A 56767-nucleotide genomic window follows, 5' to 3' on the forward strand; every position below is an offset into this window, starting at 1 on the left:
AGCGGGACGCCGAGGTGGCCCTCGGCAGCCCCTGACAAGACAGTTGCTACTGGGTAGAGTCGAGCCATGCTCGACTGCTCTTCGCGGATTGCCTCGCACAGGAGCAGTCGAGCATGGCTCGACTCTACACACCGGTGCGCTTACGCGCTGATGCCGTATTCCTTCAGCTTCTTGCGCAGGGTGGCGCGGTGGATGCCCAGCATGGCCGCGGCGCGGCTCTGATTGCCTTCGCAGTGGTTGAGCACTTCCACGAACAGCGGAATCTCCATCTCGCGCAGCACGATCTCGTACACATCGTCCGCATCGCAGCCATCAAGGTCGCGCAGGTAGCGGCGCACGGACTGGGCTACGTGTTCGCGCAGCGGTGGCCGGGCAGCGCCACGACTGGTGTCAGGACGAGTGAGGACAGCGTTCAAGGGGGTTCCCGATCTGAAGGCCGGTGCGCGCGGTGCGCGCAGGCGGACGTGTGATTGGCCGTCAGTCTAGCGCGAGCGTGCCCGAGCTGCCACGGCCTGACGCCTCGACCTTGGTCAGAGGAACTCGAAGGTGAATGCGACGGTGGAGGCCGCCGGCTCCTGCACGCGGAACGCGACCCGCGCGCTCTGCCCGGGCTCCAGCGTGGCCGCCGGGGCCTCGCCCAGGTACTGCGCCGGGGTGAACACACCGCTGCCGATCAGGCGGCCATCGGCATCGGACAACGACAGGCGCAGGTCCGGCCAGGCCTGTGCCCAGCGTGCATCGTTGCGGATGCTGGCCTGCACCTGCAGCACGCCCGCCTGCCCCGGCAGGGGGCGGATCTCGCGGCTGGTCATGGTGAACGCCGTGGGTTCGCGCCAGGCCGGCAGGCTGCAACGAAGCACGCCGCACAGTGCGCTGATCCAGGGCCGATGGCCGGCATCGGCGGCCAGGCGCGCGCGGTCGGCCAGCACACTCTGCAGCACCAGCAGCAGGGCCAGGCCTGCAACCAGCGCCCAGTGCCAGCGCGGTGACGGTCGCGCGCGCGGACGCATGCCCAGGAAGCTGGGCGCCTCGCTGGCAACGGCCGCATCCAACCTGTCGCTTTCGGCCTGGTGGGCGTCGACATCGGCGCGTGCGACGGGTTCCTCGTGCTGCGCGAGCGGGGCCGAGGTGTCCTGATCGTCGTCTGCTGCCTCGCCTTCCTGCAGCAGCTGCGGGGCGGCGTGACCGGTGGCGTCGGCAGGTGCGGCGTCGGCTCCCGGCGCAGTGCGCAGGAAGGTGGCCAGCGGGCGACGCGGCGGGTTCGGCTCGGACATCGTCAGGGCACCGGCTCGGATCCAGCGCTCATTCAACCACGATCAGGCGCGGCGTACGCCGGTGATGCGCATCCAATCGCCATCCTGGGTGGCCTGCAGTTCGTCGAACCAGGCGGCATAGCGCTGCAGCAGTTCGCCTTCCTGGCCATGCAGGATGCCCGACAGGGCGATGCGGCCACCGGCAGCCACGCGAGCGGCCAGCAGTTCGGCCAGGGCGTCCAGCGCCGAGGCGAGGATGTTGGCGACCACGATGGGATAGGTCGCCACCGGTTCGTCCTGCGGCAGATAGACGTGCATGCGCGCCTGCTCGCCATTGCGCTCGGCGTTGTCGGCGGTGGCCACCAGCGCCTGCGGGTCGTTGTCCACGCCGATCGCTGCGGCCGCGCCCAGCTTCAGCGCCGCCAGGGCCAGGATGCCCGAGCCACAGCCGAAGTCGAGCACGCGCTGGCCCTGCAGCTGGCCATCCACGGCCAGCTGGTCCAGCCAGCGCAGGCACAACGCAGTGGTCGGGTGGGTGCCCGAGCCGAAGGCCAGGCCCGGGTCCAGGCGCACGACGGCAGCATCGGCGGCCTGCGCGGCCTCCGGCAGTTCATGGTTCCACGGCACGATCCAGGTGCGGCTGCCGAAATCCATCGGCTGGAACTGGTCCAGCCAGGCGCGTTCCCAGTCTTCGTCTTCCACGGCGCGGAAGCTGCCGCCGCTCCAGTCCAGGTCCGGGTCGAACGCTTCCAGCGCCGCCAGCAGCAACAGCGCATTGCTGTCGGCCGGGAACAGGGCGCTCAGCACCAGGGTGTCCCACAGCGGGGTTTCGCCCACGCCCGGTTCGAGGATGGCCTGTTCGTTGCTGGTGTCGGCTTCGGCATCAAGCAGGGTGACGGCCAGCGCGCCCACGTCCTCCAGCGCGTTTTCATAGCGGGGCTGGGTGGCTTCGGTGCAGCGTAGGGTCAGTTCCAGGAACGGCATGGCGGTGGGGACAATCGCGGGAAAGGGGGCCATGCTAGACCATCCGGCCGTCTCCGTATGCCCTGAGATGAACCGCAGCGGTTCAGACAGCGCTTCGGGGGCTTGCTAAAATGCCGGCTTTGCTGTGTCCCGCGTCCACTTCTGTCGCTCATGGCCTTCGCTCCCACCCTGAAAACCTGGTTGCTCGTGCTGCCCGCCGTGGCGGTGCTTGGCGTGGCCGGTTACCGGGCCAGCGGCCATGGCCACGCGCTGCAGGATGGCGTGGCGGTACCGGTGGACGTGTCCGCATCGTCTGTGGGCGATGCGTTGGTGCCGGTGGTGCCCGAAGCGTTGGCCCGGCGTCTGTCGGGCGTCGAGCGCAGCACCGCGCTGCCGTCCGGTCTGCCGCTGGATATCCGCGCGGATATCGAAGGCGAGACCGATCTGTTCGCCTATGCGCAGCGCCTGCGCGTGCAGGCCGACAACGGCAACCACGAAGCGCGCTGGATGCTGAGCCGGGTCTACGACTACTGCGCGCAGTACGCGGTGGACCCGGGCGGCTACCGCCTGGACAACAACGTGCTGGCCGGGTTGGGGCTGAGCGCGGCGCCGGCCATGGTGCAGGCGCGCGAACGCGTGGCCCAGCGCTGCGGTGGCTTCGTGCCGGGCGACAAGCTCGGGCCGGCGCTGGTGATCGGCGAGCGCCGGCGCGCGGCGCAGGAAGGCAACCTGGCGGCGGAAGCATCGCTGCTGGCCGAAGGCGAGCCGCTGCAGGACAGCGAGCAGTACCGCCGCGAGCTGGTGCAGCGCGTGCAGGCATCGCGCGACCCCGAGGCCTACATGGCGCTGGCGCCGGCCATGGGCCTGCGCGCGGCCGGCGACAAGGCGATGACCGGCATGGTTGCCGGCGAACAGCTGAGCGAGCTGGCCTGGCGTGTTGCCGCCTGCGAGCTGGGGCTGCCGTGCGGCGCCGACAGCGTGCTGGTGAACAGTTATTGCGCGAACGGAGGGATCTGTTCGCAGGGTGGAACGCAGGATTTCCGGGATTTCGTGTATGACGCCGCGGTTTCGCGGCAAGGTGCGGGGAAGATGAAAGAGTGGATCAAGCGATTGATTGGTACGGGAGCAGGGCGATGAACTACCGTCGTTTACTACATGGCGCCAAGTTCTGGTTCTGGGTGGTGTTGTTCGTGGCTTACTCGGCCGGTGCGGTCGGCCTGTTGATGATCGACACCTACGAAGATCGCTACCGGCACCTGTCAAAGGTGGAATTGACCACGGTGAAGGCGCAGGAAGCCGTGCGCCGCGCCGGTGCCAGCCAGGTCGCTGCGGTGTACCGCGCGCAGAGTGGGGTGCCGTTCGCTTCGTTGCCGGCCGGCAGCACCTTCCAGGTGGTCTGGCCCGATGGTTCCACCGAAACCATGGTGATCGTCGATCCGACCTCGCCCAACGGTGTCCGCCCGCTGGCCAATTCGCAGATTCCCGCCGAAGTGGCCGACAAGCGCTGACCTGCGCCCGGTAGCGCCGGGCTCTGCCCGGCAGCGTTGCGCATCGTCGCCGCGCGCAACGGAAAAGGGCGGGGAAATCCCCGCCCTTTTCGTGCCCAGCGTTGGCTGCGCGATCAGGTCAATGCGATCGGCTTGTTCTTGCGTTCGGCCAGGCGCTTTTCCAGGTAGTGGATGTTCTGCCCACCGGCCTGGAAGCCCTTGTCACGCATGATGCGCTGCTGCAGCGCCACGTTGGTCTTGATGCCGTCCACCACCATTTCGCTCAGCGCCACCCGCATGCGGGCGATGGCGGTTTCGCGGTCCGGGCCGTGCACGATCAGCTTGCCGATCATCGAGTCGTAGTTCGACGGCACGCGGTAGCCACTGTAGATGTGAGTGTCCACGCGTACGCCGGGGCCACCCGGCGGATGGAAGCCGGTGATGGTGCCCGGGCTCGGCACGAAGGTTTCAGCATCTTCGGCGTTGATGCGGCATTCGATGGCGTGGCCGGTCAGCACCACGTCGCTCTGCTTGATCGACAGCTTCTGGCCAGCGGCGATCTTCAGCTGCTCGGCCACCAGGTCGATGCCGGTCACCATTTCGGTCACCGGATGTTCCACCTGGATGCGGGTGTTCATTTCGATGAAGTAGAAGCGGCCGTCCTCGTACAGGAACTCGAACGTGCCGGCGCCGCGGTAGCCGATGCGGATGCAGGCTTCCACGCACACCTTGCCGATCTGCTCGCGCTGTTCGGCGGTGATGCCCGGTGCCGGGGCTTCTTCCACCACCTTCTGGTGGCGGCGCTGCATCGAGCAGTCGCGCTCACCCAGGTGGATGGCGTTGCCCTGGCCGTCGGCCAGTACCTGGATTTCCACGTGGCGCGGATTCTCCAGGAACTTCTCCATGTAGACCTCGCCATTGCCGAACGCGGCCTTGGCCTCGCTCTTGGTGGTTTCGATCGAAGTCTTCAGCGAGGCTTCGGCGTGCACCACGCGCATGCCGCGGCCACCGCCGCCACCGGCCGCCTTGATGATGACCGGGTAGCCGATCTCGCGGGCGATCTTGGTGTTGGCCACGATGTCTTCGCCCAGCGGGCCGCCCGAGCCGGGCACGCACGGCACGCCGGCGGACTTCATCGCGCGGATCGCTTCAACCTTGTCACCCATCATGCGGATGGTGTCGGCCTTGGGGCCGATGAAGATGAAGCCGGATTCTTCCACGCGCTCGGCGAAATCGGCGTTTTCCGACAGGAAGCCGTAGCCCGGGTGGATGGCTTGGGCGTCGGTGACTTCAGCGGCGGCGATCAGCGCCGGAATGTTGAGGTAGCTCTGCGGCGACGGCGCCGGGCCGATGCAGACCGACTCGTCGGCCATGGCCACGTGCTTGAGGTTGCGGTCGACCGTGGAATGCACGGCCACCGTGCGGATGCCCAGGGTGTGGCACGCGCGCAGGATGCGCAGCGCGATCTCCCCTCGGTTGGCAATGACGACTTTGTCGAGCATGGCGTGCCCCTCAGCCGATCACGAACAGCGGCTGGTCGAATTCCACCGGCTGGCCGTTCTCGCCCAGGATGGCGACGATGGTGCCGGACTTGTCGGCTTCGATCGGGTTGAACATCTTCATCGCTTCGATGATGGCCAGGGTTTCGCCTTCCTTGACCTGCTGGCCAACGGTGACGAAGGCCGGCTTGTCCGGGGCGGCCGAAGCGTAGAAGGTGCCGACCATCGGCGAACGCAGCACGTGGCCTTCCGGCAGGGCCGGGCCCGGCTTGGCGGTGCCGCCGGTGGAGGCTTCGGTGGGCGACTGCATCGGCATGGCCGGGGCCGCCGGGGCGGCCGGTGCGGCGTACACCGGGGCCGCGACCGGCGCGGCGTAGCCGGCCACCGGGGCGCGCGACAGGCGCACGGATTCTTCGCCTTCCTTGATTTCGATTTCAGCCAGGTTCGACTCTTCCAGCAGGTCGATCAGCTTCTTGATTTTGCGCAGATCCATGAGGGCCTCTTTGGTTTCTATCTAGGTGAGGAGGGCGCCATGGGCGCCCGGTTCGACAATCAGGTGGCCGACAGCCGCAGCAGGGCCGCGTCCATCGCGTAGCGGTAGCTGTCGGCGCCGAAGCCGCACACCACGCCCACCGCCTTGTCGCTGAAATAGCTGTGCTGGCGGAACGGTTCGCGGGTATGCGGGTTGGAGAGGTGGATTTCGATGAACGGCACCGCCACCGCCGCCAGCGCATCGCGCAGGGCGACCGAGGTGTGGGTGAAGGCGGCCGGGTTGATCAGGATGAAAGCGGTTCCGTCGGCGCGTGCGGCCTGTACGCGGTCCACCAGCACGTGCTCGGCGTTGGATTGCAGGCTGTCCACGGCGTGGCCGGCGGCGCCCGCCTGGGCAGCCAGGGCCTGGTCGATGTCGGCCAGCGTGGTGTGCCCGTAGACCTCCGGCTCGCGCGTGCCGAGCAGGTTGAGGTTGGGGCCGTGCAGGACCAGCAGCTTCGCCATGGAATCCGATCAACGGGAAAGGGCGGCAGTCTGGCGGAACCTGAGGATGGTGTCCAGTTCGGCGAAGTTTGCGGCGTTTCAATCGTTTGTTTGAAATTCGCCGTGGCCCTTGTGGCTGTATGCGGCAGGGCGGATCAAGGCTGGCTGAACGTTGTCATCGGCGGCGATGGCAGCACGTACGCCGACAATGGCCCCGGAGGGGTGGATCCGCGCCATGCGGGGATGAATGTACCGCGCTCAGGTCTCCAGCGGCACCGTGGGCACCACGTTGGGAAAGACTTCTTCCAGCGCTTCGGTTCCACCCGGTGGTGGCGCGGGCCAGTTGTAGGCGTTCACCGGCTGCGCCCGGTTCACCCACAGCGCGTAGTGCAGATGGTCGGCACGGCCATCGCCGGTGTTGGGGTGGATGAGGATGGTCAGGCCCAGGCTGTTCAGCTGCAGCCACGGCACCAGCACCGGCAGCAGGTCGTTGCGGAAACCGAAGTAGAACGAGGGCGTTACGTGCGGGCCCCGCGGCTGCAGGTTCCAGTTGCCCAGTTCCACCGGAAAGCGCTCGACCACCCAGCGCCGCAGCAGTGCCGCCTTCTGGTAGCTGTCTTCGTCGAAATAGATATGCGCGTGGTAGCTCTTGATATCGGTGTAGGCGCGCGGCCGGTCGGGCAGTGGCGTTTCGCCTGGGCGGACGCTGACCGGGCGCGGTGTGGCTTCGCTCACCGTGTCCTGGCCCCAGGGGCTGTGCCCCTGCGCGGGCGGCGGAACGATCGGGCGGAAGCCCGGGCGCCCCGGCTCGGTGGTGTTGGGCGCGGCGCCGGCACTGGCGCTGGCCAGCCCGCCCACCGCCACTCCGGCGGACGCCAGCAGGCGCCGGCGCACCGGTGAGCCCAGGTCAGCCCGCTGCGCATCGCGATCATCGCCAGTGGGCAGCAGCGTGCCAGTATCGATGGGCATGTCCGGACTCCTGAAGGGGGGCCTGCCACGGTTGCGCAGCGCCTGGCGCCTGTCCAATAAGCGGGCAGCATCACTTCATGAAAGCCACGCCATGTGGCGTTGAGTTGCGTGGGCCAGCGGGCTAGGGTGGCGCTGTCGCCACTCCGCCTGTCTGCCATGACCTCTACAGACGCCCAGATCCAGCGCAAGCGTGCCGCCTTCCGCCAGCTGCATGCGCAGGGTTGCTTCGTGCTGCCCAACCCGTGGGACGTGGGCAGCGCACGCTATCTGCAGCGGCAGGGCTTCCAGGCCCTGGCCAGCACCAGTGCCGGCTGTGCGTGGAGCGAAGGCCGGCCCGACGGTGCGGTTTCGCTGCAGGCCACGCTGGACCATCTGCGCTTGATGGCCGCGGCCACCGATCTGCCGTTGAACGCCGACTTTGGCGATGGTTTTGGCGCCACCCCCGATGATGTGGGCCAGGCGGTGACCGCAGCGCTGGACACCGGCATTGCCGCACTGTCGATCGAAGACGCCAGCGGTCTTGCTGACACACCGCTGCGCCCGCTGGATGAGGCCGTGCAACGCCTGCGTGCCGCACGTGCGGCCATTGATCGCGCCGCCGCCGATGTGCTGCTGGTGGGGCGCGCAGAGAACTTCTTCGTGGGCGTACCGGATCTGGACGATACGCTGCAGCGCCTGCGTGCCTACGCGGCGGCCGGTGCCGATGTGCTGTACGCCCCGGGCATCACCACGGTCGAGCAGATCCAGGCAGTGGTGGCCGCCGCGGACGGCACGCCGGTGAATCTGCTGGTGGGTGGCCCGACGGCGCTGACCCTGCGGGACATCGCGGCGCTGGGCGTGCGCCGGGTCAGCCTGGGCGGCGCGCTGGCCCGCGCGGCGTGGGGAGGATTGATGCAGGCCACCGATCCGCTTGTGTGCGAGGGCCGCTTCGACGGGCTGCAGCAGGCCGCTGCCGGCGCCGCCCTGAACGACCTGTTCCGCTGACGCCGTGGACAACGTAGCGGCTTATGTCGCGTTGGTGCGCGAACTGGAGGCGGTGCTGAAATGGCCCGCGCAGGCGCTGCGGCTGGAAGGCCATGCACGGGGTGCCAGTACCTGGCACCACCAGCACCTGCAGGAAACCATGATCGTGCCACTGCGGGACCTGGCCCGGTAGATCCACGCCATGCGTGGATGGGGCGCAGGCTGGGGTCGGAGCCCTTCGCTGCGCGAAGGGATCCGACCCCACGGTTTGATCAGAACCGCGCGGTGGCGCCGACGAATAAGGTGCGTGCGCCGCCGTCGTAGTTGTTGCCTTCGTCGATGGTGGACACATCACCCACATTCAGCACGCCGGCACGCAGGGTCAGGTTCTCGTTCACGTCGAAGCCGGTGACCAGGTCCCACGTGGTGTAGGCCTTGGCGAAGGTGGCGCTGGTGGCCGACACCAGCTGCTTGCCGATGTGCTGCGCACTGGCATTGAGCGACCAGGCATCGGTCACCTGCCATTCCAGCGAGGTGTTGGCAGTCAGTTCCGGTACCACCAGCAGGGTGGCGCCGGTGGTGCGGTTCTTCGATTCGAGCATGCGCGTGGCATTGGTGGTCCAGCTCAGGCGCTCATGCAGCGGCACGGTCACGCTGGCTTCCACGCCGCGGGTGCGCGCCTTCTGGATGTTCTGCGCCACTGTCCACCAGTAGCCGTTGACGAAGCTGGTGGTCTGGCCGGGAATCTGGCTCAGCGGCACCTGCTCGATCTTGTCGTCGAAGTTGGTCAGGAAGTAGGTGGCCGACGCCGACCAGCCGCCCCGGTCATAGCCCAGGCCCAGCTCGTAGTTGGTGCTGGTTTCCGGTTCCAGGTTCGGGTTGCCGGCCATGTAGCAGCCGCGCGTGCCATCGGCATTCACCGAGGTGCTGCTCCAGCCTTCCACGGTCAACGCGCGGCAGCCGTTGCCACCGGACTGGGTGGCCGCACCGGCGGTGCCCTGCTTCAGGTTGGGCGCGCGGAAGCCCTTGGAAATGCCACCACGCACGGTCCACGCATCGGCCGGGTGCCACACGCCGTAGATGCGCGGGCTCAGGTTGTCGTCGTAGTTTTCAGTGTTGTCCCAGCGCAGGCCCAGGGTCAGCACGAAGCGCTCGTGCAGGGTGATGTGGTCTTCGGCGAACAGCGCCCACGAATCGGCCTCGCTGGTGGGGCTGATGCGGCCGCTGCCGGTCCAGGTCACCGGCACGGTGCCAATCGTGTCGCTGTTTTCCAGCTCCTCGCGCTTCCATTGCCCGCCCACGTTCAGGCTGTGCTCGAAGCCCCAGTGGAAGCCGGTGGCAAAGGCAGTATCGAAGACGGTTTCCTTCGAGTGGTTGCCGACCGTGCTGCCCTTGTCTTCGTAATCGTTCTGCACCAGCGTGGTCTTGGACGTGCTGGCATCGCCGTACTTGCCGTCATGGCTGAGCACGTAGCCGGTCTGCACCAGCTTGGACAGGCCCCAGCTGCTGACCGCACCGGCGCCGCTGTTGCGCTGGGTGCCGCGCGAGGCTTCCACGCCCACGCTGTGGTTGTCGTTCACCCGCCAATGGAACTGCACGTTGGCATTTTCCGCCTTGTTTCCGGGCGTCTGCCGCGCGCCGCGGTCCGATTCGCGGTCGGTCACGTTGGCACCCACGCGCACGCCCAGGTTCTGGGTGAGCGGGCCACTGAACAGCGCGCCCATCTGCGTGGTGTTGCCGCGCGTATCCGAATCGGGCTTGCTGTAGTTGAAGGTGGCCGAGCCGCCCCAGTGGTCGGCGATCTTGCGGGTGATGATGTTGATCACACCGCCCATCGCGTCCGAACCGTACAGCGAGGACATCGGGCCACGCACCACTTCAATGCGCTCGATCATGTCCGGCGACAGCCAGTTCAGATCCTGCGGACCCAGGTCATCGCGGTAGTTCACGCCGGCCGAGCTGCCCTGGCGGCGGCCGTCGATCAGGATCAGCGTGTACTGCTCGGGCAGGCCGCGCAGGCGGATCTTCGACTGCGCACCGGACAGCGCGTAGCCGCCGGTCACGCCGGGCACGGTGCTCAGCAGCTGGCCGATGCTGCTGACCGGCTTGCGCTCGATCTCCTCGCGGGTGATCACGCTGATGCTGGCCGGGGCATCCTTGATCCACTGCTGGGCACCGGTGGCGGTAACTACCACGGTGTCCAGCTGGCGCGCCGAGGAGGCATCGGCGCTGGCATCAGCATGGGCATGGGCAGCCAGCGCCAGACCGATCGCGGCGGTCAGGGTGGCAATGGAACGGCGGCGGTTCGGTGAGGCGTGCGACATCGCGCAGGTGCTCCTGTAAGAGGGTCCACTGGCGATGGCTGGGACGTCCGTGTGTGGGGGGTTCAGTATTCCTTAACAATCGTATCACGAATCATTCGCATTTGATGCGGGGCGATACACAAGGCCACGATCGGCCCTGTGGGGTGTCAATCCAGCTGAAATCAGCGTCCTGCCATAAGCACTGGTGGAAACATGGGCATTAATTACTATTGGTAACTTATTCCATGTTCGAGTGTCTTTCATGCACAGCCTTATCGTCGTTGCTCACCCCGAGCCCCACTCGCTTACCCACGCGGTGGCCGCACGCATCAGCGATGCGATTGCGAGCGCTGACGCCCGCAACAGCGTGACCGTGGCTGATCTTGCCAGCGAGGGATTTGATCCCCGTTTCAACGCCGATGACATGGCCCTGTTCCGCCAGAGTGGGGCAGTGCCCGCTGACGTCGCTGCCGAGCACGCACGACTGGATGCCGCCGATACGCTGGTGTTGGTCTACCCGCTGTACTGGTGGTCGTTCCCGGCCCTGCTGAAGGGTTGGATCGACCGTGTGTTCACCCAAGGCTGGGCGTATGCCGACGGTGCCGATGGCAAGGTGGAAAAGAAACTGCAGCGCCTGCAGGTGCATCTGGTCGGCCTGGGGGGCGCCGGCGCGGAGATGATCGAACGCCGCGGCTATGGGGCGGCCATGAAGACACAGATTGATATGGGCATCTTCGACTACTGCGGTGCCACGGTGCGTTCTTCCAACCTGCTGCTCGATGCTGACAGCGGCCAGGGCCAGGCACATCTGCAGACCGCTGCGGCCATCGGCCGTACCATAGGCACACCCACGCCGTGATGTAGAGCCGCTGCATGTCCACCGCCGCCACACCCACCCGCCGCCGGATGTCGCGTGAACAGCGCGGCCGCCAGTTGCTGGATGTGGCCTGGGCGTTGGTGGGCAGCGAGGGCACCGATGCACTCAGCCTGGGGCGGCTGGCCGAAGCGGCGGGCGTGACCAAGCCGGTGGCGTACGATCATTTCATCACCCGCAATGGCCTGCTGGCTGCACTGTATGCCGACTACGATCAGCGACAGACGGCGGTGTTCGAGGCGCGCATCGGCGCGGCGCCCGCGCGGCTGGCCGAGCGGGCGCGGGCCATTGCATCGGGCTACATCGACTGTGTGCTCTCGCAGGGCAGCGATATCCAGGCGATTCTTGCCGCTTTGGCTGGCTCGCCCGAACTGCGCGACGTTCGCCATCGTTACCAGCAGGACTTCGTCGACCAGTGCGCGCAGTGGTTGGGTCCGTTTGTAGTCGATGGCAAGGTGCCCGTGGCTGGGCGCTGGGCGATCCTGGGTGCTGCCGAGGCGCTGTCCGAGGCCGTGGCTGGCGCCGCCCTGCCGCAAGCGGACGCAGAATCCGAACTGCAACGGCTGATCGTGGACATCGTCACGCGGGCATCGTAGCGCCGCGCCTGCGCCTCGCTCTTCGTAGAGTCGAGCTTGCTCGACTCTACCTGGCTTGCCGTCGAGCACGCTCGACGCTACCCAATCTGCAACATTGCGCCGGTATAACCACCTGCTGTTGGCGGCATCGCCGCCGCTCGCACTGCAGGAACCCTCATGACCCAATTTTCCTCGCGACGTTGGCTGTGCCCGTCGCTGCTGGCCATGGTGGCCGCTCTGGCCGCATGCCAGCCCGTCGCGCGCGGCGACGCGCCGCTGGCCGGAACCACCGGGCCGCACAACGTGATCGTGATGATCAACGATGGCGCCGGCTGGGGCACCTGGGATGCTGCCGCTTACTGGCAGTACGGCAGTCGCGAGGGCGCGCCCTACGCGCAGTTCCCGCAGCGCCTGGGCGTGACCACGTTCCCGTTGAACGCCAGCAGCCAGCCCACCCGAGATGCCGCGCAGACCATCGGCTACGACGCATCGCGTGCGTGGAGTGCCATCGCCGTACCTGCCGCCGACCTGCCGTTCGCGGGATACCAGTACCTGGCCGCCGTGGCCACCGACAGTGCAGCGGCTGGCACCGCGTTGTCTTCCGGGGTAAAGACGTACAACAACGCGATCAACTTCAGCAACGACGGCGTGCCGGTGGACTTCAACACGCTGCGCGCCAAGCGCCTGGGCATGGCCACCGGCGTGGTCACTTCGGTGCCGTTCGCGCATGCCACGCCCGCGGCGTTCGCGGCGCAGAACGAATCGCGCAACAGCTACCACGCCATTGCCCACCAGATGCTGGCGCAGGGCCACATGGATCTGGTGATGGGCACCGGCGGCCCCGGCTACAGCGTGGACGGCAGGCCCTGCGTGGACGGCCTGGATGCGGTCGCCGCCGAGGGCTGCCAGAACCCCTGGGAATGGGTGTCACAGCAGGATTGGAAGCAGCTGGAAGCTGGCACGCCGATTGCCGGCAATCCGGCGGGTGCGTGGCGACTGATCCGCAGCAAGGATGAATTCACCGCCTTGGCCGCCGGTCGCCTGCCCAGTGATCGCCCGCTGATCGGCGTGCCGCAGGTCGCCAACACGCTGCAGCAGGCGCGGCAGCTGGCCGTGGTCGGGCGCGATGCGGCGACACCTTCCGGGGTGAAGAAGATCGACAGCGTGCCCGACCTGGCCACCATGACCCGGGGTGCCTTGCAGTTCCTGCAGCAGCGCTCGCAGAAGGGCCTGTTCCTGATGGTGGAAGGTGGGGCCACCGACTGGGCTGCGCACACCAGCGCGTTTGGTACCGAGTGGCACTACGGCGCCTGCACCGACCAGCCGCAGTTCGGCCGTCTGATCGAGGAAACGGTGGAGTTCAACGATGCGGTCGCCGCGGTGGTCGGCTGGATCGAACGTAATGGCGGTTGGGAACGCAACCTGCTGATCATCACCACCGACCACGACAACAGCATGCCGATGGGCCCGGATGCGCAGCAGGTGGCGTTCCAGCCAGTACGCAACAACGGCCGCGGGCAGCTGCCGGGCATGAGTTTCCGCCCCACCGGCAACCATTCCAATGGGCTGGTGCCGCTGTGGGCCAAGGGCAACGGCGCCGAAGGCCTGGCCCGGCGCGTGCGCGGCGTCGATGCCGGCTACCGCCAGCACGTGGGCTGGAATGACGGCAGCTACATCGACAACACCGACGTAGCGCTGGCCGTGCAGGAAGCCCTGAGCCGCTGACTCCGCTCTTCGTAGAGTCGAGCTTGCTCGACTGCTCGTCGCGCTTTGTAGAGTCGAGCTTGCTCGACTGGACTGCCAAAAGCAGTCGAGCAAGCTCGACTCTACGGAAGGCGGTAGTCGAGCAAGCTCGACTCTACATATTCCGGCAGCCGAGCAAGGCTGGACTCTACAGAAGTCCTGCGCCCAGAAGGTGCGACGCTACCGGATCAGCGCCATATACGCGGTCACGCTCAGCAGTGACAGCACGGTCGTCCCCAGCACCGTCGCCGCGGTCGTCGCGGCCTCGCGCCGATGGAACTCGGCCAGCATGAACGGCCCGGTGCCGGTGGGAAGAGCTGCCAGCAACACCGCTGCATGTACCAGCGGTGTGGGCAGCGCAAACACCCGTGTGGCCAGCACCCACACCAGCAGCGGTTGCAGCAGCAGCTTTGCCGCGCCCAGGCCCACTGCGCTGCGTGCGGCGCCGGGTGCAACATTGCGGCGCTCACCCAGGAACAGGCCCAGTGCGATCAATGCGCAGGGCGCGGCGGCGCTGCCCAGCAGCTTCAGGAAGGCATCCATCGGCCCGGGCACGGCCAGACCGGTTGCCATCGGCACGATGCCCAGCGCTGGTGCCAGCAGCAGCGGGTTGCGCGCCAGTGATCGACTGACCTTCCACAGCAGATGGTGCAGGCGCTGTTCGCGCTGCAGGCCCGCTTCGATCAAGATGATGGCCACGGCGAACAGCACGCAGACGGTCAGCAGGGTGGCGACCAGGGTCGGTGCCAGTGCGGTCGGGCCCAGGACCGCTGCCGCCAGTGGAAAGCCCATGAAACCGGTGTTGCCGTAAGCGGCATTCAGGCCGTCGATGCTGGCATCGGCCAGGGCATGGCCACCGCGTCGGCGCAGCAGCACTGTGGCCGCGAACACCAGCGCCGTGCCGATGCCGAAGCTGAGTACGAAGCCGGGGTGCCAGAGGTCCTTCCACTGCGCGTGGGCCACCACGTCGAACAGCAGCGCGGGCAGCGCAAGGTAGACCACGAACCGGTTCAGTTCACTGGTGGAGTGCGGGCCCAGGGCGCCGCTGCGGCGTGCCACCCAACCCGCGAACACCAGGGCGAAGATGGGAAGCACGATCGCCAGTACAGACCACATGGCGGCTTGGAGAAGGGGAGGGGCTACAAGGCTACGCAGCGCCATCCATACCTTCCAATGCTTTCTTCGGCATTCAGCGATACCCTTTGTGCATGATCGACATCCGCCCGTTGCGCTACTTCCTGGCCGTGGCAGAGACCCTGCACTTCGGCCGTGCGGCCGAGCGCCTGCACGTCACACAGCCCCCGCTCAGCCGGCAGATCGCGGCGCTGGAACGCTCGCTGGGGGTGGCACTGTTCGAGCGCGATTCGCGCCATGTGCGGCTGACCCCGGCCGGCCAGCGCTTCCGCGAAGATGCGCGTGCCGTGCTGGCCTCACTGCAGCAGGCCTGCCACACGGCCCGGCAGATCGACGCCGGTGAACAGGGCGAACTGCAGGTCGGCTTCATGATGCACGCCGCACACAGTTCGGTGCCGCCGTTGGCGTGCCGGTTCATGGCAGCGTGCCCGCAGGTTCAGCTACGCCTGCGCGAGGCACTGCCGTTCCCCCTGCTGGACGGGGTGCTCAGTGGCGAGCTGGATGCCGGCATTGGTTTCGCGCCCGCAGCAATGCGCGGTCTGCAGATGCAGCCATTGCTGCAGGAGCCGTTGTGCGTGGTGGTGCCGCTGGGCCACCGCCTGGCGCGGCGGCTTCAGGTGGCCGTGGCGGCGCTGGCCGATGAAGGCCTGATCACCGCGCCTGCCGAAGTGGTGCCGACGCTGCGCGAAGCGATCGACGCGTGCTTCCGCGCCGCCGGGCTGGAGCCGCGGATACGTCTGGAAGTTCAGCTGCAGCAGAGCATCGTCAGCCTGGTCGCGGAAGGGTTGGGCATCGCGCTGGTGCCGGCGTCGCTGCGCCGGCTGGGGGTGCCTGGCGTTGCATTCGTGGCGCTGAAGGATGGCCCGCAGGTGCAGCAGGTCCTGTTCTGGCGTGATGGCAACCGCAACCCGGCGTTGCCGCGCCTGCTCGCCTGCATCGCCAACCCGTAGCGTTGGGCTTTGCTGTCTGTAGAGTCGAGCTTGCTCGACTGTTCTTCGCTCTTTGTAGAGTCGAGTCGCGCTTGACTGGACCGCCAGAAGCATTCGAGCAAGCTCGACTCTACGGAACGCGGCAGTCGAGCAAGCTCGACTCTACCGGTCCTTACCGCAGCAGGGTGACCTGCTGCCCGGCGCGGTCGAATGCTTCGGCCACCAGCGATGTCTGCCGGATCGCATCCACTTCGGCAAACAACGCCTGCAGCGCCGCCACCGGACGCGCGGCCGGCGCCGCCACGGCTTGCGCTATCGCGGTGAACCGGTCAGCCAGCACGCGGTGGCCGGGGTGCTGCGCCGCCCACGCCTGCAGCGGTTGGCGTACGCCTGCGGCCGCGTCCAGGCGCTGCTGGTCGAACAGGGCGATGGCGGCGGCGGAGGTGTCGGCGCGCTCGATGCGCGCGTGCTGCAACGCACGGCTGAGAAACAGATCGTAGGCCGCGCCGCGCCCCACCGCGATGCGCATGCCATCGCGATCAAGATCGGCCACGTGCCGTGCCGGGTTGTCATCACGGACCAGGTAGGTGCCTTCAATTTCCACATACGGTGCGCTGAAGGCAATGCGATCGGCGCGCGCTGGATCAATGGCCAGGAAAGCGAGATCCCAATCATCATCGGCGGCGGCCGCCACGACTGATGCGGCGGCATCATGGCAGGTGAAGCGCGGCGCGACCCCCAGCTTTTGCGCCAGCGCCTTGGCCAGTTCCACCGAAGGGCCGCGCGGCGCCGATGCGTCGCCCTGCGCCAGCACCGGGTTGCCCAGGTTGATGGCGACCCGAAGGTAGCCAAGCGGCGCGAGCGCAGTGCGGAAGTCGGACAGCGGCATGGGGTACTCCGGAAGGCACGGGGAACCCAAGCATGCCAGCCACAGCGTTCCTGCGGCGTGCGCCCTCCATGCTCCGCGACAGGCTCGGTGCCGGCGATGCCCCCCGCGCGGTGCTGAAGGCGATTACCCTGCGCATCATCTGAAGCGAAGTGGCGCAGCGATGAACCCTGTCATGCATGTTGAGATTCCAGTGGCCGACCTGGCCCGTGCCATCGCGTTCTACCAGCGCTGGCTGCAGGTGGTGATCGATGCCCCGGTGCCGGTGCATGACTGCATGATGGCCTACCTGCCGTTCGACGATGACGCCGGCGGCGCCAGCGTGGCCCTGGTACAGGGAGCGGACTATCGGCCCTCGGAGCAGGGGGCGCGCATCTACATCGGTGTCGATGACCTGGACGCCAGCCTGGCCCGTGCGCTGCAGGCGGGTGCCACGCTGCGGTTCGGCCCTGCCCTGGCCGGTGGGTGGCACGTGGCGGAGATCGCCGACAGCGAAGGCAACCGCATTGCCGTGCAGGCCCCGGCAGCCTGACGCCCGGTTACGAGGCAGCGGACTGCCATCGTTGCAACCACCCTGCAATGGCGGGGTCCAGCCGCGCATCGTCGGGAAGCCGCACCCCGAAGCGATCCTGCAGGACCTGCCGCGCATCGGCCACATCGCGCAGCGCCCGCTTCTGCGGCGTCTGGCCGTGGCGGTACTCGGTGTAGTTGCCGCTGCCGATGGTGCGGCGCCAGTCCGGGCCGGTCAGCGAAGCACGCAGCTCGCCCGGGAAACTGGAGTGCGGGTGCGTGCACACGTACCAGTTGCCCACTTCGTTGTCGGCCGCCGCCGGTGAGGCCAAGTCGAAGCGATACTGCGAACGCCAGTCATCGCCGCTGCTGGCGGCCAGCAGGAAATCGCCATTGTCCAGCCGCTGCAGCCGATAGTGCTCGTGCGGCGTGTCCTGCACGGCGGTCTCGCGCAGGCGCAGCGGTACGGTCGGGGTCAGGCTGCCAAAGCCGGTGTCCACCAGCCAGTCCTCGTCATCCAGGCGTACCCGGATCAACAAATGGGTACGCGGGGTCAGTTCGCCGTCGCCGGCCGACAGCAGCACGCGCGCGCTCAGCGGGTGGGCATCGAAACCCAGCGCCTGCAGCAGCGCCAGGAAGGCGCCGTTGAGCTCGAAGCAGTAACCGCCGCGCTGGGCGTGCAGCAGCTTGCGCTGCACGCTGTCCAGATCGATCGGCACCGCATCGCGCAGCAGGCAGGTCAGCGTCTCGAAGGGTACGTGGGCGTTGTGGCGCTGCTGCAGCTCGGCCAGCCCAGCAAGGGTGGCCGACGGCGCGGCCGACAACTGCAGGCGTTGCAGGTAGCGGGGGACATCGAGCGTGGTCATCACGGCACCGGGTGGGGCATAGAACCCTACTGTGCAACCGCAACCGGGGTTGAGGTCAAGCGGCAGGGCCGTGTCATTCCCCCGTCGTCTGTGGCCGGTACAAAGACCGCGACCGCCGGTGCCGCGATGGCCGCCGAAACAAGGGCTAAAGTCCCGACGATCCAGGCCGATACAGGTGCGTCCTTCTGCCTGGAGTATGTCATGTTGATCGCGGTGCCCCGCCTCCGATCCCTGCGCACCCGCCTGGATGGTCTGCGCTCGGCGTTTCCTGGCGTGCTGCGCTGGCTGCAGCCGCATCGGCTCAGCGTCGCCAACAAGCTGAAAGCCACCCTGTGGGTCTGCGGCCTGGGCCTGGTGGCCATCGCTGGGGTGTATGCCTGGACCGGCCACGCCAGCGCACAGGCCGCACGCACGCAGGCCAGCTACCAGCGTGGCAGCGACCTGGCCGCAGCGCTGGCCACCCGTGTGGCCGAGGCGCGTCGCCTGCAGACACAGTATGCACGCAGTTTCGACGATGCCGACCGCAGCCAATTGCTGGTCACGCAGCAGTCGCTGCAACGCGACCTGCAGGCGCTGCGTGCGCAACCCATGGACGCTGGCCGGCGCAAGGCACTGCAGTCTCTGGCGGAGGCCGTGGACGGCTTCTCCGACGGCATCACGGCGCTGTTCGCGCGTGTTGACGAGATGGGACGGGGCGAGGCGGGCTTGGCCGCGCAGCTGCAGCAGGCTGCCGATACGCTGCAGGCGGCGGTGGCGGCGCAGCAGCGTCCCGCGCTGGAGCTGCATGTCCAGAAGATGCGCCGGCAGGAAGCGCTGCTGCTGCTCGATGGCGACTCCACCCATGCAGACCGCGCAAGCGAAGAGAAACTACCTTTCGACCTCGCCTTGGTCGGGTTGCCGGCCGATGCCCAGGAACGTCTGCGCAGCGCCATGGATGCCTATCAGGCCACGTTGCTGGGCTATACCGCCGCGCGGGTCGGCCTGGACGTGGAAGCGCAGTCCCTGCTGGATACCGCCGCCGCCGTGGCGCCGGCAGTGGCCACGTTCCAGGAAGCACAGCGGGCCGCACTGGCGCAGGTACAGTCCCGCCAGCAACGGGGCGCTCGCGCCATGGGCGCGTTGTTCGCGTTCACCCTCGTGCTGGTTGCGGGCGTGCTGATCACCAGCCTGGTGCTGGTCCTGCGCGCCGTACGCCGCCCGATCCAGGACACGCTGCGCTTCGCCAGCGACATCGCCGACGACCGCCTGGATACCACGCTGCGCGTGCACAACGACAGCGATGAGATCGGCCAGCTGGCACAGCGGCTGATCCACATGCAGCAGCGGCTGCGCGCACGGATCGAAGACGAGCGTTCGGTCGCGCGTGGCAATACCCGGGTGCGCCAGGCGCTGGACAGTGCACAGACCGGTTTGATGGTGATCGACGCCGAGGGCTGCGTGGCCTACGCCAACCCGGCGCTGCTGAAGCTGCTGGCGCTGCAGATCGACACCCTGGTGGGCAGTGATGCCGCGTGCCTGCATCCGGCGATGGTCGGCCTGGCCGGCGCACGCCGCCGCGAGGAGCACGAGATCGCGCATGCGGGCGTGCGCTATCAGCTGATCGCCAACGCTATTGTCGACGACGGGCACTTCCTTGGGGTGGCGGTGGAATGGCGCAGCCGTGCGCTGGAAACTCTGCTGGAAACCGAGGTGGCGGCACTGGTCGATGCCGCTGCGCACGGTGACCTGCACGGCCGCATTGCACTGGAAGGCAAGCAGGGCTTCGTACGGACCCTGTCCACCAGCATCAACCATCTTCTGGCCACCTTTGAGACCAACCTTGCCGACCTGCAGGCGCTGCTGGCGGCATTGGCGCGCGGCGACCTGAGCGTGCGCATGGACGGCGAACTGCAAGGCGTTTTCGCACGCATGCGCGACGATGCCAATGCCACCGTTGGCCAGCTTGGGCGCATCGTCACCCGCATCCAGCAGGCCACCGCACAGCTGGATCTGGGCGTTGGCGAAATCGTCTCCGGCCACCACGATCTATCGCAACGGACTGAACAGCAGGCGGCCAACCTGGAAGAGACCGCCGCCTCCCTGCATGAGCTGACAGATACCGTTGGCCGCAACGCCGATGCCGCCGGCCGCGCCGACGCGCTGGTGCAGAGCGCGGCAGCCGTGGCGGCGCGCGGCGGCCAGGCAGTCGGTCAGGTGGTGGCAACCATGCACGGCATCAGCGCAGCCTCGCGCCGTATCGGCGACATCACCCAGTTGATCGACGGCATCGCCTTCCAGACCAACATCCTGGCACTGAACGCCGCAGTTGAAGCCGCGCGTGCTGGCGAGCAGGGCCGCAGCTTCGCAGTGGTGGCCTCGGAGGTGCGCCTGCTGGCCCAGCGCAGTGCCGAGGCGGCCAAGCAGATCAAAGCGCTGATCGAAGATTCGGTCACCCGCGTTGGCCGGGGCAATGCGTTGGCTGAGCAGGCCGGCACCACGATGGGCGATATCGTCGGCAGCGTGCAGCAGCTGGCTGAACTGCTCGCCGCCATCCGCAGCGCATCGCAGGAACAGCACGCCGGCATCGCGCAGGTGAACCAGACCATCGTGCAGATGGAATCGAGTACGCAGCGTAATGCCACTCTGGTGGAAGAGGCGGGCGCCTCCACGGCGCAGATGCAGGCACAGGTACAGGCTCTGGCCGAAGCGGTATCGGCGTTCCGCCTGCAGCCGCAGCGGCGCCCACGCGCGGCCGCTTGATCGCCTTCGCCGGGCAAGACCCGGCGTTACCGGGAAGCGCCGGGCCATGCCCGGCCGATCGACTCAGTACACGTCGCGGCGGTAGCGCCCGTTCTCCAGCAGCGTTTCCACGGCATCGTCGCCCAGCGCGGCACGCAGCACCTGGTCCACGCCTTCGGCCATGCCCTGCAGCGAACCGCAGACGTGGATCACCGCACCGCGTGCCAGCCACGCTTTCAGTTCGCCGGTTGCCGCCTGCAGCCGGTGCTGCACGTAGCCGCCACCGTCGGCATCGCGCGAGAACGCCAGGTCTACCCGTGCAAGATGGCTGTCGGCCTGCCAGTGCGCAAGCTCGTCGGCGAACAGCAGGTCGTGCGCGCGCTGGCGCTCGCCGAACAGCAGCCAGTGCCCGTGCTCGCCGTCGGCAGCGGCTTCGCGCAGCAGGCTGCGCAGGCCGGCGATGCCGGTACCGTTGCCGATCAGCACCATCGGGGTTCCGGCCACGCGCTGGAAACCGGGATTGTGGTGTACGCGCGCGGCAATGCTTTCGCCAGGCGCCGCATGCACGGCCAGCCAGCCGGAGCCCAGACCGGGACGGCCGGCGCTGTCGTGGGTCAGGCGTACCACCAGTTCCACCGCGCCATCGGCGGAACAGGAGGCGATCGAGTACTCACGACCAGGCAGCAGCGGCAGCCCGGACAGCCACAGGCAGCCGTCCTGCACCGGCACGGCCGGCAGGCCATCGGGCAGCACGCGCTCGCTGGCCAGTTGCAGCAGGGTGCGGGTCTGTCCATCCACGCGGGTCGGCTGCAGCGGGTCCAGCCCGTGCGCCTGCAGTACGGCGCGCGCGTGCGCGGCGGCGTTGCGCGGTGCGATGTGCAGGATGTCGCCGGCCTTCCAGTGCTGGTTCGCCGGCGGGGCCAGGCGGATGGCCCAGATCTGCCCGCCCATGCTGCCGGGATTCAACAGCGTGCGCTGCAGCAGCTGCCAGTCATGCAGCGCGGTGGCCGGCGGCAGCACGCTGTCATCAGTGTGGATGCCGGTCAACGCACCCAGCTGCAGCTGCCATTGGCGCAGCGACGCCACCGCGGCCGCATCCACGTCGATGCGGTCGAACAACGGCTGCGCGCCGTTGCGTGCCAACCAGTCATCCACCTGCACGCCGAAGGCGCAGTAGTGCGGGTACTGGCGATCGCCCAGCGCCAGCAGCCCGTAGCGCAGACCGGAAAGATCGGCCGACTGCGCGAGCAGCTGGCGGGCCGCGCGGCGCGCGTTGTCCGGGGGCTCGCCATCGCCGAAGGTGCTGAGCACGAACAGCACCTGCGGCGTGTCCTGCAGCTGTTGCAGGCTGAGCCGCGCAAGCGGCAGTACCTGCACCGGGTGCCCGGCCGCCTGCAGTTGGGCCGCTGCGCGCCAAGCCAGCTGTTCGGCCAGGCCGCTCTGGCTGGCGTGTACCACCCGCCACGGCGTACCTTCCTGGGCGAGGCTGGTGCCGGTGTCCGGCAGCGACTGGCGCAACGCGCGCGCGGCGCGTTGGCTGCGGCGACGGTCCAGGTACAGCATCCAACCGGTGATGAAGAACAGGGTCATGCACAGGCTGGACAGCATGACGATCACGCGACCGGGCAGGCCGAAGAAGCTGCCCGAGTGCAGCGCGAACATGCTGGTCATGACCTTGCCGCCCGCATCCAGCTGGCCGTAAGGGCGGTGCTCCAGCACGGCGCCGGTGCCCGGGTCGATCTGCAGGCTGTCCTGGGCACGGTCATGGCCGCCACCGCGCAGGGCGGGATCGCCGGCCATCACCCGGGCGGTGATCGGCTGGCCCGGTTTGCCGGGCAGACGCAGGTCGATGTAGCCGCTGCGCACGCCGGGCAGGCCGTACAGGCCTTCCTGCACCCGCGTCATGTCCAGCGGGCCGGGCTGCACGTGGGCACGGGGGGCACTGCGGCCATCGCCCAGCAGGCGGGTCACGCCATCGCGGTACCAGTCGAACGACCACCACAGGCCAGTCAGCACGATGACCAGGTAGACCAGCAGCACCCAGGTGCCGACCACCGAGTGCAGGCTCCACAGGAAGCTGCGGCCACTGCGTTTCCATTCCACGGCCAGCCAGGTGCGGGGGCGCCACCAATGTCGTGGCCAGCGCAGGTAGAGGCCGGAAAGAACGAAGAACAGCAGGATGATCGCGCAGCTGCCGGTCAGCAGCTTGCCGCGCTCGCCGGCGGCCAGGTGCCGGTGCAGGTCTTCGACGAAGTCGAAGAAGGCCTGGCCGCGCAGCGTGCTGAAGCGCTCACCGCTGTACGGGTCGAAGTAGACCCAGTGTTCCTTGCCGCCTTCGAAGCGCGCCACCGAAGGACGCTGGCCGGTGGCATCCACGCGCAGGCGTTGCAGGGGCCGGTCGCTGCCGGCCTGCAGCATCGGCACCAGTTCGTCCAGGCTCAGCGGCGGCTGGCCGTCGGCGTGATGTTCGGCAATGCCGGCCAGGCCGGGGTTGGCGGCGCGCAGCAGCTCGTCCTCGAACGACAGCGCCGCGCCACTCAGGCCCATGATGGCCAGGATGGTGCCGGCGGTGATGCCGAGGAACCAGTGCAGCTGGAACAGGACGTTCTTGAACATCGGGAAGGGGGCCGTGGGTCTGCCGCAGCATCCCTGCGCAACAGTAAATGAGAATTAATCTCGGAATTCTCCCGGTCACGACCGGCCCTGGTCAAGGAGGGTGTTCCGGCAGGGCTGCGCCCTGCACCCGCCGAAGCAACGTCAACGTCCACCTCAAAGGCCAAAGCGGGCATTCCGTGGGATGGCGGGGTGGGTCCGGTCGAGGGGGACGCTGCAAGTACGTCCATGTAAGCTCGGTCGCCGCATCCATGCGGCTCACGCCCCCTCGACCGGACCCACCCCGCCTTCGGCAGTTTTCCGCGAGCTGTTGGAATGGCACGGGATCTGACCCCAGATAGTTCTAGATATCTGAAAGATGTGTCGACCAAGGTCGACACCTACCAACAGCCGCGGCCAACTGTCAGAGGCGGGGCGGTGTCGGATTGCGGGGTGTCCGCGGCATGGATGCCGCGGCCAAGCCCCCATGGATGGGTTAACGGCGTCCCGGCAATCCGACACCGCCCCGCCATTCCAAGGAAAGCCCGCTTTTGCTCTTGCTGCTGCCTTTGCTCCAAGCAGGTGCAGGGCGCAGCCCTGCAAAAACCCTACTTCACCCAGTCGGCAATCTCGCCGTGCGCGAATGGGCCCAGCTTCGCCTTGACCATGCGCCCGTCCGCATCGAACAGCACGCTGTAGGGCAGCAGGCCCTGTGCGTTGCCCAGCTGCACGCTGGCATCGCGTGGGCCCGGCGCGTCCAGCACGATGGGGTAGTGCACCGGCACCCGCTGCAGGAAATCGGCCACGCCCTCAGGGGTATCGAGCGCCAGCCCCAGCACCTGCACACCGGCGCTCCCCTGTGCCTGGGCGAAACGCTGCAGTTCGGGCATTTCTTCCACGCAGGGGCCGCACCAGCTGGCCCAGACATTCACCAGCAATGGGCGACCGGCGAAGCGCTGGCGGATGTCCAGCGGCTGGCCCGATGGGTCGGGCAGTACCAGTGCGGGCAGGGCATCACCGGGTCGCAACGTGGGCGCGCTTGCCACAGCAGCATCGGAAGGCGCGCGCGGCGCCGTGGGTGCCGGCGTTAGCCGGTGCCCGGCCCACAGGCCCAGGCCGGCGGCCAGCACCGCTGTCCACAGCAGTGCGGGCCGCTGCCACTTCACCGCGCGGTGCGCAGCAGGGCTTCTTCCACCACTGCCTGGGTCAGCAGGGTGGGCAGCACGGTGGGCGGGGCGCCGGGGCCGTACACCACGTACAGCGGCACGCCCACGGCCTTGTGCTCTTCCAGGAAATCGGTGATCTGCGGATCGACGTTGGTGTAGTCACCGCGCATGTACACCGCATTGGTGCGGCGGAGCAGGTCCTTGAACTCCGGACGCGACAGCACCGCGCGTTCGTTGGCCTTGCAGCTCACGCACCAGTCGGCGGTCATGTTCACGAACACCACGCGGTTGTCGGCGCGCAGGCGGTCCAGCAACTGCGGCGAATACTCCACCACGTTGTCGGTGCTGGTCTGGGCGGCACGCGCCGGCAGTGCCAGCTGGGTCACGCCCCAGACCGGCACCAGCGCGGTCAGCACCAGCAGCACGCCCAGCAGGATGCCACCGCGCTTGCTGCGCCAGCGGCTGGTTTCGAACAGCCACAGGCCGCCGGTCAGCAGCAGCAGCCCGCCCAGCGCCAGCGCCATGCCATCCACGCCGCGCTGCTTGCCCAGCACCCACAGCAGCCACAGCGCGGCGGCATACATCGGGAAGGCCAGCACGTGCTTCAGGGTTTCCATCCACGGGCCGGGCTTGGGCAGGCGCCGTGCCAGCGCCGGCACGAAGCCGATCAGCAGGAACGGCAGGGCCAGGCCCAGGCCCAGGAACAGGAACACCAGCATGGCCGCCACCGGCGGTGCCACGAAGGCGTAGGCCACGGCCGGGCCGAAGAACGGACCCACGCAGGCGCTGCCGACCACGCAGGCCAGCACGCCGGTGAAGAAATCGCCGGCCGGGCCGCTGCGGCTGGCCAGCGACTGGCCGAAGTTGCCTACGCCACCGCCCATGGTGAACACCCCGGACAGGCTCAGGCCGACGGCGAACATCACGTAGGCCAGCGCGGCCACCACGGCCGGGTGCTGCAGCTGGAAGCCGATGCCCACCGCGTTGCCCAGCATGCGCAGGCCCACCATCGAGGCGCCGATCACCGCGAAGGCCACCAGCACGCCCAGCGTGTACCACATGGCATGGCTGCGCGCGCGCTCGGCGCTTTCACCGCTCTGCGCCAGGCTCAGGACCTTCAGCGACAGGATCGGCAGCACGCACGGCATCAGGTTCAGCACCAGGCCGCCGCCCAGCGCCAGCAGCAGCACCCACAACAGCGAACTGTCGGTCTTCGGCACGGTGCCTGGCGGCTTGGTGCGCAGCGCGTTGTCCGGGCGCGCATCGGCGGCGAAGGCGGTCGCGCCGGGCGCGGTGTCTGCAGCGCTCGGCGCAGGATCGTTCGGCACGGTCGGCAGCAGGCGGCGCAGCGCGCCGTCGCCGCCTTCGCGCGCGGCATCGGCCGCAGAGCCGGGCAGCGGCTGGATCACTTCGCTGCGTGCGGCGGTGGCCGACGCACTGGCGTTGACCTTGCCGGCAGGAATGGCCAGCTTCACCCGGCGGGTCATCGGCGGGTAGCAGATGCCGTCGGTCTGGCAGCCCTGGAAGGTGACCACCAGGGTGCCGTCCACCGCATCGGCGCGGCTGCGGCGCAGCGGCAGCGGCACTTCCACCTGGTTGAAGTACACCGAGACATCGCCGAAGTGCTCATCGCGGTGCGACTGCGCCTTCGGCCAGCGCGGGGTGTCGGCCAGCACGCCACTGCTGCCTTCCAGCTTCAGCGAGGTGCGGTCGCGGTACAGGTAGTAGCCCGGCGCCGGGCTGAAGCGCAGCAGCAGGGTGTTGCCGTCGCTGGCGATGGCATCGAAGGCGAACGCCTGTTCCGACGGCAGCGGTAGGGCCTGGGCCGTGCTGGCGCCGGGCAGCTGCAGGCCGCGCGCGGTGCCGGCCCCGGCCAGCGGGTTGTTGAAGGCAGGCGTGTTGCCGCTGCGCGCGGCCGGCGCTGCCGCCGCATCGCCACCGGGCAGAGAGACCTGCACCACGCGCTTCTGCGGCGGATAGCACACGCCGGCGTCGGCGCAGCCCTGGTAGCGCACTTCCAGGCTGATCGTGCCGGCGCCATCGGTGGGCGCGCCGGGCAGGGTCGCCAGCAGGCGCTGGCGGTAGGTTTCCACCTCGCCGAAGAAATCGTCGTGGTGCTTGTCACCGGCCGGCATCTGCAGCGCGCCGGCATTGAAGGCGGTGTCGGCCTTCACGCTGGTGCGGTGGCGGTACAGGTAGTAGCCGGGAGCGATCTTGAACTGCAGTTGGATCTGCCCCCGTTCGGGCGCGGTGGCGGTCAGCGCGAACGCCTGGTCCACCGGCAGCAGGTCCTTCTCGTCCAGAGCGAAGGCCGGCAGGGAAAGCCACAACAGGGCGCACAGGGCGGCGCCACGCGCAAACAGAGTCTTCAAACGGTGTCCTCCCGGGTCTGCGCCCGGATCCAGTCCAGATACGCCGGCAGGCCGGCCCGGCTTTCGACCGCAATGCACTCCGGGAGTTCATACGGATGCAGGGCGACGATCCGGGCGATGGCGGCATCGACCCGGCTGGCCGTGGTCTTCACCAGCAGCTGCAGTTCGGTATCGGTGGTTACCTGGCCTTGCCAGCGGTAGGTCGAACGCGCGCCGTCCAGGCGGGTCACGCAGGCGGCCAGCTGTTCGCCCACCAGTGCGTGGGCGATGCGTTGGGCACTGTCCGCGTCGGGGCAGGTGGTGAACAGCAGCAGGACGGGATCGGCGATCGACATGACCGCCGAGTATAGGGCCCCTGTCCGGCCGGGTCAGGGCCGGACAGGGGAATTGCAACTTTCTTCAATGCGGATCAGTTGGCCAGCTGGCAGGTGGCCGGCTTGGCCGAGGTGAACAGGGCCGGGGTGGCCCACTCGGGGTGGTCGATGAACGGGTTGCGGTTGCCCTGGAAGCTGTAGATCACGTCATTGCGGGCGCGCTCGGCGTCGTTCGGCGGATCGGCCAGGTGCCAGTCGATCAGGGTGGACAGCAGGCCCATGTAGGCCGGCGAGCTGCTGGTCTTGACGATCTTGCTGCGGTCGTCGGTCAGTTCCAGGTCCGGCTCGGACTGGCCGGTGGCCGCATCCTTGCCGCCCTCATAGCGGATCGCCATGTACATCACCGCACGCGCCATGTCGCCCTTGCGCTGGCCCCAGACCTCGAACGTGCCGGTGTTGCCGTCCGGGGTGCGCACCCAGTTGGAATTGCCCGGGTAGCCGCCGCTGCCGCCGCCCTGGCCGTTGTTGGCCTCGGTGGCGCGTTCGCCGCAGTTGCTGTCGCACTTGCCGAAGGGCTTGTTGCCGCGGTCGGCATTCCACTGCGCGTCGGTCAGGTACAGCATGTGGGTATCGGTGTACGGGGCGTACGGCAGGCCCTTGTCGCCGGTGGTGCTGGCAAAGCCCAGCGAGTTCGGCCAGGTGTGTTCGCGGTTGTACTTCAGGCCGCCGCCACTGCCGGCACGGTCGGTCACCTTGGTGTAGCTGCGGTTGCGGTAGGCATCCAGGATCTTGCCGCTGTTGTTCGGGTCTTCGTCGGCGATTTCCAGGATGGTCCAGGTGCTGGTGCCCGAGCCGCTGTACGGGTAGGCGGTGTGGCCCTTGATGGTTTCATGCAGCGAGCAGCGCAGCTGGCTGGGGCTGCTGGTGTTCACCTTGGAATAGTAGCCCTCCGGGGTGCCGGGGTTGCCGGGGTTGCCCGGGTCCGGGTTGCCGGTGGTGCTGGCCACGGTGAAGGCGATGCGGCTGTCGGCGGCCGGGTGCGCGCCCTGGCTGTCGGTGATGCGCGCGGCGCGGATGTCGAAGCGGCAGGCTTCGCCGGCCACCAGGGCGGTGTTGGTGGACAGCTTCACGGTGCGGCCGCTGGTCGGCCAGGTCAGCGGCACGCTGCCCGAACTGCCGCAGCTCAGGCTGAAGGCGCCGCTGGCCAGGGTCACCGTTTCGCTGAACACCACTTCCAGATCGGCCGCGGCCGGGAAGGTGCTGCTGCCCTGCGCCGGGGTGGTGGTGCTGACCGACGGCGGGGTGTTCGGGCCCGGGGTGCCGCCACCGCCGGTGAAGGTCTGGCTGGTGTTGCAGCGGCCGAAGGTCTGGCCGGCCGATTCGGCCCAGGTGAAGTGCGCGTACTGGCTGCCGCTGCCGGTCAGCTGCAGCGAGGTACCCGGCGCGGTGCTGTTGGTTTCGGCCACCGGAATGTTCTGGCTGGTCATGCCGGCCGCCGGGCCACCGGCCGCGGTGATCGCGCCCTCGTAGCTCAGGAACTGAACGACCTTGCCGCTGGCGTCGACCAGGGCGATGCCGTCGTTCGGCCCGTTCTGCAGGCCATTGGTCGGGTAGGTGACCACCGCGATGGTGGCGCTGCCGCAGCTGGCGGCGGTGCCGGCCGGCACCGGGTTGTTGGCGTAGACCGCTGCGGCCGACGGGTTGCTGCCGTTGTACAGGTACAGGCGGTAGCCGGACAGGTCCTCACCGGCGGTGGCGACCACTTCGATGGCCTCGCCCACGTCGCCGGCAGCGGTGCTGTCGTCATAGTGCAGTTCGTTGATGAAGACCTCGGCCTGGGCCGGCGCGGCGGCCAGCGCCAGCAGGCAGGCGGCGGCGAGCGGGGACAGCAATCGCATCGACTACTCCTTGTGATTGGGAATGCCGGGCGAGACTAAGGCCGATCACGTGACACTTTGTCGTAACTGAACGCCAGATATCTGACACTGCGACGCCCGTCACCAAAAAACCGGGAACTTCGCCGGATCTGCGCCGCAGCGCACCGTCGAAAAATTTTGCCGCGATGGCCTTGAAAGGCCCCCGGCGGGCTCCATCTCTGTCCTGCTCCCGACCTGTCGGGCTTTTTCACGCGCAATGCTGGCAGTCACCCTGGGTGAGTGCTAACATCGCCAGACTTTTTCAGACCAATCAATAACTTAAGAGGTCTCTCATGAGCATCAAGCCGCTGCACGACCGCGTTGTGGTCAAGCCGATCGAAGCCGACGAAATCTCCGCCGGTGGCATCGTCATTCCGGATTCGGCCAAGGAAAAGTCCACCAAGGGTGAAGTCGTGGCCGTCGGCCCGGGCAAGCCGCTGGACAACGGCAGCGTGCGCGCGCCGTCGCTGAAGGTCGGCGACAAGGTCATCTACGGCCAGTACGCCGGCAGCTCGTACAAGAGCGAAGGCGTCGAATACAAGGTCCTGCGCGAAGACGACGTGCTTGCCGTCATCGGCTGAGCCCCGCCGCGACCTGCTGCATCCCCTGATTCCAAACACCCAGCCGCCGGGCATGGCCCGGCGCTACCAATGAGGTAACTGCAATGGCTGCCAAGGATATTCGTTTCGGTGAAGACGCCCGTTCGCGCATGGTGCGCGGCGTCAACGTTCTCGCCAATGCCGTCAAGGCCACCCTGGGCCCGAAGGGCCGCAACGTCGTGCTGGAAAAGAGCTTCGGCGCCCCGACCATCACCAAGGACGGCGTCTCCGTCGCCAAGGAAATCGAACTGGCTGACAAGTTCGAGAACATGGGCGCGCAGATGGTGAAGGAAGTCGCTTCGCGCACCAACGACGACGCCGGCGACGGCACCACCACCGCCACCGTGCTGGCCCAGGCCCTGATCCGCGAAGGCGCCAAGGCTGTTGCCGCCGGCATGAACCCGATGGACCTGAAGCGTGGTATCGACAAGGCCGTCGTGGCCGCCGTTGCCGAGCTGAAGAACATCTCCAAGCCCACCGCTGACGACAAGGCCATCGCCCAGGTCGGCACCATCTCGGCCAACTCGGACGAGTCGATCGGCCAGATCATCGCTGATGCGATGAAGGAAGTCGGCAAGGAAGGCGTGATCACCGTTGAAGAAGGCTCGGGCCTGGACAACGAGCTGGACGTGGTCAAGGGCATGCAGTTCGACCGCGGCTACCTGTCCCCGTACTTCATCAACAACCAGCAGTCGCAGACCGCTGACCTGGATGACCCGTTCATCCTGCTGCACGACAAGAAGATCTCCAACGTCCGTGACCTGCTGCCGGTGCTGGAAGGCGTCGCCAAGGCCGGCAAGCCGCTGCTGATCGTGGCCGAAGAAGTCGAAGGCGAAGCGCTGGCCACCCTGGTGGTCAACACCATCCGTGGCATCGTCAAGGTCGTGGCCGTGAAGGCCCCGGGCTTCGGCGACCGTCGCAAGGCGATGCTGGAAGACATGGCCGTGCTGACCGGCGGCACCGTGATTTCCGAAGAAGTGGGCCTGTCGCTGGAAAAGGCCACCATCAAGGACCTGGGCCGCGCCAAGAAGGTGCAGGTTTCCAAGGAAAACACCACCATCATCGACGGCGTGGGCGACAAGGCCAACGTTGATGCACGCGTGGGCCAGATCAAGACCCAGATCCAGGACACCTCCTCCGATTACGATCGCGAGAAGCTGCAGGAACGCGTGGCCAAGCTGGCCGGCGGCGTTGCCGTGATCAAGGTCGGTGCTTCGACCGAAATCGAAATGAAGGAAAAGAAGGATCGCGTCGACGACGCCCTGCACGCTACCCGTGCAGCCGTTGAAGAAGGCGTGGTTCCGGGCGGCGGCGTGGCCCTGGTCCGTGCGGTCACCGCGCTGGCTGGCCTGAAGGGTGCCAACGAAGACCAGAACCACGGCATCCAGATCGCCCTGCGCGCGATGGAAGCCCCGCTGCGCGAAATCGTCTCCAACGCCGGTGAAGAGCCGTCGGTCATCATCAACAAGGTGAAGGAAGGCAGCGGCAGCTTCGGCTACAACGCCGCCACCGGTGAGTTCGGCGACATGCTGCAGTTCGGCATCCTGGACCCGACCAAGGTGACCCGTTCGGCTCTGCAGAACGCTGCTTCGATCGCTGGCCTGATGATCACCACCGAAGCCATGGTTGCCGAAGCTCCGAAGAAGGACGAGCCGGCCATGGGCGGCGCCGGTGGCATGGGTGGCATGGGTGGCATGGGCGGCATGGACTTCTAAGTCCACGCCTCCCCGATGCAATGAAAAACCCCGCCGCAAGGCGGGGTTTTTTTTGTGGGTCCACGGCCTGCGTGGATGCGCGCACGCAAGCAGGTTCGCGCCGGCCGGTTTCATGCTGCACGCTGCCTTGCCGCCGCAATCTGCCGGCACTAGCCTCCGCGCATGCCTACTTCGTTCCTCGTCGTCGACGACTTTCTTTCCCCGGCCGATGCGCAGGGCCTGCGCCGTGCCGGCCTGGGCCTGGATTACCCCGAGCAGGATGGCGCATTCCCGGGCCGCAATTCGCTGCAGCGCCTGGAAATGCAGGGGCTGGCCGGTGCAGCCGCTGCAGTCGCACGGGAAATTCCGCCTGACCCTGGCCAACGACGTGGGTCGGGCGCGGGTGCATACCGACCATTCGCACTGGTCGGGCATCCTCTACCTGAGCGCGCCCGAACATTGCCAGGGGGGCACTGAATTCTTCCGCCACCGCCGCACCAACACCGACCGCCTGGCACTGAACCCGGCCGAGCTGGCCGCACTGGGCTACGCCGATGGCGCGGCCATGCACCGCGACATCATCGAACGCGACAGCAACGACGAAAGCGCCTGGGAACCGACCATGACCATTCCCATGCGTTTCAACCGTCTGGTGCTGCTGCGCCCGTGGTTCTGGCACACGGCTGGGCCTGCCTTCGGCGACTGCGCGGAGAACGGGCGTCTGGTCTACCTGATGTTCTTCGAACAGGCCGGTTGAGGCAGCGGGCGCCGATCTACTTCACGAACGCCTTCGACGCACCGTACTCCCACTGCCAGGGCACGCCGGTGTCGCCCAGTACGAATGCCACCAATGCAGGGAAGGTGGCTTCGGCTCGTACATCGTTGCCCAGGATCACCACGCAGCGCTGGCGCTGTTCGAGGCAGACCAGCGTATTGCCAACGGCATCATCGTGGCCGCCCTTGTAGAAGCCCGGCCCCTGCGTTCCCCGGAAGGTCACCACGCCCAGGCCGGCCGCCAGATCGCTGCGCTGCTGCGCTGCGGGCAGCTCCGGCTGCAGCGTGGGGAACTGGCTGGCGGTGGTGATCGGCAGCTGCGGGCGCACCAGCTCCCTGCGCATCGCCGTCGACAGACCCTCGCCGCGCACGTAGCCGGCTGCGAAATGGGCCATGTCGTTGATGGTGGTGTCCATCGACCCGGCCGCACGCACGCGGCTGCGCTCATCGTGCGGTTCGGCGCTGCCCTGCTGGGTCCAGCCATCGGCCAGGTTGCCGGCAAAATCATTGCGCCACATCATGCTGGTGCGTGGCATGCCGAAGCGATCGAACACGCGCTGCTGCATCAGCGTGCCCACGTCCAGGCCCGGGCGCCCGCGCTCGAGCACGAACTGCAGCAGGATCAACCCCTCGCCGGAATAGCCATAGCGGCTGCCGGGATCGAAGTGGAACCTCAAGCGGCCGTCAGGCTCAAGGAAAGCGAAGTTGGCAAATCCGCTGGCATGGTTCAGCAGCAGACGCGGTGTAAGCTGGCGCCAGCGTGGGTCGTCGGCCAACACGGTGTAGTCGGCGTACTTCCGTGGCTCGGCAGGGTAGTCCGGCATCGGCTTGTCCAATGCCGTGGCAATGCTGGCATCCAGATCGATCACCTTCTGTTGCGCCAACTGAGCCACCAGATGGCCGAAGGCCATCTTGGTCAGCGATGCCGCATACATCACTGTGTCGGTGCGCAGCGGCTCTCCGGCGGCGTTGCGTTCGCCATAGGCGGCCACGTGCACCACCTTGCCGCCATCAATGACCGCCACGGCCATGCCGCGTGCATGCGCGGCCCGCATCAGGCGCTGGGCTTCGGCATCGATGCGCTCCGGCGTTGGAACCGGCAGAGCGGGCGCAGCCAGTCCGGCCAGTGGCAGCAGCGTCAGCAACAGCAGGAAAACACGGCACATGCGCGGAACTCCTGATGGGACCGGGCGATCCTACCCCCACCCGGCGCCGCCGTCATCGCCCACCGTCATCCCTGCGGCGGCCGCCGCAGGCAGATCCGCTCGGCACCTGCGCTGATATCCACCTGGCCGCCCTGCATCACGTCCGCGCCCAGGATCACCGCCGGGCGCTGGTCCAGGCCGATGGCCCGGAACACTGGCAGTTCGCTGATGCGCACCTCCACCGCGGGGTGCTGCCAACCGGCACTGGCCAGCGCCGGCAGGGTGTACAGCCACGTGGGCGTCGGCTTGCCGCCCAGCCCTTCGCTGCCCTTGCTGCGCACCCGCACGCGCGCATCGCTGCCATCGGTGCGCAACCCCAGCGCACTGGCCGCTGCGTTGTTGAGGATGGTCTGCGCGGCACCGGTATCGACCACGCCGATGGCCTGCACACCGTCTTCGCCCAGGCGCAGGGTGACGAAGCCGAAGCCCTTCAGCACGCCACTGCGATCGGGCAGGGCGTTATCCTGGCAGTGGGCATCAGGGCTTGGCAGTGAGCGGGCCGGCCACAGCAGCAGGCGCGATTGGGCGAAATCCCAGCGCGTATCGAAGCGCGCGGTGATGTCCTGGCCGATGATGCCGTGCAACGGCGCGCTGTCTGCCGACGACAGGCTGGCCAAGTCGGCCTGCAGTGCGGTCACCTGCAGCTGCAGGCTGCCCAATGCCATCGCCACGCTGCGCGTGCTGCGCAGGGCCAGGCCGCCGGCGCTAGCGCCCTGCGCATCATGATCGCGCGCGTTCGGGTCCCGCAGTCCAAAGCGCTGCACCACGGCGGTATCCAGCAGGGTCGCGCTGGCGGCGCTGTCCACCACCAGGTGCAGCGGCTCGTCGCGGCCGTCCAGCGTACCCAGCACGGTGGGGTGGCTGGCCTGCATCGTCATCGGCAGGCTGTGCAGAGCAGGGGGCTCGGCCAGGGCAGGCAGGGCGGTGAGCAGCAATGGGAGCAGGGCCAGGCGCATCGGTGTATTCCTCGGGAACGAGTGGCCATTTCGCCGCAGGCGCGTGTTGCCGGTATGTCGCTGCTGATACCGGGCCGATACACAGCGCCGTCATACTGGTTGCATGAATGCTACCGCCACCCTGATCGTCGTGGATGACGATGCCAGCATCCGCGATGCTATCGCCGACCACCTGCTGCTGCACGGCTACCGCGTGCGCGTGGCGGCCGATGCCGTGGCGATGGACGTGCTGCTGCAGGTCGAGCGCCCCGACGCCATCATCCTGGACTGGATGATGCCCGGCGAAGACGGCTTGTCGGTGTGCCGCCGGCTGCAGTCGCGGGCCATTCCGATCCTGATGCTGTCGGCCATGGGCAGTGCGCCCGACCGCGTGATCGGGCTGGAAATGGGCGCCGATGACTACCTGGGCAAACCGTTCGACCCACGCGAACTGCTGGCGCGGGTGCGCGCACTGCTGCGCCGGCAGGAAAAACTGCACGCACAGACCCCTATCGAACTGCGCTTTGCTGGCTGGCGCCTGCTGCCCGAGCAGCGCCGCCTGCTGGCACCAGACGGCGCCGAGGTCGTGCTCAGCCGCGGCGAATTTTCCTTGCTGCAGGCGCTGGCCGAGCGGCCCGGCCGGGTGCTGGACCGCGAGCAACTGATGCAGCTGACCCGTGGTGATGACAGCGACAGCGTGGACCGCGCCGTCGATCTGGCCATCAGCCGCCTGCGCCGCAAACTGGCCCAGGCCGCCGGCGATGCCGAAGGATTGGTGCAGACCCTGCGCGGTGAGGGCTATCGCTTCGGTGCGACGGTGGAACGGCTGTGAGGCCGCGTTGGAGCACGGCACGCTGGATCGCCCTGCTGGCGCTCAGCAGCCTGCTTCTGGCAACCGCGGTCAGCATGGCGGTGGTCGGCTGGTTGCCGCGCCCGGCGGCGCCACAGATGCGGTTGGACCAGGCCATGCAGGTGCTGCGCGGCGAGCGCGCGGCCGACAGCCTGGGCCTGCGCGTGGATCTGCGCGAACACGCCCCGTCCGGTACCAGTCATGCGCGCCTGCAGGCGCTGGCGGTGGACGGCCTGCAGCAGCCGACGCAGCAGGTGCGCCTGGTCTGGGCGGGCAACCACCGGCCACCGGATGTCCATGTGGTGGCCGCCCGCGGCGAACAGGGGCGCGATGGCGACGCCGCCGTGCTGAGGGCCGCGCAGCAGGTGCTGGCCAGTCTGCCCTGGCCGCCGTTCGAACTGGCCCTGCAGCAGGCCGATGGGCGCTGGCGCGTGGTCAGCAGCGCCTACAGCGATCTGGCTGCGTGGCGCAGGCAGGTACTGCTGGCCCTGCTCGGCGGCACCGTGCTGCTGGCACCGCTGGCCGCCTGGGCGGCGGTGCGGCTGGGCCGTCCGCTGCGTCGGCTGGCCGAGGCCAGCGCCACGCTGGACCTGCACGCGCAGACGCCGCTGCCCGACGATGGGCCGCGCGAAGTGCAGATGCTGGCCATCGCGCTGGATGCAGGGCGCACCCGCCTGCGCGAGCAGGCGCAGCAGATGACCCGCATGCTGGCCGCCGTGGCACACGACCTGCGCACGCCGCTGACCGGCCTGCGCCTGCGCGCGGACTTCGCACCGCCCGCACAGGCCGAACGCATGGTGGCCGACATCGAACGCATGAACGCCATGATCGAACAGGTGCTGGATTACGCCCGCGGCGAGTTGCAGCCATCGCAGCTGCAGCGGATGGACCTGGTGCCCCTGCTGGACGACTGCGTGCAGGCCGCGCGGCTGCGCGGTGTCGACCTGACGGCAGTGCTGCCCGCGATCCTGCCGTGCCGTGCCGACGCCCTGCTGCTGCGGCGCGCGCTGGACAACCTGATCGACAATGCCAGCCGCTATGCGGGCGCGGTGGAGCTGCGTGCCGCGCAGCGTGACGATGGGCTGCAATTGGACGTGATGGATCGCGGCCCTGGCATTCCCGCGGCAGATCGCGAGCGCTTGCTGCAGCCCTTCCAGCGCAGCGAAACCTCGCGCAGCCGCGCCACCGGCGGCACCGGCCTGGGCCTGGCCGTTGCGGCCAATGCCGCCCGCCACCACGGCGGTTCCCTGCAGCTGCTGGACCGCGAAGGCGGTGGCCTGATCGCCCGCCTGCACCTGCCCCGGTAGCGTCGACTGCTTCGTAGAGTCGAGCTTGCTCGACTGCTGTTTGCTTCAGTCGAGCAAGCTCGACTCTACCGCCAGGTCTTGCATCACCCGCTCTTTCATCAATATGATTAGCCGCCTAATCAAATGAGCGAATAGAGTGCTGGAAGCCAAACACATCGCGCTGATCGAAGAAGCCGCCCGCCGCGGCCACGCCAACCTGGCCCAGCTGCGCCTGTGCTTCCAGCTGCTCTCCGCATCGGCCGCGATCGACCGCGACTGCGCCACGCGGCTGGCCCCGCATGGGCTCAGCGAAGGACGCTTCATCGTGCTGTTCCTGCTGCACGGCGCCGGCGGCACGTTGCCGCCGCATGAACTGGCCGAACGCGCCGGGGTCAGCCGCGCCACCATCAGTGGTCTGTTGGACGGGTTGCAGCGCGAGGGGCTGCTGCAGCGACGCAACGACGCCGAAGACGGGCGCCGCCTGCAGATCGTGCTGACCGCGCGCGGCAAGCGCCTGGCCGAAGACCTGTTCAACCAGCACACGCAATGGATAGGCGGCCTGTTCGACGGCCTGGATGGCGCAGAGCAGGTGCAGCTTTCGCGGTTGCTGGCCAAGGTCTGGCAGCACACCGACAGCGGCCGTTCGTCCCAGCCATGAGCACGCTGATCAGCCCCACGCGGCAACGTGAGCTGGATACCGGCGCCGCGGCAAGTACGCACCTGGCCGAATGCCTTGTGGTGGATTTCGCAGTACTGCTGCGCGCCGTTGCGGATATTCCGGAACACGCGCTGCAGTGCATGCGCGATGCCGCCGGCAAGGGCATCACCCAGCGCATGGCGCTGGCCGCAGTGCTGCTGCGCGAAGCCGGGCAGGGCGCAGCCGCGCAATGGCAGTCGCGTCCCTCGGACACCGTGCGCGGCTGGGCCTGCTACCTGATTGGCAGTGATCACACGCTCACCTTGCCCGACAAGCTGCAGGCCATGCGTCCGCTGGCCGACGACCCGCACTTCGGCGTGCGCGAATGGGCATGGCTGGCCGTGCGTGCCGATCTGGTCACGGCCCCGTTGCAGGCGCTGCAGCTGTTGCTGCCCTGGACCCGGGAGGCCTCGCCCCACCTGCGCCGCTATGCCTGCGAAGCACTGCGCCCACGCGGGGTGTGGGCCACGCACATCGCCGTGTTCAAGCAACAGCCAGAGCAGGCGCTGCCGTTGCTGGAAGCACTGGCCAACGACCCCGAGCGCTACGTGCAGGACTCGGTAGGCAACTGGCTGAACGATGCCGGCAAGACCCAGCCGCACTGGCTGCGCGAACTGTGCGGCCGCTGGCAGCGCGAGCACACCAGCAGCGCCAATGCGTACATCCGCACCCGCGCCCAACGCTCGCTCACGAAGTTGTAGAGTCGAGCTTGCTCGACTGCTGTCCGCTTCTGCTCTTCGTAGAGTCGAGCTTGCTCGACTGCTGTCCGCCTCTGCTTTTCGTAGAGTCGAGCTTGCTCGACTGCTGTCCGCCTCTGCTCTTCGTAGAGTCGAGCTTGCTCGACTGCTGTCCGCCTCAGTCGAGCAAGCTCGACTCTACCCAGCCCCAACCCGCCAGGACCATCGCGGCACATGCGCATGTCATCGATTCCGGGTAAACATGGGTATTGCCCATGTCCACCCGCAGGGAAGTCGATCATGCAGAGCAAGCTCCAGGTCACGCTGTACGGAACCCTTGGCGACAGCCCGGCGTTGCAGTTGCCGGGCGTGGAGGGTCCGTCGGTGGCCATCCTGGAATCAACCCTGCGGCGGCTGGTGTCCGATCTCTACACCGCACGCTCGCTGCTCAATCCGGAACAACTGGATGAAGCCCGGTTGGAGCTGGACCGCGTGGTGGAGCGCTGGGTGGATATCCACGAAGGCCTGCTGCTGGACCTGGAAGTACACGGCAAGCGGTAGTGCCAGCACGGCTGAACCGCAGCCCCAGTTGCGAATGAAACAGTTGGCACCCGCCAAAACCCTGTGTTATCAATACATCCCATGAACGCAGCCCACGCCAACTTTTATTGGTATTACTTTCCGAAGCCCCCGGCGGAGGAAGGACTGCGCTCACCCTGAAGAAACCTTCAGACGCATTCCCGAAAGCCGCCAGCGAACCTGGCGGCTTTTTTCTTGTCGCCACGCTGCGGACCCCCACCTTCCGTAGAGACCCCCGCCATGCCCCCGCACACCGACGACCTGCGTATCCGCACCATCGAACCGCTCACACCGCCTGCCCAGCTGCTGGCGATGCTGCCCTGCGACGATGAAGCGTCCGACACCGTCAGCGCCTCGCGCGCGGCCCTGCACCAGATCCTGCACGGCCGCGACGACCGCCTGGCCGTGGTGGTGGGCCCGTGCTCGATCCACGACCCGCACGCCGCCATCGAATACGCCCAGCGCCTGAAGCCCCTGCGCGATGCGCTGGCTGGCGAACTGGAGATCGTCATGCGCGTGTACTTCGAAAAGCCGCGCACCACGGTGGGCTGGAAGGGCCTGATCAACGATCCGGACCTGGATGGCAGCTTCAAGATCGACAAGGGCCTGCGCATTGCCCGCGGCCTGCTGCGCGACATCAACAAGCTGGGCCTGCCGGCCGGCGTCGAGTTCCTCGATGTGATCTCGCCGCAGTACATCGCCGATCTGGTCGCCTGGGGCGCGATTGGCGCGCGCACCACCGAAAGCCAGGTGCACCGCGAACTGGCCTCGGGCCTTTCCTGCCCGGTCGGCTTCAAGAACGGCACCGACGGCAACGTCAAGATCGCGGCCGATGCAGTGGGCGCAGCGTCCAATCCGCACCACTTCCTGTCGGTCACCAAGCAGGGCGGCACGGCCATCGTGTCCACCACCGGCAACCCGGATTGCCATGTGATCCTGCGTGGCGGCAAGCAGCCGAACTACGATGCGGCCAGCGTGGGCGAGGCCTGCCAGGCGCTGGCCAAGGCCAAGCTGCCGACCCGTCTGATGATCGATGCCAGCCACGCCAACAGCCTGAAGAACCCGGACAACCAGCCGAAGGTGATCGAGGACATCGCCACCCAGCTGGAAGACGGCGAGCAGCGCATTGTCGGCGTGATGGTGGAAAGCCACCTGGTCGGCGGCCGCCAGGAACTGCTGGAAGGCCAGCCACTGGTCTACGGCCAGAGCATCACCGATGGCTGCATTGATTGGGACACCACCGTGCAGGTGCTGGAGCGCTTGGCCGCTGCCGTGCGCGCCCGCCGTGAAGTGAAGGTGTCCGAAGCCGCTTGAATGCGGCACGTGTGTGGATGGCGGCCAGCGCCTGCGGGGGTGCGGCCGCGATCAGGGTCGGTCGGAGTTGGAGACCGACCCGTCCGCACCGGCGATGCGCCTGGCGCTGCGTAAGTGCGACAGCGCCAGGTACATCGCCGGGGTGGTGATATTGCTCTTCTGTAGAGTCGAGCCATGCTCGACTGTCGTTGATCCATCGCGAAAGGCAGTCGAGCATGGCTCGACTCTACAAGGTCCCACGCGATGCAGTAGATCAACGCCATGCGTGGATGATTTGCCCGGCCGCGCTCACCGCCCGCCGCGGATCCTCGCCAACGCCAGATACATCGCCGGCGTCGTGTACAGCGTCAGCCACTGGCTGACCAGCAACCCGCCCACAATCGCGATGCCCAGCGGCTGCCGCAGTTCCCAGCCCTCGCCATTGGCCAGCATCAGCGGCAGCGTACCCAGCAGTGCCGCCAGTGAGGTCATCAGGATCGGCCGCAGGCGCAGTCGTGCCGCCTCCATCACCGCATCCTGCGCGCTCAGGCCACGTCGCTCGCCCGCAAGCGCGAAGTCCACCAGCAGGATCGTGTTCTTCATCACCACGCCCACCAGCAGGAACAAGCCCAGCAGCGCGATCAGGTTCAGTTCGTTGCCGAACAGCCACAGCGCCAGCAGCGCACCGATGCCGGCCGATGGCAGCGTGGACAGGATCACCAACGGTTGCAGGAAACTCTCGTACAGCACGCCCAGCACCAAGTAGACCGCCAGCGTGGCGCCCAGCACCAGCCACAACTGGCGCGAGCGCAGGCTGTCCAGACCGCCGGCTTCGCCCGACAGCTTGGCCTGCACCGAACGCGGCAGCATCAGCTGTGCCATGGCGGTGTTGATGGCCTGCGCGGCCTGTTCCAGGCCAACCCCCGGTGCCAGCGCGAACTCGATCCAGATCGAGGCGAACTGTTCGCTGTGGTAGATCCGGTCCGGCGCCATGCCGTAGCGCCAGCTGGCGATGCTGGAAAGTGGAATACGCTGGCCGTTGCCGTCGATCACCTGCAGGCGCGCCAGCGTGCTCGGGTCCTGGGTGTGCTTCGGGTCCAGTTCCATCACCACCCGGTACTGGTTCAGGCTGTCATACAGGGTGGCGACCTGGCGCTGGCTGAAGGAGTTGTTGAGCATGTTGGCCACGGTGCGCAGGTCCACGCCGTGGCGTGCGGCCGCTTCGCGGTCGATATCCAGCACCACCTGGCGCATGCCGGCTTCGCCCTGCGCTTCCACGTCCACCAGCTCGGGCAGGGCGCGCAGTGCTGCGGCTACCTTCGGTGCCCACTCGCGCAGCGGCGCCATGTCGGCCGACAGCAGCTGGAATTCGTACTGGCCGCTGCTGCCGCCACCTTCCAGGCGGATGTCCTGGTCCACCCACAAGTACAGGTTGCCACCGGGAAGCTGCGGCAGGCGCGCACGCAGGCGGTCGATCAGTTCCTGGCTGGACACCTTGCGCTCGGCCAGCGGCTTCATCTTGATCATGATGAAGGCGTTGTTGACCCCGTTGCTGCCGCCGATATAGCCGATGATGTCCTCGATGGCCGGGTCGGACAGCAGCAGCGTGCGGTAGGCATCGATCTTCGGCTGCATGGCCTGGAACGAAAGGCCGTCATCCCCGCGCGCGAAGCCGCGCAGCTGTGCGGTGTCCTGCTTGGGCACCATGCCCTTGGGCACCTGCTGGAACAGCCACGCATTGAGCGCGATGACCGCCACGAAGGCCAGCAGGGGCCAGCGCAGCTGCCGCAAGCTGGCCTGCAGGGTGCGCAGGTAGGCCGTGCGCACGCGTTCAAACAGCGCATTGCTGCCACGCTGCCAGCGCGAGGTGTGCTGCGCATCGTCCACGAACAGGCGCGCGCACAGCATCGGCACCAGGGTCAGGGCCACCACCACCGACACGCCCATCGCCGCCACCAAGGTGAGCGAGAATTCGCGGAACAGGCGTTCCACGAAGTCATCCAGGAACAGGATAGAGACGAATACCACGGCCAGCGCAAGGTTCATCGACAGCAGGGTGGCACCCACTTCCGAGGCGCCGCGCACGGCGGCCTGCCAGCGGTCGGCGCCCAGCTCGCGGTGGCGCGCGATGTTTTCCAGCACCACGATGGCATCGTCCACCACCAGCACCGCGGCCACGATCAGCGCCATCAGCGAAAGCGTGTTGAGCGAGAACCCCATCAGCGCAATCAGCGCCAGGGTACCGAACAGCACCACCGGAACGGCCACGCTGGGCACCAGCGCGGCACGCCAGTGGCCCAGGAAGGCCAGCACCACCAGCACCACCAGCACGATGGCCAGCACCAGGGTCAGCTCGGCTTCGTGCAGGGTGGCGCGGATCACCGGCGAGCGATCCATCACCAGGCGCATGTCCACACTGGTGGGCAGCAGTGCATGCAGTTGCGGCAGCTGCGCCTGGATGGCATCGACGGTGGCGATGATGTTGGCGCCGGGCTGTCGGCTGACGATCAGCAGCACGGCCGGGCGTTCATTGTGGAAACCGCTGGCGTAGCGGTCTTCCACCCCATCGGCAACCACCGCCACATCGCCCAGCCGCAGCGTGCGGTCATCGCTGACCTTCAGCGCCAGTTGCTGGTACTGCGCGGCCTGGCGCAGCTGCAGCGGCGCTTCCAGCTGCCACTGCTGGCGGTCATCGCCTACCGCGCCCAGCGGGCGCACGGCATTGGCACGGGCGATGGCCTGGGCCACGTCCTCCAGCGCCAGGCCGGCATGGTTCAGTGCGTTCGGGTCCAGCGATACGCGCACCGCGGGCAATGCGCTGCCGCCCACCTGCACTTCGCCCACGCCCGGTACCTGGGACAGTTTCTGCGCCAGCACGGTGGAGGCCAGGTCGTAGAGCTGGCCCGGCGGCAGCGTGTCCGAGGTCAGCGCCAGCGCCAGGATCGGCGCCTGCGACGGATTCACCTTGCGGTACTGCGGCATGCCCGGCATGCCACTGGGCAACTGCCCGCGCGCCAGGTTGATCGCCGCCTGCACCTCGCGCGCGGCTTCGTCGATATCGCGGCCGAGTACGAACTTCAGCTCCACCGAGGTCTGCCCCTGGGTGCTGGCCGAATCGATGCGCGAGATGCCGGGCAAGCTGCCCAGCGCACGTTCCAGTGGCGTGGCCACGGTGGCGGCCATCGATTCGGGCGAGGCGCCGGGCAGGCTGGCGCTCACTTCAATGGCCGGGTAATCCACCTGCGGCAGCGGCGCCACCGGCAGCAGCCGCAGCGCCAGCAGACCGGCCAGCACCAGCGCCACGGCCAGCAGGATCGTGGCCACCGGTCGTTGCACGCAGGCCTGGGCCAGGCGCGCGATGGGGCTCATGCGTGCGCCTCGGCAGCGCCGGCGGCGGCCGCCGAGCGACCGCGTTGCAGGCGGTCGAAGGCCAGGTAGATCACCGGCGTGGTGAACAGGGTCAGCACCTGGCTGACCAGCAGGCCGCCCACCATCACCCACCCCAGCGGCTGCCGCAGTTCCGAGCCCGAACCGGTGGCCAGCATCAGCGGTACCGCACCGAACAGTGCCGCCAAGGTGGTCATCAGGATCGGACGGAAACGCAGCAGCGCGGCCTGGTGGATCGCCTCGCGCGGGGTCATGCCACGCGTGCGCTGCGCGTCCAGTGCGAAGTCGATCATCATGATCGCGTTCTTCTTCACCAGGCCGATCAGCAGCACGATGCCGATGACGGCGATCAGGTCCAGGCTGCGGCCGCTCACCCACAGCGCGGCCAACGCACCGACCGTGGCCGAGGGCAGGGTGGACAGGATGGTGATCGGGTGCACGAAGCTCTCGTAGAGCACGCCCAGCACGATGTACATCACCACCACGGCGGCCAGGATCAGCCACAGCGTGGACGACAGTGAACTGCTGAACGCCGCCGCAGCGCCCTGCAGGCGCAGTTCGATGCTGGCCGGCAGCGCGATGGCCGCACGCGCGGCCTGCACCGCGGCAACGCCTTCGCCCAGCGACGCGCCCGGCGCCAGATTGAACGACAGCGTGGCCGCCGGGAACTGGCCCACGTGGTTGCGCAGCAGGGCGGCCGGCCCCAGTTCCACCCGAGCCACCGCCCCCAGCGGTACGGTCTGGCCGGCGCTGTTGCGCACGCGCAGTCCGCTGATCGCCTCAGGCCCGGGCTGTTGTGTCGGATCAGCCTCCAGCACCACGCGGTACTGGCTGGCCTGGGTGAAGATGGTGGAAATCTGCCGCTGCCCATAGGCGTCGTACAGCGCGTCGGCCACCGCTTCCACGCTTACGCCCAGGCGTGCGGCGGCATCGCGGTCGATGTTCACCCGTGCCTGCCGGCCCTGCATCTGCAGGTCGCTGGCCACATCGCGCAGCGCCGGCTGTTGGCGCAGGGCCTGCAGCAGCCGCGGCGTCCAGGTTTCCAGCGTCTGCTGTTCCGGCGTGGTCAGGGTGAACTGATACTGGGTGCGGCTGATGCGGTCTTCGATGCCCAGTTCCTGCACCGGTTTCAGGTACAGGGTGATGCCGGGAATCTTCGCCACGCGCTGCTGCAGGCGCGCCATCACCACCTCGGCGGCATCGCGGTCGCCGTGCGGCTTCAGTTCGATCAGCAGGCGGCCGGTGTTGAGCGTGGCATTGTTGCCGTCCACGCCGATGTAGGAAGACAGGCTGGCCACGGCTGGATCGGCCTCGATGGCTTCGGCCAGCGCCAGTTGCCGCTCGCGCATGGCCTGGAACGAGATCGCCTGCGGGGCCTCGCTGATGCCCTGCACCAGACCGGCGTCCTGCACCGGGAAGAAGCCCTTGGGCACGGCGAAGTACAGCGCCACGGTCAGCGCCAGCGTGGCCACGGTGGCCAGCAGCATCAGCGGCTGGCGCTGCAGCACCCAGTGCAACTGGCGGTCGTAGATGGCGATGATGCGGTCGAACACATCGCGCTTCGGCGGGGATGGGGTCGGAGCCCCACGGGGATCCGACCCCTTCGCATGTGGCTTGAGGAACCGCGCACACAGCATCGGGGTCAGCGTCAGCGACACCAGCAGCGAGATACCGATCGCCACCGCCAGCGTCACCGCGAACTCATGGAACAGCGCGCCCACCAGGTCGGCCATGAACAGCAGCGGGATCAGCACCGCGATCAGCGAAACAGTCAGCGAGACCAGGGTGAAGCCGATCTCGGCCGCGCCCTGCAGCGCGGCCTCGCGCGGGCTCTCGCCTTCTTCCAGGTGGCGGGCGATGTTCTCCAGCATCACGATGGCATCGTCCACCACGAAGCCGGTGGCGATGGTCAGCGCCATCAGCGTGAGGTTGTTGAGCGAGTAGCCGGCCAGCAGCATCACCGCGAAGGTACCGACCAGCGACAGCGGCACCGCTACGCTGGGAATGAGCGTGGCCGGCAGGTTGCGCAGGAACACCCAGGTGACCAGCACCACCAGGCCGACGGCCAGCACCAGTTCCTTCTGCACGCCGCGCACGGAGGCGCGGATCGATTCGGTGCGGTCGCTCAGCACCTTCATCTGCACACCCGCGGGCAGGGTCGCCTGCAACTGCGGCAGCATCGCGCGCACCTGTTCCACCACAGCGATCACATTGGCGCCGGGCTGGCGCTGCAGGTTCACCAGAACGGCCGGCCTGGTACCGCTCCACGCCGCCAGCTGCCGGTTCTCGGCGCCATCGCTGATGGTGGCCACGTCGCCCAGGCGCAGCGGTGCGCCTTCGCGCCAGGCCAGTACCAGTGCCCGGTACTCGTCCGCGTTGCGCATCTGGTCGTTGGCATCGAGCATCACCGCACGGATCGGGCCGTCGAAGCTGCCCTTGGGCAGGTTCACATTGGCGGCAGCAATGGCCGTGCGGATGTGGTCCATGCCCAGCCCATTGGCCGCCAGCGCGGCGGCATTGACCTGGATGCGTACGGCAGGCCGCTGGCCACCGGCCAGGCTGACCAGGCCCACGCCGGGCAACTGAGCCAGGCGCTGGGCGATGCGCGTATCCACCAGATCGTGCACCTGCGGCAGCGACAGGCCCTGCGAGGTCACCGCCAGGGTGATGATGGGCGTGTCGGCCGGGTTCACCTTGCGGTACACCGGCGGCACCGGCAGATCGTCCGGCAGGAAGCTGCCGGCGGCGTTGATGGCCGCCTGCACGTCCTGCTCGGCCACCCCCAGCGACACGTCCAGGCCGAACTGCAGGGTGATGACCGAGGCCCCGCCGGAGCTGGTGGACGACAGCTGTTTCAGGCCGGGAATCTGCCCGAGCTGGCGTTCCAGCGGCGCGGTGATGGTGCGCGTGGTCAGCTCCGGGCTGGCGCCCGGATACAGCGTGGTGATCTGGATGATCGGGTAGTCCACCTGCGGCAACGCGGCCACCGGCAGCAGCCGGTAGGCCAGCACGCCGGACAGCAGCAGGGCCACCATCAGCAGCGTGGTGGCGACCGGGCGCAGGATGAAGGGGCGCGACAGGTTCATGCGCCGGCCTTGGCCGCCTTCGCCTGCGCGGCGGGTTCGGCCACGATCTCCACCGCGGTGCCATCTTCCAGGCCGTCGATGCCTTCGATCACCACCTGGTCGCCGGCCTGCAGCCCCGAGCGCACCGCCACGCGGCCATCATCGGCCGGGCCCAGCACCACGGTGCGGCGTTGCGCCTTGTTGTTCTTGTCGACGATGTGCACGTAGTTGCCCTGGCTGCCGAACTGCACGGCGGCATCGGGAATCAGCAGCGCCGGGTGTTCGCCCAGCTGCAGGCGCACGTTGACGAACTGGTTCGGGAACAGGGCCTGGTCTGCGTTGTCGAACTGCGCGCGCAGCTTCAACGTGCCGGTGGCGGTGTCGATGCGGTTGTCCACGCTGGACAGCGCGCCGTGCGCCAGCTGCGTGCGTTCTTCGCGGTTCCAGGCTTCCACGGCCAGCGCCGGCTGTGCCTGTACCGCATCCAGCAGCGCCGGCAGTTCCGGTTCGGGCACGGTGAACAGCACGCTGATCGGCGCGGTCTGGGCCAGGGTGACCAGGCCTTCGGCATCGCTGGCCTGCACCAGATTGCCCACGTCCAGACGGCGCAGGCCCACGCGGCCGCTTACCGGGGCGATGATGCGGGTGTACTGCAGCTGCAGGCGCGCTTCGTCCACGGAGGCCTGGTCGCTGATGCGTCGGCCCTGCAGCTGGCGCACCTTGCTCTGCTGGTCGCTCAGTTCCTGTGCCGAGACGAAGTGCTGGCGCTGCAGTTCGCGGTAGCGCTGCAACTGGCGTTCGGCGTTTTCCAGTTCCGCCAGGTTCTGCTGCTGGGTGCCCTGTGCCTGCGCCAGCTTCACTTCGTACGGGCGCGGGTCGATCTGCGCCAGCAGATCGCCGGCCTTCACCTGCTGGCCTTCCTGGAAGTGCAGGCGCATCAGCTCGCCGTCCACGCGGCTGCGCACCACCACGCTGTGCAGCGGGGTGACCGTGCCCACCGCTTTCAGGCGCAGTACCAGCGGTTCGGCGCTGGCCCGCGCCACGCGCACCGGTACCGTCTTGCCGGGGCTGCTGGCGGCCACACCTGCGTCGGCCTGCGGCCAGGCCCACCAGGCCAGCACGGCGGCGGCCACGAGCAGGGCGGCGATCAGCCACGCGCGACGGAAACGGGGTGGGGTGCTACGGGACGGATCGACAGCGGACATGGGCATCCTGCGCCCTGCGCGCGCGCAGGAACATGTACGCCCGCTCGCGCATCGTGCGCCGCGGGCAGCGGGGGAGGGGAGTTGTCTGGCGGGGCCGCAGCGCGGCGTGGCTGGATGCCGTCGCGCGTGCGACGGGGCGCCCATGGTAGCCAATCAGCCTGCCGATTGCCGCATGACCAAGGTCATGCCGTGGGCGTGCGGGTGTGCGCCGCTTGCGGTGCTGCCTGGCTAGGCCTGGATGCGTGCGGTGTGCGTCGCCGATTGGCGTGGCCTGGTTTCGTGCGGCGTTCGGGGCTGCTTGACGTGGCCTGGATTCGTAGAGTCGAGCTTGCTCGACTGCTTTTGCCGGGAGCAGTCGAGCAAGCTCGACTCTACGAAGCACGGCAGTCGAGCAAGCTCGACTCTACAAACGGCTCAATGCATTTCGTCGTGGTACACGAACTTGGGCATTTCCCAGCGGTAATGAATCGCCAGCAGGCGCACCGCGAAGCCACCGCCCAGGCAGCACAGGATCGCCGTAGCATCGGCCACGCCCCAGTGCAGCAACAGCAGATACACCGCACCGGTCAGCAGCGAGATGATCGCGTACAGCTCCTTCTGGAAGATCAGCGGCACTTCGTTGCAGAGGATGTCGCGCAGCACGCCACCGAAGGCGCCGGTCAGCATGCCGGCAATCAGCACGATCGGCGTCGCGTGGCCGGCCTCGCGCGCGATGGAGCAACCAATCAGGGTGAAGGCGATCAGACCCAGGCCATCAAGCACCAGGAAGGTGCGGCGGAAGTGGTGCATCCAGCGCGCCACCCAGGTGGCGATCAGCGCCGCACACACGGTGAAGGCCAGGTACTCCGGATGCTTCACCCAGCCCAGCGGGTAATGCCCCAGCAGGATGTCGCGCAGCGAACCGCCGCCGAGGGCAGTCACACAGGCAATCATGACCACGCCGAACAGATCCATACGGCGGCGGCCCGCAGACAGGGCGCCGGTCATGGCTTCGGCGGAAATGGCGATCAGGTAGATGATGGACAGCAGCATGGGTCAGGCTCCGGGCGCGGTGGGGCCGGCCATGCGCATACACCGCCACTGCCTGCGCAATGACGGAATGACGATGACCGGTGCCGCTCCCGCTGTCCTTTTGCCTGAGAGTTCAGCGGGATGAACCGCGTGCCCCTTCGGCGGATCGCGGCGGGCGTGCCCGGCGACCTCTCTCCAGCTCGGCGTGTCGAATGCATGGTTGGTGGTATTCCAGCCCACCGGCCTGAGCGATCATGGGAGCCTGCGCCTTCGGCGGGCGCCAGCGTGGCGCCTCTCTCCTGCATTCGGGCGCCAGTATATCCGCTGCAGTGCAGCACGGCATAATCGGCGGCATGGCCCCGTCCCCCCGCCCGTGGTTCCTGTACCTGCTTGAATGCCGCGACGGCAGTTACTACGCCGGCATCAGCACCGACGTGGCGGCCCGTTTTGCCGCCCACCAGGCCGGCAAGGGTGCGCGCTATACCCGGGCGCGTCCGCCGCTGCAGATCCTGGCCGTGCGCGAGTACCCCGACCGCGCGGCCGCCTCGCGCGCCGAATGGCAGCTCAAGCAGCAGCCGCGCGAACGCAAGCTGGCCTGGCTGCAGGCTGCGATCCAGTAGATCCAGGCCATGCGTGGATGGGCGCCCCCCAACCATGCCACCATCGCCACACGCCCAGCGCTGGAGACACCCATGTCCACCGTTGCCCTGTTGTTCGCTGTCGCTGCAGCCACCAGCCCCACCGCCGACCCCGCCACCCTCGCGGCCATCGAAGCGACCTGCCATGACTACGTGGACGGGCAACTGGAGGGCGACCCGCAGCGTGTCGCCCGCGCGCTGCATCCGGACCTGGCCAAGCGCGCCGTGCTGGGCGATACGCCCGACGAACGCCTGAGCCTGCGCCGGATGTCCAAGGAAGAACTGGTTTCGCTGACCCGGCAGGGCGCACTGAAGACGCCGAAGGAGCAGTGGGACCGCCGCTGCGCGGTGCTCGATGTGACCGGCAATGCGGCCGCGGTGCGGTTGGAAACCCCGTGGTTCGTCGACTACTTCCACATGGGCCGTTTCGACCAGCGCTGGGTCATCGTCAACGCGCTGTGGTATCCCAAGCCGAAGGCGGAGTAGATCCACGCCATGCGTGGATGGGGTCAGAGCCCTTTCCTGCGGAAAGGGATCCGACCCCGCTTTCCCGCTCGCTATTTGGGGCGCCGGTCGTCCTGGTCGTCACCGAAGATGATGCGCGCGCTGCGCTGGTAGCTCCAATACGCCACGGCCCAGTTCAACAGCACCACGATGCGGTTGCGGAAGCCGATCAGGAAGAACACGTGCGCGGCCAGCCAGAACCACCAGGCCAGGATGCCTGACAGCTGCAGCTTGCCCAGGTGCACGATCGCGGCCATGCGGCCGATGGTGGCCAGGTTGCCGTAGTCGGCGTACTTGAACGCTCCCGGCTCGGTCTTGCCGTGCAGGCGCGCGCGGATGGTTTCGGCCACGTGCTTGCCCATCTGCTTGGCGGCCGGTGCCACGCCGGGCACGGGGCGGCCATCGGCCTGGCTGACGGCGGCCAGATCGCCGGCCACGAACAGCTCGGGGTGGCCGGGCAGGGTCAGGTCCGGCTGCACCTGCACCCGGCCGGCGCGGTCCAGCGGTACGTCCAGGGTCTTTGCCAGCGGTGAGGCGGCCACGCCAGCGGCCCACACCACCGTGCGCGCAGGCACGAACTGGTCGCCCAGCTTGAACCCCTGGCTGTCGATATCACTGACCGGGGTGCCGGTCAGTACTTCCACGCCCAGCTTTTCCAGCTGCCGGCGTGCCTTCAGCGAAAGCACTTCCGGGAACGAGGACAGCACGCGCGGGCCGGCTTCCACCAGCCGCACCTTGGCGCTGGCCGGGTCGATATGGCGGAACTCGTTGCGCAGGGTGTGGCGGGCAATCTCGGCCAGCGTACCGGCCAGTTCCACACCGGTGGGCCCCCCCCCCACCACGGCGAAGCTCAGCCAGGCAGCCTTTTTTTCAGGGTCCGGTTCGGCTTCGGCACGCTCGAACGCCAGCAGCAGCTTGCGGCGCAGGGCGATTGCATCGTCCAGCGTCTTCAGGCCCGGCGCATCGGCGGCCCACTGGTCGTTGCCGAAGTAGGCATGGGTGGCGCCGGTGGCCAGCAACAGGCTGTCATAGCCCAGTGTGCTGCCGTCGGCCAGGGTGATCTGACGGGCCTGTTTTTCGATGCCCACCACTTCGCCCAGGCGCACTTCCACGTTGCGCTGGTGGCCCAGGATATGCCGCAGCGGCGCGGCGATATCGGGTGCGGACAGGCCCGCGGTGGCGACCTGGTACAGCAGGGGTTGGAACAGGTGGTGGTTGCGGCGGTCGACCAGGGTGATCCTGATCCGTTCGCGCGCCAGGGCACGGGTGGCCCAGAGGCCCGCGAAACCGCCGCCGATGATGACCAGGTGGGGGACTGGTTCGCGGCTCATCGACGTACTCCGGAGGGGGATGGATGTCGCCCGGCATCATCGCACGTCACATGCCCGCCCAACGGGATCGGCGATACTCGGTTCAGGCCGCAGCCCCTTCGCCGAGGAACCCATGTCCGAACCGGAAAAGCGCATTGCCCTGCTGATCGACGCCGACAACGCGCCAGCATCGAAGATTGATGAAGTGCTGGCCGAAGTGGCCCGCCATGGCGTGGCCAACGTGCGCCGCGCCTACGGCAACTGGAAGAGCCCGCGCTTGAAGGGCTGGGAGGCGGTGCTGCACGAGTACGCCATCCGCCCCATCCAGCAGTTCGCCTACAGCAAGGGCAAGAACGCCTCGGACATGGCCATGGTGATCGATGCCATGGACCTGCTGTACGCACGCAACCTGGACGGCTTCGCCATCGTGTCCAGCGATGCCGACTTCACCCCCATGGTCATGCGCCTGCTGACCGACGGGGTGAAGGTCTATGGCTTCGGCGAAAAGAAGACGCCCGAGCCCTTCGTCAACGCCTGTTCCAAGTTCACCTATCTGGAAGCCCTGGGCCAGGCGCATGCCAGCGTGCCCGATGCCGACGCGCCCGACGTGGAGCGGGCCGCCAGCGATCAGGCCGCCAGCGATGAAGCCCGCCCGCGCAAGAGCGGCGCCGAAATGCGCAGTGATACCCGCCTGGTGAAGATGCTGCGCCGCGCGGTGTCGTCGGCCGAAGGCGAAGATGGTTGGTCGCACCTGGGGCCGGTGGGCAGCCAGATCGGCAACCAGGCTTCGTTCGACCCGCGCAACTATGGTTATGGAAAGCTCAGCGATCTGCTGGCGGCGATCGGTCTGTTCGAGCTGAAGAAAGACGGAAAATCGTCCTATGTGCGCGCGTTGCCGAAGAAGAACCGGTAGCGCAGCACGGCGCGTTTGATCGGCGTATCGTAGCGGCTCCGCGCCAGCGTGGCGCACCCCTGCAGGCAAGGAACAAACGCATGTTGAAGATCTGGGGCCGCCGCAATTCCAGCAACGTCCGCAAGGTGCTGTGGTGTGCCGAGGAAATCGGGCTGCCGTATGAATCCATCGAAGTGGGCGGCAGCCACGGCGGCACGCAGTCGGCCGAATACCTGGCAATGAACCCCAACAGCCTGGTGCCCGTGATCGAAGACCACGGCCTGCCGCTGTGGGAATCGAACACCATCGTGCGCTACCTGAGCGCGCGCTACGCGCTGGGCACGCTGTATGCCGAAGACGCGATGGAACGGGCCCAGGCCGAGAAGTGGATGGACTGGAGCACCTCGCGCATGGCGCCGCTGTACTCCGAACTGATCTGGGGCATCATGCGCACCGCCCCGGCCGACCGCGACGAAGCACGCATCAATGCGGCCATCGTCCGTGCCGGCGAGTACCTCGCCATGGCCGATGCCACCTTGGCCAAGCAGCCGTGGCTGTCCGGCGACCGCTTCGCGATGGGCGACATCCCGCTGGGATCGCTGGTCTATGCCTGGTTCGAACTGCCGATCCAGCGCCCGGACCTGCCGCACGTGGCGCAGTGGTACGCGCGACTGCGCGAGCGCCCGGCGTACCAGCGCGGCGTGATGTCGCCGCTGACCTGAGCGCGCGTTGCCCGGGGTCGGATCCCACCCGACGGTTGAGCTCCGACCCCCGCTGCGCGCGGGGGTAGAGTCGAGCTTGCTCGACTGCGCTTGGCGCTGGATCAACAGCAGTCGAGCGTGGCTCGACTCTACAGAAGAGCGGCATCCACGCGCGGCGTGGATCTACTGCGGTGCTACGTACAGTCGAGCAAGCTCGACTCTACCAACGGCGGTAAGCGCGATGATTGGGCTCCGACCCTACACCGGCGGGCACCGCGGTAGCGCCGGGCCATGCCCGGCGGAGGCACCCCGCACCGCTCAATACAGATCCGTCGGGTCCACATCCAGCGACCAGCGCACCTTGCGTGCCTCCGGCAGCGCGTACAGTTGCGGCACCAGCTGCGCCAGTACCCCATGCAGGGGCGGCCGCTGCGGCGCCGACAACAGCAACTGCGTGCGCTGGTAACCGGCACGGCGCGGCATCGGCGCCGGCATCGGCCCGTACGCTTCCACCACGTTCTGTTCGCCCAGCAGGTGCCGCGCGGCCAGCAGGAAGGCGTTGGCATGTTCGACCTGCTGCGCCTCGGCACGCATCAGTGCCAGGTGCGCGAAGGGCGGGAAGCCGGCGGCCTGGCGCTGGTTCAGTTCGGCCTGCGCGAAGGGGTGGTAGCCACCGTTCACCAGGGTTTCCAGCAGCGGATGGCCCGGGTGATGCGTCTGCAGCCAGACCTCGCCGGGATCGCGCGCGCGTCCGGCACGGCCGGCCACCTGGATCAACTGCTGGGCCAGCTTCTCGCTGGCGCGGAAGTCGGCGGAGAACAGCCCTTCGTCGATGCCCACCACCACCACCAGGGTCAGCTTGGGCAGGTCGTGGCCCTTGGCAAGGATCTGCGTGCCGACCAGGATGCCAGGCTGGTCCCCCAGTTTCGCCAACTGTTGTTCCAGCGCATCGCGGCGTGCGGTGGTGCCGCGGTCGATGCGCACCACGGGGTAGTCGGCGAAGGCGCTCACCAGATGTTCTTCCAGCCGCTCGGTACCAATACCCTGCGGCTGCAGGGCCAGGCTGGCACAGGCCGGGCAGGCCAGCGGCGCCGGCTGGCGTGCGCCGCAGTGGTGGCACTGCAGGCGGCGCCCGCCGCCATGTACGGTCATCGGCGCATCGCAGCGTTGGCACGGCGCGGTCCAGCCGCAGTCGTGGCACAGCAGCACCGGCGCGTAGCCGCGGCGGTTCTTGAACACCAGCACCTGCTGGCCGCGCTGCAGGTGTTCGCCGATGCCGGCCAGCACTTCGTCGCTCAAGCCATCGCGCAGCGGCCGCTTGCGCACATCCAGGATGCGCACGCGCGGTGGCCGTGCATCGCCGGCACGCTGCTTCAGGCGCAGGTGCGCGTAGCGGCCGGCGTAGGTGTTGTGCAGGGTTTCCAGTGACGGTGTGGCGCTGCCCAGCAGCACGGGAATGCCCAGGGCCTTGGCCCGCACCAGGGCGAAGTCGCGCGCGTGGTAGCGGATGCCGTCCTGCTGCTTGTAGCTGCCGTCGTGTTCCTCGTCCACGATCAACAGACCGGCCTGCGGCAGCGGCGTGAACACGGCCGAACGGGTGCCGACGATCACCCGTGCTTCGCCGCGCGATGCAGCCGCCCACACGCGTGCGCGTTCGTTGTCGTTCAGCCCCGAATGCAGCGCATGCACCGGAATGCCCAGGCGGCCACGGAAGCGCGCCAGGGTCTGCGGGGTCAGGCCGATTTCCGGCACCAGCACCAGCGCCTGCCGGCCCTGCGCCAGGCAATGGATGATGGCCTGCAGGTAAACCTCGGTCTTGCCGCTGCCGGTCACCCCATCCAGCAGGAACGGCTGGAAGCCATCGGCTGCGGTGATCGCAGCCACGGCCTCGGCCTGGTCGGGGTTCAATGTCGGGCCGGGCAACGGGTGCGCGTGGCGCGGGGCCACGGCCAGCGCTACCCGCTCGGCCAGGCCGCGCTTGGCCAGGCTGCGGGCCGCCGTGCGCCAATCCGGCATGCGGGCGCCCAGCACGTCTTCGTCCACCACGGCCTCGGCCAGGTGTTCGGCCAGCTGCCGCGGCCGGCTGCCGGCGCGAAGTTTGTCGCGCTGGGTGCGGCCGTCGTCGGTCAGCTGCCAGCCCCAGTGATGGGTGTCGGGCAGTGGCTCGCCGTGCCGCAGCGGGCCGGGCAGGGCGGTGCTGACCACTTCGCCCAAGGGCGCGTGGGTGTAGCGGGCCAGCCATTGCAGGCTGTGCCACAGCTCGCCCTGCAGCAGCGGTTCCGGGTCCACCCAGGCCAGCGCCTGGCGCAGCCCCTGCGTGTCCTCTGTCTGGCCCAGGCCAGCCACCATGCCCACCAGTTCACGGTTGCCGAAGGGCACCTTCAGCCGGCAGCCCCGCGCATCGGCTGGCGCCTGGCCGTCAGGGGCCAGGTAGTCGAACAGGCGGGGCAGGGGAACGGGCAGCGCGACCTGCAGGGTCGGAATCAGTGCGGGCATGGACGCAGTTTAACGGCCCATGCGCGCCCGAATGGCAGGTTGCCGCGCTGCCGCGACGCGTCGTGGCATTCATAAATGTCACCTAAATGCAGGCGGCTATTAGAGATTCAGTCTTATCCACATCTTCTGTGGATAAGTTTGTGCGTTACCCGTCGACGATGACCCGGGAAGCCGATGGCGACGGCCTCACGGTTGCGTTGGTCAAAAAATAGCCACATAAAAAATTTCTTGAATATCAACAACATCGGTGTGAAACATTGCTGAAACACGCTGAATTCACGCCTCCATGCCGGTCGTCCCAAGTCAGGTCTTGATGCTGTGCACAACCTGCAGCACGAAGTGCCCATGGGCGCAAGCCCTGCCGGCGGCCAAGGGCCTGCCGCTATCATGCCGGCAGACCTTTGGAGTAACCGATGACGGCTGTGCCCGCCCCTGTTTCCTCGACCGCGGCCGGCGCGCTGTCGGCGTTCCTGCGTGGCGTCGAGCGCCGCGCGCTGGTGGTTGCCGAGCTGCAGTGCGGCGACCCCGCCCGTGCCGAGCAGACCCTGGTGGCGGTCATGCGTGCCTTCGCCGCCGTGGCCAGCGACCTGCCCATGGCACAGTGGCCCACCCGCTTCTGGACCCTGCTGGGCCAGCGCCAGGCCCTGCGTGAGCCGTCCGCCGGGCAGTGGCCGCCGTCGCTGGCCGCACTGGGCGACATGGCCCCCGTGCCGCGCCTGGCCCTGCTGCTGCGGGTGGGCGGCAGCCTGGACGAAGGCATTGCTACGCGGGTGCTGGACACCGACGAGAACGGCTACCAGCAGCTGCTGGCCGCGGCCTGCCCCCGCGATGCCAACGGCCAGCCCGATGCCGCCGCCTGGCGCGGCCTGGCCGAGCAGGTGCAGCTGCGCATCCGCGACCTGCCGGCCAAGCGCCTGCAGCAGTTGCAGCAGCCGGCTGCACCGGGCAGCAGCACGCAGAGCCCGACCCCCGGCTGGCGCGCGCCCGAACGCGACGACCGCACGCCGGCGGCCGGCAAGCGCCGCCGCCCGAATGCGCGCCCGCGCTGGCGCGGCCCGCTGATCCTGCTGGCCACCGTTGCCGTGCTGTTGGCGGCCGCGCTGGGCTGGAGGCACTGGCAGGGCCTGCGCACGGCCAGCGATGCCCCGCTGCCGGAAGGCGTGGTGGGCGAGGCGGGCCCGGTAACGGTGGAATCGCTGCCGCCGTCCGACGTGCAGGGATCGGCTGCGGTCGACAGCCACGCCGCCGAAGATGCCGCGATGCTGGCCGACCGTGACTACCCGCTGGTGGCCGACGCCGATCTGTATGCCTGGAGTGCCGCCGGTGGTCCGCTGCCGGTGGATGAATCCGAACCCAAACCGACCCACCCCGAGCCGGTGGGTGCCGCGCTGGAAACCTCTGCTGCCGATGAATAAGTTCCTGCTGGCCGGCCTGCTGCTGGCCCTGCCGCTGTGCGCCGCCGCCGCGCCGAATGCCCTGAACCTGCCGCCACCCACGGCGGTGCCGGCCAGCGCGGTCGATGCTGCATCGCCGGCCGGCTTCGCCCATCTGGATGTGGCCGCCCAGCGCCAACGCCGGGCCGATTACGCGGCCTGGCGCGCGCTGCCGGAAGGTGAGCGTGAGCGCATCCGCGTGGCCGCTTCGCGCTTTGCCGCCCTGCCGGCCGCCCAGCAACAGCAGCTGCGCGAACAGTTCCAGGCGCAGGACCAGGCCTTCCGCGAGGGCTGGCGGCTGGGCCCGCAGCTGGGCCAGCAGTTCCCCAAGCTGCACGGCCTGTTCGGCTTCGTGCCGCCGGACCAGCGCGAAGCTGCGCTGGCCGTGCTGCGCGAGCTCAGCCCTGCACAATTGTCGCAATTGACCTTGGTGGCGCAGCGCACGCCGCCGCAGGAACGCGATGCGGTGCGCAGCGCGTTCCTGGCCCTGCCGGCGGCCGAGCGTGACGGTTGGCTGAAGCGCCAGGCC

49 protein-coding genes and 2 riboswitches (1 of these 51 cut by a window edge) are annotated in these 56767 nt (G+C 68.1%); of the genes, 25 read left to right on the top strand and 24 right to left on the bottom strand.

From position 1 onward, the window contains the following. Positions 1-140: 140 nt before the first annotated feature. The 3 genes from fis to prmA form a co-directional block, all read right to left on the bottom strand. Entirely contained in the window at positions 141-416 is a 276-nt protein-coding gene (gene fis, locus IAE58_RS02215; protein WP_108751030.1) for a DNA-binding transcriptional regulator Fis, read from the bottom strand. A gap of 114 nt (positions 417-530) precedes the next feature. After that, positions 531-1274: a DUF3426 domain-containing protein gene (locus IAE58_RS02220; RefSeq protein ID WP_199933566.1), complete on the bottom strand. Its 744-nt coding sequence runs from the start codon at positions 1272-1274 to the stop codon at positions 531-533. 42 nt (positions 1275-1316) lie between these two features. Beyond that, positions 1317-2237 (bottom strand): 50S ribosomal protein L11 methyltransferase, encoded by a 921-nt coding sequence (gene prmA / locus IAE58_RS02225; protein WP_199933569.1) that lies wholly within the window; start codon positions 2235-2237, stop codon positions 1317-1319. A gap of 150 nt (positions 2238-2387) precedes the next feature. On the opposite strand from prmA, the gene IAE58_RS02230 reads away from it, so the two are divergent. Beyond that, positions 2388-3353, top strand: a complete 966-nt coding sequence (locus tag IAE58_RS02230) for a hypothetical protein (protein ID WP_199933565.1) — start codon at positions 2388-2390, stop codon at positions 3351-3353. Next, positions 3350-3724, top strand: a complete 375-nt coding sequence (locus tag IAE58_RS02235; protein WP_108754332.1) for a hypothetical protein — start codon at positions 3350-3352, stop codon at positions 3722-3724. The genes IAE58_RS02230 and IAE58_RS02235 overlap by 4 nt, the downstream gene beginning before the upstream one ends. A gap of 113 nt (positions 3725-3837) precedes the next feature. Here IAE58_RS02235 and accC read toward each other — a convergent pair whose 3' ends face one another. The 4 genes from accC to IAE58_RS02255 all read right to left on the bottom strand — a co-directional run bounded on the left by accC (position 3838) and on the right by IAE58_RS02255 (position 7146). Beyond that, on the bottom strand, positions 3838-5205 hold the full coding sequence (gene accC, locus IAE58_RS02240) for an acetyl-CoA carboxylase biotin carboxylase subunit (protein ID WP_010481079.1): 1368 nt from the start codon (positions 5203-5205) through the stop codon (positions 3838-3840). 10 nt (positions 5206-5215) lie between these two features. Further along, positions 5216-5695: an acetyl-CoA carboxylase biotin carboxyl carrier protein gene (gene accB, locus IAE58_RS02245; RefSeq protein WP_108754331.1), complete on the bottom strand. Its 480-nt coding sequence runs from the start codon at positions 5693-5695 to the stop codon at positions 5216-5218. Between the two features lie 59 nt (positions 5696-5754). After that, complete coding sequence (aroQ, locus tag IAE58_RS02250; RefSeq protein WP_108763040.1) at positions 5755-6198, bottom strand: type II 3-dehydroquinate dehydratase; 444 nt, start codon at positions 6196-6198, stop codon at positions 5755-5757. Between the two features lie 237 nt (positions 6199-6435). Further along, positions 6436-7146: a DOPA 4,5-dioxygenase family protein gene (locus tag IAE58_RS02255; RefSeq protein ID WP_199933564.1), complete on the bottom strand. Its 711-nt coding sequence runs from the start codon at positions 7144-7146 to the stop codon at positions 6436-6438. Between the two features lie 156 nt (positions 7147-7302). On the opposite strand from IAE58_RS02255, the gene IAE58_RS02260 reads away from it, so the two are divergent. Together IAE58_RS02260 and IAE58_RS02265 are read left to right on the top strand one after the other, a co-directional pair. Continuing rightward, entirely contained in the window at positions 7303-8130 is an 828-nt protein-coding gene (locus IAE58_RS02260; protein ID WP_199933563.1) for an isocitrate lyase/phosphoenolpyruvate mutase family protein, read from the top strand. A gap of 4 nt (positions 8131-8134) precedes the next feature. Further along, entirely contained in the window at positions 8135-8302 is a 168-nt protein-coding gene (locus IAE58_RS02265) for a hypothetical protein (protein ID WP_199933562.1), read from the top strand. 79 nt (positions 8303-8381) lie between these two features. Here IAE58_RS02265 and IAE58_RS02270 read toward each other — a convergent pair whose 3' ends face one another. Further along, the gene (locus IAE58_RS02270) at positions 8382-10433 is read right to left on the bottom strand and encodes a TonB-dependent receptor (RefSeq protein ID WP_199933561.1); all 2052 of its coding nucleotides are present in this window, start codon (positions 10431-10433) and stop codon (positions 8382-8384) included. A 241-nt stretch (positions 10434-10674) separates the two neighbouring features. On the opposite strand from IAE58_RS02270, the gene IAE58_RS02275 reads away from it, so the two are divergent. From IAE58_RS02275 to IAE58_RS02285, 3 genes are all read left to right on the top strand, one after another. After that, on the top strand, positions 10675-11271 hold the full coding sequence (locus IAE58_RS02275; RefSeq protein ID WP_199933560.1) for an NAD(P)H-dependent oxidoreductase: 597 nt from the start codon (positions 10675-10677) through the stop codon (positions 11269-11271). A gap of 47 nt (positions 11272-11318) precedes the next feature. Beyond that, a complete protein-coding gene (locus IAE58_RS02280; RefSeq protein ID WP_199933568.1) occupies positions 11319-11882 on the top strand; it encodes a TetR/AcrR family transcriptional regulator in 564 nt (187 codons plus the stop codon). 156 nt (positions 11883-12038) lie between these two features. Further along, on the top strand, positions 12039-13586 hold the full coding sequence (locus tag IAE58_RS02285) for an alkaline phosphatase (RefSeq protein ID WP_199933559.1): 1548 nt from the start codon (positions 12039-12041) through the stop codon (positions 13584-13586). A 198-nt stretch (positions 13587-13784) separates the two neighbouring features. On the opposite strand, the gene IAE58_RS02290 is transcribed toward IAE58_RS02285, so the two are convergent. Further along, positions 13785-14720, bottom strand: coding sequence for an AEC family transporter (locus tag IAE58_RS02290; RefSeq protein WP_199933558.1), 936 nt, complete (start codon positions 14718-14720; stop codon positions 13785-13787). Positions 14721-14812: 92 nt separating this feature from the next. On the opposite strand from IAE58_RS02290, the gene IAE58_RS02295 reads away from it, so the two are divergent. Then, positions 14813-15688 (top strand): LysR substrate-binding domain-containing protein, encoded by an 876-nt coding sequence (locus IAE58_RS02295; protein WP_199933557.1) that lies wholly within the window; start codon positions 14813-14815, stop codon positions 15686-15688. A 151-nt stretch (positions 15689-15839) separates the two neighbouring features. Here the strand turns inward: IAE58_RS02295 and IAE58_RS02300 are convergent, their stop codons facing one another. Then, positions 15840-16556, bottom strand: a complete 717-nt coding sequence (locus IAE58_RS02300) for a transporter substrate-binding domain-containing protein (RefSeq protein ID WP_199933556.1) — start codon at positions 16554-16556, stop codon at positions 15840-15842. A gap of 160 nt (positions 16557-16716) precedes the next feature. Between IAE58_RS02300 and IAE58_RS02305 the strand changes: the two genes are divergently transcribed. After that, positions 16717-17085, top strand: coding sequence for a VOC family protein (locus IAE58_RS02305; protein ID WP_199933555.1), 369 nt, complete (start codon positions 16717-16719; stop codon positions 17083-17085). A gap of 7 nt (positions 17086-17092) precedes the next feature. Here the strand turns inward: IAE58_RS02305 and IAE58_RS02310 are convergent, their stop codons facing one another. Next, positions 17093-17929: an arylamine N-acetyltransferase gene (locus IAE58_RS02310; RefSeq protein WP_199933554.1), complete on the bottom strand. Its 837-nt coding sequence runs from the start codon at positions 17927-17929 to the stop codon at positions 17093-17095. Positions 17930-18130: 201 nt separating this feature from the next. Here IAE58_RS02310 and IAE58_RS02315 point away from each other — a divergent pair, with 201 nt between their 5' ends. Continuing rightward, a complete protein-coding gene (locus IAE58_RS02315; protein ID WP_199933553.1) occupies positions 18131-20668 on the top strand; it encodes a methyl-accepting chemotaxis protein in 2538 nt (845 codons plus the stop codon). Between the two features lie 63 nt (positions 20669-20731). On the opposite strand, the gene IAE58_RS02320 is transcribed toward IAE58_RS02315, so the two are convergent. From IAE58_RS02320 to IAE58_RS02340, 5 genes are all read right to left on the bottom strand, one after another. After that, positions 20732-23263: a sulfite reductase flavoprotein subunit alpha gene (locus IAE58_RS02320; RefSeq protein WP_199933552.1), complete on the bottom strand. Its 2532-nt coding sequence runs from the start codon at positions 23261-23263 to the stop codon at positions 20732-20734. A 584-nt stretch (positions 23264-23847) separates the two neighbouring features. Next, entirely contained in the window at positions 23848-24405 is a 558-nt protein-coding gene (locus IAE58_RS02325) for a TlpA disulfide reductase family protein (protein ID WP_199933551.1), read from the bottom strand. Continuing rightward, a complete protein-coding gene (locus IAE58_RS02330; protein ID WP_199933550.1) occupies positions 24402-26777 on the bottom strand; it encodes a protein-disulfide reductase DsbD domain-containing protein in 2376 nt (791 codons plus the stop codon). The genes IAE58_RS02325 and IAE58_RS02330 overlap by 4 nt, the downstream gene beginning before the upstream one ends. After that, positions 26774-27112, bottom strand: a complete 339-nt coding sequence (gene cutA, locus IAE58_RS02335; protein WP_199933549.1) for a divalent-cation tolerance protein CutA — start codon at positions 27110-27112, stop codon at positions 26774-26776. The genes IAE58_RS02330 and cutA overlap by 4 nt, the downstream gene beginning before the upstream one ends. 74 nt (positions 27113-27186) lie before the next feature. Beyond that, complete coding sequence (locus IAE58_RS02340; protein ID WP_199933548.1) at positions 27187-28989, bottom strand: endonuclease; 1803 nt, start codon at positions 28987-28989, stop codon at positions 27187-27189. 311 nt (positions 28990-29300) lie between these two features. Here IAE58_RS02340 and IAE58_RS02345 point away from each other — a divergent pair, with 311 nt between their 5' ends. From IAE58_RS02345 to IAE58_RS02355, 3 genes are all read left to right on the top strand, one after another. Continuing rightward, positions 29301-29588: a co-chaperone GroES gene (locus IAE58_RS02345; RefSeq protein ID WP_006396661.1), complete on the top strand. Its 288-nt coding sequence runs from the start codon at positions 29301-29303 to the stop codon at positions 29586-29588. Positions 29589-29671: 83 nt separating this feature from the next. Further along, the gene (gene groL, locus IAE58_RS02350; RefSeq protein ID WP_108750286.1) at positions 29672-31321 is read left to right on the top strand and encodes a chaperonin GroEL; all 1650 of its coding nucleotides are present in this window, start codon (positions 29672-29674) and stop codon (positions 31319-31321) included. Positions 31322-31637: 316 nt separating this feature from the next. Beyond that, entirely contained in the window at positions 31638-32057 is a 420-nt protein-coding gene (locus tag IAE58_RS02355; RefSeq protein ID WP_325166820.1) for a DUF6445 family protein, read from the top strand. Between the two features lie 16 nt (positions 32058-32073). Here IAE58_RS02355 and IAE58_RS02360 read toward each other — a convergent pair whose 3' ends face one another. Both IAE58_RS02360 and IAE58_RS02365 read right to left on the bottom strand, forming a co-directional pair. Further along, on the bottom strand, positions 32074-33240 hold the full coding sequence (locus IAE58_RS02360) for a serine hydrolase domain-containing protein (protein ID WP_199933547.1): 1167 nt from the start codon (positions 33238-33240) through the stop codon (positions 32074-32076). A gap of 65 nt (positions 33241-33305) precedes the next feature. Then, positions 33306-34235: a pepsin/retropepsin-like aspartic protease family protein gene (locus IAE58_RS02365; protein ID WP_199933546.1), complete on the bottom strand. Its 930-nt coding sequence runs from the start codon at positions 34233-34235 to the stop codon at positions 33306-33308. Between the two features lie 103 nt (positions 34236-34338). On the opposite strand from IAE58_RS02365, the gene IAE58_RS02370 reads away from it, so the two are divergent. The 6 genes from IAE58_RS02370 (at position 34339) to IAE58_RS02395 (ending at position 39617) form a co-directional block, all read left to right on the top strand. Continuing rightward, positions 34339-35046 carry a response regulator transcription factor gene (locus tag IAE58_RS02370; RefSeq protein ID WP_199933545.1) on the top strand — a complete coding sequence of 236 codons (708 nt, stop codon included), beginning with the start codon at positions 34339-34341 and terminating at the stop codon, positions 35044-35046. A 32-nt stretch (positions 35047-35078) separates the two neighbouring features. Continuing rightward, positions 35079-36371: a HAMP domain-containing sensor histidine kinase gene (locus IAE58_RS02375; RefSeq protein WP_199933567.1), complete on the top strand. Its 1293-nt coding sequence runs from the start codon at positions 35079-35081 to the stop codon at positions 36369-36371. 136 nt (positions 36372-36507) lie between these two features. Further along, a complete protein-coding gene (locus IAE58_RS02380; protein WP_199933544.1) occupies positions 36508-37008 on the top strand; it encodes a MarR family transcriptional regulator in 501 nt (166 codons plus the stop codon). Then, entirely contained in the window at positions 37005-37748 is a 744-nt protein-coding gene (locus IAE58_RS02385; RefSeq protein ID WP_199933543.1) for a DNA alkylation repair protein, read from the top strand. The genes IAE58_RS02380 and IAE58_RS02385 overlap by 4 nt, the downstream gene beginning before the upstream one ends. A gap of 276 nt (positions 37749-38024) precedes the next feature. Beyond that, complete coding sequence (locus IAE58_RS02390) at positions 38025-38285, top strand: hypothetical protein (protein WP_108754304.1); 261 nt, start codon at positions 38025-38027, stop codon at positions 38283-38285. Between the two features lie 258 nt (positions 38286-38543). Further along, positions 38544-39617, top strand: coding sequence for a 3-deoxy-7-phosphoheptulonate synthase (locus IAE58_RS02395; RefSeq protein WP_199934629.1), 1074 nt, complete (start codon positions 38544-38546; stop codon positions 39615-39617). A gap of 288 nt (positions 39618-39905) precedes the next feature. On the opposite strand, the gene IAE58_RS02400 is transcribed toward IAE58_RS02395, so the two are convergent. From IAE58_RS02400 to IAE58_RS02415, 4 genes are all read right to left on the bottom strand, one after another. Then, on the bottom strand, positions 39906-42965 hold the full coding sequence (locus IAE58_RS02400; RefSeq protein ID WP_199934628.1) for an efflux RND transporter permease subunit: 3060 nt from the start codon (positions 42963-42965) through the stop codon (positions 39906-39908). Then, positions 42962-46069 (bottom strand): multidrug efflux RND transporter permease subunit, encoded by a 3108-nt coding sequence (locus IAE58_RS02405; RefSeq protein WP_199934627.1) that lies wholly within the window; start codon positions 46067-46069, stop codon positions 42962-42964. Before IAE58_RS02405 ends, IAE58_RS02400 begins: the two co-directional genes overlap by 4 nt. Then, positions 46066-47253: an MdtA/MuxA family multidrug efflux RND transporter periplasmic adaptor subunit gene (locus IAE58_RS02410; protein WP_199934626.1), complete on the bottom strand. Its 1188-nt coding sequence runs from the start codon at positions 47251-47253 to the stop codon at positions 46066-46068. Before IAE58_RS02410 ends, IAE58_RS02405 begins: the two co-directional genes overlap by 4 nt. Before the next feature lie 414 nt (positions 47254-47667). Beyond that, complete coding sequence (locus IAE58_RS02415; protein ID WP_199933439.1) at positions 47668-48285, bottom strand: trimeric intracellular cation channel family protein; 618 nt, start codon at positions 48283-48285, stop codon at positions 47668-47670. Positions 48286-48369: 84 nt separating this feature from the next. Further along, positions 48370-48473: riboswitch (glycine riboswitch) on the bottom strand. Between the two features lie 13 nt (positions 48474-48486). Further along, a riboswitch (glycine riboswitch) is annotated at positions 48487-48576 on the bottom strand. 41 nt (positions 48577-48617) lie between these two features. Here IAE58_RS02415 and IAE58_RS02420 point away from each other — a divergent pair. Both IAE58_RS02420 and IAE58_RS02425 read left to right on the top strand, forming a co-directional pair. Further along, positions 48618-48884 (top strand): GIY-YIG nuclease family protein, encoded by a 267-nt coding sequence (locus tag IAE58_RS02420; RefSeq protein ID WP_199933438.1) that lies wholly within the window; start codon positions 48618-48620, stop codon positions 48882-48884. Positions 48885-48956: 72 nt separating this feature from the next. Next, positions 48957-49388, top strand: coding sequence for a nuclear transport factor 2 family protein (locus tag IAE58_RS02425; protein ID WP_199933437.1), 432 nt, complete (start codon positions 48957-48959; stop codon positions 49386-49388). Between the two features lie 71 nt (positions 49389-49459). On the opposite strand, the gene IAE58_RS02430 is transcribed toward IAE58_RS02425, so the two are convergent. Beyond that, complete coding sequence (locus IAE58_RS02430) at positions 49460-50737, bottom strand: NAD(P)/FAD-dependent oxidoreductase (RefSeq protein WP_108754296.1); 1278 nt, start codon at positions 50735-50737, stop codon at positions 49460-49462. A 112-nt stretch (positions 50738-50849) separates the two neighbouring features. Here IAE58_RS02430 and IAE58_RS02435 point away from each other — a divergent pair, with 112 nt between their 5' ends. Continuing rightward, positions 50850-51629 carry an NYN domain-containing protein gene (locus tag IAE58_RS02435; RefSeq protein ID WP_199933436.1) on the top strand — a complete coding sequence of 260 codons (780 nt, stop codon included), beginning with the start codon at positions 50850-50852 and terminating at the stop codon, positions 51627-51629. A gap of 80 nt (positions 51630-51709) precedes the next feature. Continuing rightward, positions 51710-52330 carry a glutathione S-transferase gene (locus tag IAE58_RS02440; RefSeq protein WP_108750303.1) on the top strand — a complete coding sequence of 207 codons (621 nt, stop codon included), beginning with the start codon at positions 51710-51712 and terminating at the stop codon, positions 52328-52330. A gap of 297 nt (positions 52331-52627) precedes the next feature. Here the strand turns inward: IAE58_RS02440 and IAE58_RS02445 are convergent, their stop codons facing one another. Next, positions 52628-54805 carry a primosomal protein N' gene (locus IAE58_RS02445; RefSeq protein WP_199933435.1) on the bottom strand — a complete coding sequence of 726 codons (2178 nt, stop codon included), beginning with the start codon at positions 54803-54805 and terminating at the stop codon, positions 52628-52630. Positions 54806-55218: 413 nt separating this feature from the next. On the opposite strand from IAE58_RS02445, the gene IAE58_RS02450 reads away from it, so the two are divergent. Both IAE58_RS02450 and IAE58_RS02455 read left to right on the top strand, forming a co-directional pair. Then, on the top strand, positions 55219-56220 hold the full coding sequence (locus IAE58_RS02450) for a hypothetical protein (protein WP_199933434.1): 1002 nt from the start codon (positions 55219-55221) through the stop codon (positions 56218-56220). Then, a protein-coding gene (locus IAE58_RS02455) for a DUF3106 domain-containing protein (protein WP_199933433.1) crosses the window boundary here: on the top strand, positions 56213-56767 show its 5' portion. The gene runs 9 nt beyond the window's last position; the window shows 555 of its 564 coding nt (coding positions 1-555); the start codon lies at positions 56213-56215; its stop codon lies beyond the right edge, outside the window. Before IAE58_RS02450 ends, IAE58_RS02455 begins: the two co-directional genes overlap by 8 nt.

The sequence above is a fragment of the Stenotrophomonas sp. S49 genome (assembly GCF_016624905.1).
GTDB lineage: Bacteria > Pseudomonadota > Gammaproteobacteria > Xanthomonadales > Xanthomonadaceae > Stenotrophomonas.

What these genes read in the sequence shown, in the direction of transcription:
- IAE58_RS02220 (WP_199933566.1), bottom strand. Translation starts at nt 1,274, where the DNA reads ATGTCCGAGCCGAACCCGCCGCGTCGCCCGCTGGCCACCTTCCTGCGC.
- prmA (WP_199933569.1), bottom strand. Translation starts at nt 2,237, where the DNA reads ATGCCGTTCCTGGAACTGACCCTACGCTGCACCGAAGCCACCCAGCCC.
- IAE58_RS02230 (WP_199933565.1), top strand. Translation starts at nt 2,388, where the DNA reads ATGGCCTTCGCTCCCACCCTGAAAACCTGGTTGCTCGTGCTGCCCGCC.
- IAE58_RS02235 (WP_108754332.1), top strand. Translation starts at nt 3,350, where the DNA reads ATGAACTACCGTCGTTTACTACATGGCGCCAAGTTCTGGTTCTGGGTG.
- accC (WP_010481079.1), bottom strand. Translation starts at nt 5,205, where the DNA reads ATGCTCGACAAAGTCGTCATTGCCAACCGAGGGGAGATCGCGCTGCGC.
- accB (WP_108754331.1), bottom strand. Translation starts at nt 5,695, where the DNA reads ATGGATCTGCGCAAAATCAAGAAGCTGATCGACCTGCTGGAAGAGTCG.
- aroQ (WP_108763040.1), bottom strand. Translation starts at nt 6,198, where the DNA reads ATGGCGAAGCTGCTGGTCCTGCACGGCCCCAACCTCAACCTGCTCGGC.
- IAE58_RS02255 (WP_199933564.1), bottom strand. Translation starts at nt 7,146, where the DNA reads ATGCCCATCGATACTGGCACGCTGCTGCCCACTGGCGATGATCGCGAT.
- IAE58_RS02260 (WP_199933563.1), top strand. Translation starts at nt 7,303, where the DNA reads ATGACCTCTACAGACGCCCAGATCCAGCGCAAGCGTGCCGCCTTCCGC.
- IAE58_RS02270 (WP_199933561.1), bottom strand. Translation starts at nt 10,433, where the DNA reads ATGTCGCACGCCTCACCGAACCGCCGCCGTTCCATTGCCACCCTGACC.
- IAE58_RS02275 (WP_199933560.1), top strand. Translation starts at nt 10,675, where the DNA reads ATGCACAGCCTTATCGTCGTTGCTCACCCCGAGCCCCACTCGCTTACC.
- IAE58_RS02280 (WP_199933568.1), top strand. Translation starts at nt 11,319, where the DNA reads ATGTCGCGTGAACAGCGCGGCCGCCAGTTGCTGGATGTGGCCTGGGCG.
- IAE58_RS02285 (WP_199933559.1), top strand. Translation starts at nt 12,039, where the DNA reads ATGACCCAATTTTCCTCGCGACGTTGGCTGTGCCCGTCGCTGCTGGCC.
- IAE58_RS02290 (WP_199933558.1), bottom strand. Translation starts at nt 14,720, where the DNA reads ATGTGGTCTGTACTGGCGATCGTGCTTCCCATCTTCGCCCTGGTGTTC.
- IAE58_RS02295 (WP_199933557.1), top strand. Translation starts at nt 14,813, where the DNA reads ATGATCGACATCCGCCCGTTGCGCTACTTCCTGGCCGTGGCAGAGACC.
- IAE58_RS02300 (WP_199933556.1), bottom strand. Translation starts at nt 16,556, where the DNA reads ATGCCGCTGTCCGACTTCCGCACTGCGCTCGCGCCGCTTGGCTACCTT.
- IAE58_RS02305 (WP_199933555.1), top strand. Translation starts at nt 16,717, where the DNA reads ATGAACCCTGTCATGCATGTTGAGATTCCAGTGGCCGACCTGGCCCGT.
- IAE58_RS02310 (WP_199933554.1), bottom strand. Translation starts at nt 17,929, where the DNA reads ATGACCACGCTCGATGTCCCCCGCTACCTGCAACGCCTGCAGTTGTCG.
- IAE58_RS02315 (WP_199933553.1), top strand. Translation starts at nt 18,131, where the DNA reads ATGTTGATCGCGGTGCCCCGCCTCCGATCCCTGCGCACCCGCCTGGAT.
- IAE58_RS02320 (WP_199933552.1), bottom strand. Translation starts at nt 23,263, where the DNA reads ATGTTCAAGAACGTCCTGTTCCAGCTGCACTGGTTCCTCGGCATCACC.
- cutA (WP_199933549.1), bottom strand. Translation starts at nt 27,112, where the DNA reads ATGTCGATCGCCGATCCCGTCCTGCTGCTGTTCACCACCTGCCCCGAC.
- IAE58_RS02340 (WP_199933548.1), bottom strand. Translation starts at nt 28,989, where the DNA reads ATGCGATTGCTGTCCCCGCTCGCCGCCGCCTGCCTGCTGGCGCTGGCC.
- IAE58_RS02345 (WP_006396661.1), top strand. Translation starts at nt 29,301, where the DNA reads ATGAGCATCAAGCCGCTGCACGACCGCGTTGTGGTCAAGCCGATCGAA.
- groL (WP_108750286.1), top strand. Translation starts at nt 29,672, where the DNA reads ATGGCTGCCAAGGATATTCGTTTCGGTGAAGACGCCCGTTCGCGCATG.
- IAE58_RS02360 (WP_199933547.1), bottom strand. Translation starts at nt 33,240, where the DNA reads ATGTGCCGTGTTTTCCTGCTGTTGCTGACGCTGCTGCCACTGGCCGGA.
- IAE58_RS02365 (WP_199933546.1), bottom strand. Translation starts at nt 34,235, where the DNA reads ATGCGCCTGGCCCTGCTCCCATTGCTGCTCACCGCCCTGCCTGCCCTG.
- IAE58_RS02370 (WP_199933545.1), top strand. Translation starts at nt 34,339, where the DNA reads ATGAATGCTACCGCCACCCTGATCGTCGTGGATGACGATGCCAGCATC.
- IAE58_RS02385 (WP_199933543.1), top strand. Translation starts at nt 37,005, where the DNA reads ATGAGCACGCTGATCAGCCCCACGCGGCAACGTGAGCTGGATACCGGC.
- IAE58_RS02390 (WP_108754304.1), top strand. Translation starts at nt 38,025, where the DNA reads ATGCAGAGCAAGCTCCAGGTCACGCTGTACGGAACCCTTGGCGACAGC.
- IAE58_RS02395 (WP_199934629.1), top strand. Translation starts at nt 38,544, where the DNA reads ATGCCCCCGCACACCGACGACCTGCGTATCCGCACCATCGAACCGCTC.
- IAE58_RS02400 (WP_199934628.1), bottom strand. Translation starts at nt 42,965, where the DNA reads ATGAGCCCCATCGCGCGCCTGGCCCAGGCCTGCGTGCAACGACCGGTG.
- IAE58_RS02405 (WP_199934627.1), bottom strand. Translation starts at nt 46,069, where the DNA reads ATGAACCTGTCGCGCCCCTTCATCCTGCGCCCGGTCGCCACCACGCTG.
- IAE58_RS02410 (WP_199934626.1), bottom strand. Translation starts at nt 47,253, where the DNA reads ATGTCCGCTGTCGATCCGTCCCGTAGCACCCCACCCCGTTTCCGTCGC.
- IAE58_RS02415 (WP_199933439.1), bottom strand. Translation starts at nt 48,285, where the DNA reads ATGCTGCTGTCCATCATCTACCTGATCGCCATTTCCGCCGAAGCCATG.
- IAE58_RS02420 (WP_199933438.1), top strand. Translation starts at nt 48,618, where the DNA reads ATGGCCCCGTCCCCCCGCCCGTGGTTCCTGTACCTGCTTGAATGCCGC.
- IAE58_RS02425 (WP_199933437.1), top strand. Translation starts at nt 48,957, where the DNA reads ATGTCCACCGTTGCCCTGTTGTTCGCTGTCGCTGCAGCCACCAGCCCC.
- IAE58_RS02430 (WP_108754296.1), bottom strand. Translation starts at nt 50,737, where the DNA reads ATGAGCCGCGAACCAGTCCCCCACCTGGTCATCATCGGCGGCGGTTTC.
- IAE58_RS02435 (WP_199933436.1), top strand. Translation starts at nt 50,850, where the DNA reads ATGTCCGAACCGGAAAAGCGCATTGCCCTGCTGATCGACGCCGACAAC.
- IAE58_RS02440 (WP_108750303.1), top strand. Translation starts at nt 51,710, where the DNA reads ATGTTGAAGATCTGGGGCCGCCGCAATTCCAGCAACGTCCGCAAGGTG.
- IAE58_RS02445 (WP_199933435.1), bottom strand. Translation starts at nt 54,805, where the DNA reads ATGCCCGCACTGATTCCGACCCTGCAGGTCGCGCTGCCCGTTCCCCTG.
- IAE58_RS02450 (WP_199933434.1), top strand. Translation starts at nt 55,219, where the DNA reads ATGACGGCTGTGCCCGCCCCTGTTTCCTCGACCGCGGCCGGCGCGCTG.